53 protein-coding genes (2 of these 53 cut by a window edge) are annotated in these 56,872 nt (G+C 64.3%); 14 read left to right on the forward strand and 39 right to left on the reverse strand.

Annotated elements, in window-relative coordinates:
* The 25 genes from murA to QTI24_RS17860 form a co-directional block, all read right to left on the reverse strand.
* Window positions 1-718, reverse strand: partial view of a UDP-N-acetylglucosamine 1-carboxyvinyltransferase gene (gene murA / locus QTI24_RS17740; RefSeq protein WP_286602180.1) — the 5' portion only. 569 nt of this gene lie to the left of the window's left edge; 718 of the gene's 1,287 nt are visible here — the first part of the coding sequence; the start codon lies at window positions 716-718; its stop codon lies off the left edge, out of view.
* An 18-nt stretch (window positions 719-736) separates the two neighbouring features.
* The gene (locus QTI24_RS17745) at window positions 737-991 is read right to left on the reverse strand and encodes a BolA family protein (protein WP_286602181.1); all 255 of its coding nucleotides are present in this window, start codon (window positions 989-991) and stop codon (window positions 737-739) included.
* A 232-nt stretch (window positions 992-1,223) separates the two neighbouring features.
* Window positions 1,224-1,988, reverse strand: coding sequence for an ABC transporter permease (locus tag QTI24_RS17750; protein WP_286602337.1), 765 nt, complete (start codon window positions 1,986-1,988; stop codon window positions 1,224-1,226).
* Window positions 1,988-2,935 (reverse strand): ABC transporter ATP-binding protein, encoded by a 948-nt coding sequence (locus tag QTI24_RS17755; protein WP_286602183.1) that lies wholly within the window; start codon window positions 2,933-2,935, stop codon window positions 1,988-1,990. Before QTI24_RS17755 ends, QTI24_RS17750 begins: the two co-directional genes overlap by 1 nt.
* 34 nt (window positions 2,936-2,969) lie before the next feature.
* Window positions 2,970-3,242 carry an STAS domain-containing protein gene (locus QTI24_RS17760; RefSeq protein WP_286602185.1) on the reverse strand — a complete coding sequence of 91 codons (273 nt, stop codon included), beginning with the start codon at window positions 3,240-3,242 and terminating at the stop codon, window positions 2,970-2,972.
* Window positions 3,243-3,246: 4 nt separating this feature from the next.
* Entirely contained in the window at window positions 3,247-3,900 is a 654-nt protein-coding gene (locus tag QTI24_RS17765; protein WP_286602187.1) for an MlaC/ttg2D family ABC transporter substrate-binding protein, read from the reverse strand.
* Window positions 3,901-4,015: 115 nt separating this feature from the next.
* A complete protein-coding gene (locus QTI24_RS17770; RefSeq protein WP_286602189.1) occupies window positions 4,016-4,750 on the reverse strand; it encodes an MlaA family lipoprotein in 735 nt (244 codons plus the stop codon).
* On the reverse strand, window positions 4,747-5,235 hold the full coding sequence (mlaD, locus tag QTI24_RS17775) for an outer membrane lipid asymmetry maintenance protein MlaD (RefSeq protein WP_286602192.1): 489 nt from the start codon (window positions 5,233-5,235) through the stop codon (window positions 4,747-4,749). Before mlaD ends, QTI24_RS17770 begins: the two co-directional genes overlap by 4 nt.
* 25 nt (window positions 5,236-5,260) lie before the next feature.
* Window positions 5,261-6,043 (reverse strand): lipid asymmetry maintenance ABC transporter permease subunit MlaE, encoded by a 783-nt coding sequence (gene mlaE, locus QTI24_RS17780; protein WP_286602194.1) that lies wholly within the window; start codon window positions 6,041-6,043, stop codon window positions 5,261-5,263.
* A complete protein-coding gene (locus QTI24_RS17785) occupies window positions 6,040-6,864 on the reverse strand; it encodes an ABC transporter ATP-binding protein (RefSeq protein ID WP_286602195.1) in 825 nt (274 codons plus the stop codon). The genes mlaE and QTI24_RS17785 overlap by 4 nt, the downstream gene beginning before the upstream one ends.
* Window positions 6,865-6,998: 134 nt before the next feature.
* Entirely contained in the window at window positions 6,999-8,477 is a 1,479-nt protein-coding gene (locus QTI24_RS17790; protein WP_286602196.1) for a glutamate synthase subunit beta, read from the reverse strand.
* A gap of 33 nt (window positions 8,478-8,510) precedes the next feature.
* Window positions 8,511-13,259 carry a glutamate synthase-related protein gene (locus QTI24_RS17795; RefSeq protein ID WP_286602198.1) on the reverse strand — a complete coding sequence of 1,583 codons (4,749 nt, stop codon included), beginning with the start codon at window positions 13,257-13,259 and terminating at the stop codon, window positions 8,511-8,513.
* 180 nt (window positions 13,260-13,439) lie between these two features.
* Entirely contained in the window at window positions 13,440-14,135 is a 696-nt protein-coding gene (locus QTI24_RS17800; RefSeq protein WP_286602199.1) for a transposase, read from the reverse strand.
* A 20-nt stretch (window positions 14,136-14,155) separates the two neighbouring features.
* Window positions 14,156-15,016 (reverse strand): class I SAM-dependent methyltransferase, encoded by an 861-nt coding sequence (locus QTI24_RS17805; protein WP_286602200.1) that lies wholly within the window; start codon window positions 15,014-15,016, stop codon window positions 14,156-14,158.
* On the reverse strand, window positions 15,013-15,585 hold the full coding sequence (locus tag QTI24_RS17810) for a DUF1415 domain-containing protein (RefSeq protein ID WP_286602202.1): 573 nt from the start codon (window positions 15,583-15,585) through the stop codon (window positions 15,013-15,015). The genes QTI24_RS17805 and QTI24_RS17810 overlap by 4 nt, the downstream gene beginning before the upstream one ends.
* Window positions 15,582-16,844: an MFS transporter gene (locus tag QTI24_RS17815; protein ID WP_286602203.1), complete on the reverse strand. Its 1,263-nt coding sequence runs from the start codon at window positions 16,842-16,844 to the stop codon at window positions 15,582-15,584. The genes QTI24_RS17810 and QTI24_RS17815 overlap by 4 nt, the downstream gene beginning before the upstream one ends.
* Window positions 16,841-17,971: a deoxyguanosinetriphosphate triphosphohydrolase gene (locus tag QTI24_RS17820; protein WP_286602204.1), complete on the reverse strand. Its 1,131-nt coding sequence runs from the start codon at window positions 17,969-17,971 to the stop codon at window positions 16,841-16,843. The genes QTI24_RS17815 and QTI24_RS17820 overlap by 4 nt, the downstream gene beginning before the upstream one ends.
* Before the next feature lie 22 nt (window positions 17,972-17,993).
* Window positions 17,994-19,094, reverse strand: coding sequence for a 3-dehydroquinate synthase (gene aroB / locus QTI24_RS17825; protein ID WP_286602205.1), 1,101 nt, complete (start codon window positions 19,092-19,094; stop codon window positions 17,994-17,996).
* Window positions 19,095-19,129: 35 nt separating this feature from the next.
* Window positions 19,130-19,675 (reverse strand): shikimate kinase, encoded by a 546-nt coding sequence (locus QTI24_RS17830; protein WP_286602206.1) that lies wholly within the window; start codon window positions 19,673-19,675, stop codon window positions 19,130-19,132.
* 167 nt (window positions 19,676-19,842) lie between these two features.
* Window positions 19,843-21,387, reverse strand: coding sequence for an Ig-like domain-containing protein (locus QTI24_RS17835; protein WP_286602207.1), 1,545 nt, complete (start codon window positions 21,385-21,387; stop codon window positions 19,843-19,845).
* Window positions 21,388-21,417: 30 nt separating this feature from the next.
* A complete protein-coding gene (locus QTI24_RS17840) occupies window positions 21,418-23,553 on the reverse strand; it encodes a type IV pilus secretin PilQ (RefSeq protein ID WP_286602208.1) in 2,136 nt (711 codons plus the stop codon).
* Window positions 23,550-24,089 (reverse strand): pilus assembly protein PilP, encoded by a 540-nt coding sequence (locus QTI24_RS17845; protein WP_286602209.1) that lies wholly within the window; start codon window positions 24,087-24,089, stop codon window positions 23,550-23,552. Before QTI24_RS17845 ends, QTI24_RS17840 begins: the two co-directional genes overlap by 4 nt.
* Window positions 24,086-24,760 carry a type IV pilus inner membrane component PilO gene (locus tag QTI24_RS17850; protein ID WP_286602210.1) on the reverse strand — a complete coding sequence of 225 codons (675 nt, stop codon included), beginning with the start codon at window positions 24,758-24,760 and terminating at the stop codon, window positions 24,086-24,088. Before QTI24_RS17850 ends, QTI24_RS17845 begins: the two co-directional genes overlap by 4 nt.
* Before the next feature lie 9 nt (window positions 24,761-24,769).
* Window positions 24,770-25,390, reverse strand: coding sequence for a PilN domain-containing protein (locus tag QTI24_RS17855; RefSeq protein ID WP_286602213.1), 621 nt, complete (start codon window positions 25,388-25,390; stop codon window positions 24,770-24,772).
* Window positions 25,387-26,466, reverse strand: coding sequence for a pilus assembly protein PilM (locus tag QTI24_RS17860; protein ID WP_028249285.1), 1,080 nt, complete (start codon window positions 26,464-26,466; stop codon window positions 25,387-25,389). Before QTI24_RS17860 ends, QTI24_RS17855 begins: the two co-directional genes overlap by 4 nt.
* Before the next feature lie 241 nt (window positions 26,467-26,707).
* Between QTI24_RS17860 and QTI24_RS17865 the strand changes: the two genes are divergently transcribed.
* Window positions 26,708-29,116 (forward strand): penicillin-binding protein 1A, encoded by a 2,409-nt coding sequence (locus QTI24_RS17865; protein ID WP_503011276.1) that lies wholly within the window; start codon window positions 26,708-26,710, stop codon window positions 29,114-29,116.
* A 4-nt stretch (window positions 29,117-29,120) separates the two neighbouring features.
* Here QTI24_RS17865 and cyaY read toward each other — a convergent pair whose 3' ends face one another.
* Complete coding sequence (gene cyaY, locus QTI24_RS17870; RefSeq protein ID WP_286602217.1) at window positions 29,121-29,453, reverse strand: iron donor protein CyaY; 333 nt, start codon at window positions 29,451-29,453, stop codon at window positions 29,121-29,123.
* A 12-nt stretch (window positions 29,454-29,465) separates the two neighbouring features.
* On the opposite strand from cyaY, the gene lptM reads away from it, so the two are divergent.
* Complete coding sequence (gene lptM / locus QTI24_RS17875) at window positions 29,466-29,708, forward strand: LPS translocon maturation chaperone LptM (protein ID WP_286602218.1); 243 nt, start codon at window positions 29,466-29,468, stop codon at window positions 29,706-29,708.
* On the forward strand, window positions 29,705-30,991 hold the full coding sequence (gene lysA, locus QTI24_RS17880) for a diaminopimelate decarboxylase (RefSeq protein WP_286602220.1): 1,287 nt from the start codon (window positions 29,705-29,707) through the stop codon (window positions 30,989-30,991). The genes lptM and lysA overlap by 4 nt, the downstream gene beginning before the upstream one ends.
* Here the strand turns inward: lysA and msrQ are convergent.
* The 5 genes from msrQ to QTI24_RS17905 form a co-directional block, all read right to left on the reverse strand.
* Window positions 30,969-31,607: a protein-methionine-sulfoxide reductase heme-binding subunit MsrQ gene (msrQ, locus tag QTI24_RS17885; RefSeq protein WP_286602221.1), complete on the reverse strand. Its 639-nt coding sequence runs from the start codon at window positions 31,605-31,607 to the stop codon at window positions 30,969-30,971. The genes lysA and msrQ overlap by 23 nt on opposite strands.
* A 12-nt stretch (window positions 31,608-31,619) precedes the next feature.
* A complete protein-coding gene (gene msrP, locus QTI24_RS17890) occupies window positions 31,620-32,618 on the reverse strand; it encodes a protein-methionine-sulfoxide reductase catalytic subunit MsrP (RefSeq protein ID WP_286602222.1) in 999 nt (332 codons plus the stop codon).
* A gap of 115 nt (window positions 32,619-32,733) precedes the next feature.
* Window positions 32,734-34,050 (reverse strand): c-type cytochrome biogenesis protein CcsB, encoded by a 1,317-nt coding sequence (gene ccsB, locus QTI24_RS17895; RefSeq protein WP_286602225.1) that lies wholly within the window; start codon window positions 34,048-34,050, stop codon window positions 32,734-32,736.
* The gene (locus QTI24_RS17900; protein ID WP_286602226.1) at window positions 34,047-36,188 is read right to left on the reverse strand and encodes a cytochrome c biogenesis protein ResB; all 2,142 of its coding nucleotides are present in this window, start codon (window positions 36,186-36,188) and stop codon (window positions 34,047-34,049) included. Before QTI24_RS17900 ends, ccsB begins: the two co-directional genes overlap by 4 nt.
* Window positions 36,189-36,294: 106 nt before the next feature.
* A complete protein-coding gene (locus tag QTI24_RS17905) occupies window positions 36,295-36,969 on the reverse strand; it encodes a c-type cytochrome (RefSeq protein ID WP_286602227.1) in 675 nt (224 codons plus the stop codon).
* Between the two features lie 70 nt (window positions 36,970-37,039).
* Between QTI24_RS17905 and yihA the strand changes: the two genes are divergently transcribed.
* Both yihA and QTI24_RS17915 read left to right on the forward strand, forming a co-directional pair.
* Window positions 37,040-37,780 carry a ribosome biogenesis GTP-binding protein YihA/YsxC gene (gene yihA, locus QTI24_RS17910; RefSeq protein WP_286602228.1) on the forward strand — a complete coding sequence of 247 codons (741 nt, stop codon included), beginning with the start codon at window positions 37,040-37,042 and terminating at the stop codon, window positions 37,778-37,780.
* A 73-nt stretch (window positions 37,781-37,853) separates the two neighbouring features.
* Entirely contained in the window at window positions 37,854-38,768 is a 915-nt protein-coding gene (locus QTI24_RS17915) for an alpha/beta fold hydrolase (RefSeq protein ID WP_286602229.1), read from the forward strand.
* A gap of 79 nt (window positions 38,769-38,847) precedes the next feature.
* On the opposite strand, the gene QTI24_RS17920 is transcribed toward QTI24_RS17915, so the two are convergent.
* Together QTI24_RS17920 and QTI24_RS17925 are read right to left on the reverse strand one after the other, a co-directional pair.
* Window positions 38,848-39,732, reverse strand: a complete 885-nt coding sequence (locus tag QTI24_RS17920; protein ID WP_286602230.1) for an LpxL/LpxP family acyltransferase — start codon at window positions 39,730-39,732, stop codon at window positions 38,848-38,850.
* A complete protein-coding gene (locus QTI24_RS17925) occupies window positions 39,729-40,604 on the reverse strand; it encodes a lysophospholipid acyltransferase family protein (protein ID WP_286602231.1) in 876 nt (291 codons plus the stop codon). The genes QTI24_RS17920 and QTI24_RS17925 overlap by 4 nt, the downstream gene beginning before the upstream one ends.
* 184 nt (window positions 40,605-40,788) lie before the next feature.
* On the opposite strand from QTI24_RS17925, the gene metK reads away from it, so the two are divergent.
* A complete protein-coding gene (metK, locus tag QTI24_RS17930; protein WP_286602232.1) occupies window positions 40,789-41,970 on the forward strand; it encodes a methionine adenosyltransferase in 1,182 nt (393 codons plus the stop codon).
* 16 nt (window positions 41,971-41,986) lie between these two features.
* On the opposite strand, the gene QTI24_RS17935 is transcribed toward metK, so the two are convergent.
* The 5 genes from QTI24_RS17935 to QTI24_RS17955 form a co-directional block, all read right to left on the reverse strand.
* A complete protein-coding gene (locus tag QTI24_RS17935; RefSeq protein ID WP_286602233.1) occupies window positions 41,987-42,619 on the reverse strand; it encodes a phosphoribosyltransferase in 633 nt (210 codons plus the stop codon).
* Window positions 42,620-42,641: 22 nt separating this feature from the next.
* A complete protein-coding gene (locus tag QTI24_RS17940) occupies window positions 42,642-44,753 on the reverse strand; it encodes a TonB-dependent receptor domain-containing protein (RefSeq protein WP_286602234.1) in 2,112 nt (703 codons plus the stop codon).
* Window positions 44,754-44,828: 75 nt separating this feature from the next.
* On the reverse strand, window positions 44,829-45,029 hold the full coding sequence (locus QTI24_RS17945) for a hypothetical protein (RefSeq protein WP_286602235.1): 201 nt from the start codon (window positions 45,027-45,029) through the stop codon (window positions 44,829-44,831).
* Window positions 45,026-46,213, reverse strand: a complete 1,188-nt coding sequence (locus QTI24_RS17950; protein ID WP_286602338.1) for a PepSY-associated TM helix domain-containing protein — start codon at window positions 46,211-46,213, stop codon at window positions 45,026-45,028. Before QTI24_RS17950 ends, QTI24_RS17945 begins: the two co-directional genes overlap by 4 nt.
* Window positions 46,214-46,234: 21 nt before the next feature.
* Complete coding sequence (locus QTI24_RS17955) at window positions 46,235-48,367, reverse strand: TonB-dependent siderophore receptor (RefSeq protein WP_286602236.1); 2,133 nt, start codon at window positions 48,365-48,367, stop codon at window positions 46,235-46,237.
* A 149-nt stretch (window positions 48,368-48,516) separates the two neighbouring features.
* On the opposite strand from QTI24_RS17955, the gene QTI24_RS17960 reads away from it, so the two are divergent.
* The 7 genes from QTI24_RS17960 (at window position 48,517) to QTI24_RS17990 (ending at window position 54,836) form a co-directional block, all read left to right on the forward strand.
* On the forward strand, window positions 48,517-50,112 hold the full coding sequence (locus QTI24_RS17960) for a phospholipase D family protein (protein ID WP_286602237.1): 1,596 nt from the start codon (window positions 48,517-48,519) through the stop codon (window positions 50,110-50,112).
* Window positions 50,113-50,248: 136 nt separating this feature from the next.
* Entirely contained in the window at window positions 50,249-51,262 is a 1,014-nt protein-coding gene (gnd, locus tag QTI24_RS17965) for a phosphogluconate dehydrogenase (NAD(+)-dependent, decarboxylating) (protein WP_286602238.1), read from the forward strand.
* Window positions 51,259-52,908, forward strand: coding sequence for a phosphoglucomutase (alpha-D-glucose-1,6-bisphosphate-dependent) (gene pgm, locus QTI24_RS17970; RefSeq protein ID WP_286602239.1), 1,650 nt, complete (start codon window positions 51,259-51,261; stop codon window positions 52,906-52,908). The genes gnd and pgm overlap by 4 nt, the downstream gene beginning before the upstream one ends.
* 120 nt (window positions 52,909-53,028) lie before the next feature.
* Window positions 53,029-53,661: a response regulator gene (locus QTI24_RS17975; protein WP_286602240.1), complete on the forward strand. Its 633-nt coding sequence runs from the start codon at window positions 53,029-53,031 to the stop codon at window positions 53,659-53,661.
* Between the two features lie 92 nt (window positions 53,662-53,753).
* The gene (locus tag QTI24_RS17980; RefSeq protein WP_286602241.1) at window positions 53,754-54,128 is read left to right on the forward strand and encodes a P-loop NTPase family protein; all 375 of its coding nucleotides are present in this window, start codon (window positions 53,754-53,756) and stop codon (window positions 54,126-54,128) included.
* Window positions 54,129-54,258: 130 nt separating this feature from the next.
* Complete coding sequence (locus QTI24_RS17985) at window positions 54,259-54,420, forward strand: hypothetical protein (protein WP_286602242.1); 162 nt, start codon at window positions 54,259-54,261, stop codon at window positions 54,418-54,420.
* 20 nt (window positions 54,421-54,440) lie between these two features.
* Window positions 54,441-54,836 (forward strand): hypothetical protein, encoded by a 396-nt coding sequence (locus QTI24_RS17990; RefSeq protein ID WP_286602243.1) that lies wholly within the window; start codon window positions 54,441-54,443, stop codon window positions 54,834-54,836.
* Here the strand turns inward: QTI24_RS17990 and QTI24_RS17995 are convergent.
* A complete protein-coding gene (locus tag QTI24_RS17995; RefSeq protein ID WP_286602246.1) occupies window positions 54,833-56,062 on the reverse strand; it encodes a TetR/AcrR family transcriptional regulator in 1,230 nt (409 codons plus the stop codon). The genes QTI24_RS17990 and QTI24_RS17995 overlap by 4 nt on opposite strands.
* A 152-nt stretch (window positions 56,063-56,214) precedes the next feature.
* On the opposite strand from QTI24_RS17995, the gene QTI24_RS18000 reads away from it, so the two are divergent.
* A protein-coding gene (locus tag QTI24_RS18000) for an SDR family NAD(P)-dependent oxidoreductase (protein WP_286602247.1) crosses the window boundary here: on the forward strand, window positions 56,215-56,872 show its 5' portion. It continues 107 nt past the right edge of the window; only the first 658 of its 765 coding nucleotides appear in the window; the start codon lies at window positions 56,215-56,217; its stop codon lies off the right edge, out of view.

Raw genomic sequence — 56,872 nt, forward strand, 5'->3', positions numbered from 1 at the left:
CCTCGATCCGGTCGGCCACCACCTGGTGCGTGCAGCCGCTCAGCCTCTCCACGCCCTGGACGCGAATACGGCTGGTGCCGTGCCCTTCGATCTTCGCGCCCATGGCGATCAGCATTTCAGCCAGATCGGCGATCTCGGGCTCCTGCGCGGCGTTCTCCAGCACGGTCTCGCCTTCCGCCAGCGCGGCAGCCATCAGGAAGTTTTCGGTGCCGGTGACGGTGACCATGTCGGTCGTGATGCGCGCGCCGTGCAGTCGTTGGCGTCCGCCGCCGATGCTGGCCACCATGTAGCCGTGCTCGACCACGATGTCGGCGCCCATGGCCTGCAGGCCCTTGATGTGCTGGTCGACCGGCCGCGAACCGATGGCGCAGCCACCCGGCAGCGACACCTTGGCTTTGCCGAAACGGGCAAGCAGAGGGCCCAGCGCCAGCACGGAAGCCCGCATGGTCTTGACGAGCTCGTAAGGTGCTTCAGGCACCTCCAGCGAGCGGGCATTGATGCGCACGGTGCCGTTGTCGTCGCGCTCCGCAATGACGCCCATGTTGTGGACCAGCTTGAGCATGGTCGCGACATCCTTCAGGCGCGGCACGTTGTGCAGCGTGACGGGCTGATCGGTCAGCAGCGCCGCGCAAAGCTCGGGCAGCGCGGCGTTCTTGGCGCCGGAAATGAGTACCTCGCCGCGAAGCTTGCGCCCGCCGCGAATCAGAAGTTTGTCCATGAAAAATCCAGCGGAGGTCTAGCGGGAGGGCGAAGAAGTCTGGTCCGCCCATTCGGTGGGCGTGTAGGTTTTCATCGAGAGCGCGTGCACCTCGTCGGTGTGCATTTTCGCACCCAGGGTGGCATAGACGCGCTGATGTCGCTGGATGGCGCGCTTGCCCTCGAACTCCGCGGAGACGATGGTGGCATACCAATGGCGGCCGTCGCCCTCGAGGGCGATGTGATCGCAGGGCAGCCCGGCCTGAATGATGGATTGCAGTTCTTCAGCAGTCATATTTGTTGCTCGCCCCCAGGCTGCGCGCACTTCGTGTCGCTTCGCCTACCCCCTACCGGGGGCAACACCAGCGGCCCGGCCAAGCCGGATCCGCGGTGTTTTACGAAAGGGCACGGTCTTGCTGGTCCTTGCACGGGCTGCCGCGGAACCGGCTTGGCCGGGCCGCAGGCGGCGCGCCCTGCAAGGGGGTGGGCGGCCACACGAAGTGGGCAAGCCTGGGGGTGTTTCATGGTCATCCGCGGATCTTGTAGCCAATGCGGAGCAAATGCACCGCAATCGCGCTCACCACCAGCCAGGCGCTGCCGACGATCGCAAGGCTCGTCCACGGCGATATGTCGCTGACGCCGAAGAAACCGTAGCGGAAGCCGTCGATCATGTAGAAAAACGGGTTCAGGTGGCTGACCTTCTGCCAGAAGGGCGGCAGCGAGCCGATGGAATAGAACACGCCTGACAGGAAGGTCATCGGCATGATCAGGAAGTTCTGGAACACGGCCATCTGGTCGAATTTCTCGGCCCAGAGTCCAGCGATGAGTCCGAGCGTGCCCAGGATGGCCGCGCCCAGGAGTGCGAACACGACGATCCACAACGGCGCCACGAAGCCCGGCATCGCGAACAGTGCCGTGACCACGAACACGCCCAGGCCGACGGCCAGTCCGCGCACGATCGACGAGCCGACATAGGCGAAGAACCAGCCCCAGTGCGACAGGGGCGTGAGCAGCACGAACACGAGACTGCCCATGATCTTGCTCTGGATGATCGACGACGAACTGTTGGCGAACGCGTTCTGCAGCACGCTCATCATCACCAGGCCGGGCACGAGGAAAGCGGTGTAGCTGATCGTGCCGTGGACCTTGACGTGATCTTCGAGCACGTGGCCGAACACCATCAGGTAGAGCAAAGCCGTCAGGACGGGCGCGCCGACAGTCTGGAAGCCGACCTTCCAGAAGCGCAGCGTTTCCTTGTAGAGCAAGGCACGCCAGCCCAGCGCATTGATCATCATCTTGCGACCTCCAAGGGCGTCTGCTCACCGGCCATGAGGTCGATGAAGACATCCTCCAGATCGGCCTTGCGCATTTCGACGTCTTCGACATCCAGGCCTGCCTCGCGGATCGCGGCGAGCAATTGCTCGACCTCGTGCGCGTTCTGCGCAGGCAATTGCACGATGCGCCCGGTAATGCGCGCATGCTGCGCGATCGACCAGGGCAGCATGCCGTCAGTCTTGAAGCGCAGCACGTTGCTGGCCGCGGAACGGAGCAATTCGCTCGTGCGGTCCAGCGCAATCACTCGTCCCTGCTTGAGCATGGCGATGCGGTGGCACAGCGCCTCTGCTTCTTCGAGGTAGTGCGTGGTCAGCAGCACGGTGCTGCCTTGCTTGTTGAGCTTGGCTACGAACTGCCACAAGGTCTGGCGCAATTCGACGTCCACGCCGGCCGTGGGCTCGTCCAGCACGATGACCGGGGGCTTGTGCACCAGCGCCTGCGCGACGAGAACGCGGCGCTTCATGCCACCGGAGAGTTGGCGCATGTTGGCGCCCGCCTTGTCCGCGAGCCCCAGGCTGTGCAGCAATTCGTCGATCCAGGCGTCGTTGTTCTTGATGCCGAAGTAGCCCGACTGGATCCGAAGCGCTTCGCGAACGTTGAAGAACGGATCGAAAACGAGCTCCTGAGGCACCACCCCGAGCTTTCGGCGCGCCTGGGCGAAGTCTTTCTGGACATCGAAGCCATGGACGCTGATCGAGCCCGCGCTCGGGCGCGACAGGCCTGCGAGCATGCTGATCAGAGTAGTCTTGCCGGCGCCATTGGGTCCGAGGAGCCCGAAAAACTCGCCCTCTTCGATCTGGAAGCTCACCTCGTCGACCGCTCGCAGGCCCAGTTTTCCGTGGGCCCGTTGCTGGCGTGAGGCAGGATAGGTCTTGGAGACCGATTGAAAAGAGATCGCGGGCATGGGAACCCTCGATTTTACGGGGCCAGTGTTTTTGTCAGGGCGCGGCGGGCAAAAGGCCCGCCACGCCGTACAGCGAAGCGAGTTCCCGCAAGCGAGGTGGCAAGCCCTTCACGGCGAACCCGCGACCCAAGGCACTCGACTCACGCCGGCACTCGAGCAGCACCGCCAGCGCCGAGGAATCGAACTGCGCCAGCGCGCTGGCGTCGACCACCGTGGAGGTATCTGTCTTCCCGGCAAGCCCCTGCTGGAGCATGTAAAGGCAGGCGGGTGCCTCGTCGTGCGTCAACTTCGGCGGGAGCACCAGCATCGGGTCAGCTCTTGCCGTTGGTCTTGTTGCGCGCTGCCAGCGCTGCAATCAGGCCGTCGATGCCCTTGCTATTGATTTGCTGTGCGAACTGCGTGCGGTAGGTATCGACCAGCCAGACGCCGAGGACATTGATGTTGTAGATCTTCCAAGCGGCCGTCTCGCCCGGCGCTTTTTCGAGCCGATAGTCGAGTTGCACCGGATCGCCGCCGCCGCGGACTTCGGTACGGACGAGGACTTCCTTGTCGTCGAGCGAGCCACGGAACGGACGCACGCTCACCGTCTGGTCGCTCACTTGGGCAAGCGCGCCTGCATAGGTGCGCACGAGCAGGGTCTTGAACTCTTCCTCCAGGCGCTTCTGTTGCTCCGGCGTGGCCTGACGCCAGGCCGGGCCGACGGCAGACGCCGTCATGCGCTGGAAGTTCACGTTGGGCATGATCTTGTTGTCGACCAGGACCATGATCTTGTCAATGTCACCGGTCTTGATCGACTTGTCCGCCTTGATGGTCTCCAGCACATCGCTCGAGATGCGCTTGACCAAAGCATCGGGCGTTTCATCGGCTGCGTGCGCAGGTCTCACGAACGCGGTGGCGGCACCGACAAGCAAAAGGCCGGCGAGCGCAAAGCGGCCCAAGGTGCGGCGTTGAAGAATCTGGTTCATCGAATAAATCCCTTGTACTCGTTTCCACGTCGGGCAACTTGAAGATTGGAGATGGCCCGGTCGAAAGGGTTCCACCATACCAAGTTCCACTGCAACCGAATGCAAGAGCCCGATACTAGTTTCCGTCGTCGGGCAAGTTGCCGTCGTGCACTTCATTGCGCCTTCTCTGCAGGAAGGCATCACGCGTGAACGTATACCTGTCCAGGGCGGCATCTTCCAGCAACTGGCTTGCACGCAAGAGGTTCGACCGGAGATCGACCAACCGAAGCGCATACAAGGAATTGCGCACCGGAATGTCCCCGATGACGCTGATGAGGTCACCCTGCACATCCACGGCGAGCGCCGCGGTATCACGCACCGTCGAAGGACCGAGCAATGGGAGGACCAGGTACGGCCCGCTCGGTACGCCCCAACGACCCAGCGTCTGGCCGAAGTCTTCGGTGTGGCGATCAATGCCCGCCTCGGTGGCGACGTCGAGGATGCCGCCGAGTCCAAAGACCGTATTGACGTTCACGCGCATGAAGGTCTGCGCGCTGTCCTGCATCTTGAGTTGCGCCACGCTGTTCACGAAGCTCCAGACGTCCGACAGATTGCCGAAGAAATTGTTGACGCCCGTGCGTATCGGCGATGGCAACGCGCGCTGGTAGACCGTTGCGACCGGCCGCAAGACGGCATCGTCGACGGTATCGTTGAAGCGCGAGACTTGACGGTTGAGCGGCTCGAAGGGGTCCGCCGGATTGGCGTTGGGGCCGGTCGCGCATCCCGTCATGAGGATCAGTGCGCTCGCAGCCAATGCCCAGCGCAGACCCAGGGTCCTGAGCGGCTGGGCAAGGAGAGATCGTGGTTTCATTTCTTGTTGGAGTTACCCGACGGCGGGCTTCCCTCGGCCGCCTTGCTATAGAGGAACTGACTGATCAGGTTCTCCAGCACGACCGCGGACTGCGTCGCAGTGATGACGTCGCCGGCCTGGAGGGTCTTTTCGTCGGCACCCGCCTCGATGCCGATGTACTGCTCGCCGAGCAGGCCACTGGTCAGGATCTTGAGCGAGCTGTCCTTCGGGAAACTGTATCGGGTTTGCAGCCCCAGCGTGACAGCGGCCTGGAAGTTCTTGTCGTCGAACGTGATCGATTCGACACGTCCGACGACCACGCCAGCGCTCTTGACCGCGGTCTGCGGCTTCAACCCGCCGATGTTGTCGAAGCGCGCAGTCACCGCGTAGGTTTTCTGGAAGTTCAGGCTCAAGAGGTTGGCCGACTGGAGCGCCAGGAAAAGCAGCGCCGCAGCGCCGATCAGCACGAAAAGGCCGACCCAGATGTCATTGTTGGAACGTTGCATGCGTTGCACTCTCCGATCGATTTTTTTAGATGCTGAACATCATGGCTGTCAGCAGGAAGTCGAGCCCGAGCACCGCGAGCGATGCCACGACGACGGTTCGGGTCGTGGCGCGCGACACGCCTTCGGGCGTCGGCTGCGACTCATAGCCCTGCAGCAGCGCAACAAAGGTGACCGTGACCCCGAAGACGATGCTCTTGACGACGCCGTTGCCGACGTCCCGCCAGACATCGACGCCGCCCTGCATCTGCCCCCAGAACGCGCCTGGATCGACACCCAACATCAAGACGCCGACGACATAGCCGCCTACGACGCCAACCGCGCTGAACACGGCCGCAAGCAGCGGCATGGTGATCACACCTGCCCAGAAGCGGGGGGCAAGGATGCGTTGTACCGGATCGACCGCCATCATTTCCATGGCGCTCAACTGCTCGCCCGCCTTCATGAGACCGATCTCCGCCGTCAGCGAGGTGCCCGCGCGGCCCGCGAAGAGCAGCGCCGCTACCACCGGCCCGAGCTCCCGCACGAGACTCAGGGCCACCAGCAGGCCGAGCGCTTCCGACGAACCGTAGCGCTGCAATGTGTAGTAGCCCTGCAGGCCGAGCACGAAGCCAACGAAGAGCCCCGACACCGCGATGATCGCGAGCGAGTAGTTGCCGAGGAAATGGATCTGGTCCCGCACCAGCCCGAAGCGACGCAGGCTCTGCGCTCCACGGAAGACGAGACGCAGGAAGAGACGCGCGCCCAGACCAAGGTCTGCGAGCTTGCTGCGCGCTGCGAAACCCACGTCCGAAGGCTTGTACCAGCTCATGCACGTCCCCCCTCGGGATTGCCGAAATCGTCCTCGACACCGACGGCGGGGTAGTGGAAATGCACCGGCCCATCGGGCAGCGCATTGACGAACTGGTGGACCAGCGGATCGGTGCTCTTTCGCACTTCATCCGGCTTGCCCTGTGCGGCGATGCCGCCATTGGCGAGGATGATCACGTGATCCGCGATCCGGAACGTCTCCTCGAGATCGTGCGACACGATGATGCTGGTGAGCCCGAGCGTGTCGTTGAGTTGCCTGATGAGCCGCGCCGCCGTGCCGAGCGAAATGGGATCGAGCCCGGCGAAGGGCTCGTCATACATCACGAGATCGGGATCGAGCGCGATCGCGCGCGCCAGCGCCACGCGCCGAGCCATGCCGCCGGACACCTCACTCGGCATGAGATGCCGCGCGCCGCGCAAACCGACCGCGTCCAGCTTCATGAGCACGATGTCGCGGATGAGGGCCTCCGGCAACTGCGTGTGTTCGCGCAATGGAAAGGCGACGTTGTCGAACACGCTCATGTCGGTGAATAGCGCGCCGAACTGGAACAGCATGCCCATGCGGCGCCGCGCGGCATAAAGCGCATCGGCGCCAAGTCGGCCAACGTCCTGGCCGTCGAAAAGTACAGCGCCACGCTGCGCGCGCAACTGGCCGCCGATCAGCCGAAGCACCGTGGTCTTGCCTCCGCCCGAGGCGCCCATGAGCGCGGTCACCTTGCCGCGCGGCACGGTGAGCGAAACGCCGTCAAGAATTGCGCGCGCGCCATAGCCAAACGCGACATCGCGAAATTCGACGAGGGGAGTAGCGGGGGATGTGTCCATGGCAATGAAAAAGCCGGGGCGCCCTCAGGCATCCCGGCTTGCGGTGACACACAATGATACGGGAAGCGCCATACCTGCTCGCGTGAGAAAGTTCTCAACCTGCAGGCACACGGGCTGAAGCGCCCTCCCCGGCTTCAACGCGGCAGGTCGCTGAATCCCATCAGGAATTCATCCACCGAGCGCGCCGCCTGGCGCCCTTCGCGAATTGCCCAGACCACCAGCGACTGGCCGCGGCGGATATCGCCTGCGGCAAACACCTTGGGTACGTTGGTCGCATAGCCGCCGATAAAATCGACGGTGGCCTTGGCATTGCCGCGTGCATCCTTGTCGACACCGAAGGCGTCGAGCACATTCGCCACCGGGCTCACGAAGCCCATCGCGAGCAGCACGAGGTCCGCCTTGAGCACTTGCTCACTGCCGGCGACCTCGACCATCTTGCCGTCCTTCCACTCCACGCGGACGGTCTTCAGGCCGGTGACCTTGCCCTTCTCGCCGATGAACTCCTTGGTCGAGATGGCGAACTCGCGCTCGCAGCCTTCTTCGTGGCTGGAACTGGTGCGCAGTTTGTAGGGCCAGTAGGGCCAGGTCAGCGGGCGGTTTTCCTCTTCGGGCGGCTGCGGAAGCAGTTCGAATTGCGTGACGCTGGCGGCGCCATGGCGATTGCTCGTGCCCACGCAGTCGGAGCCGGTGTCGCCGCCGCCGATCACGATCACGTGCTTGCCGTCGGCCCGAAGCTGTCCCTTGACCTTGTCGCCTGCATTGATCTTGTTCTGCTGCGGGAGGAACTCCATCGCGAAGTGGATACCGTCGAGATCCCGGCCAGGAACAGGCAGGTCGCGCGACTGCTCGGCGCCGCCGGTCAGCAACACAGCATCGAACTCCTTGTCGAGCTGCTCGGGCGTGATGATCTCCTTGGCCCAGTTCGTGACCTTGGAGCCTTTGCCCAAGGGATCCTTGGCCGCACCGACCATCACGCTGGTGCGGAAGGTCACGCCTTCGGCCTTCATCTGCTCGACGCGGCGGTCGATGTGCACCTTCTCCATTTTGAAATCGGGGATGCCGTAGCGCAGCAGGCCGCCGATGCGGTCGTTCTTCTCGAACAGCGTCACGTCGTGACCGACGCGCGCGAGTTGCTGCGCCGCCGCCATGCCGGCCGGGCCGGAGCCGACGACCGCAACCTTCTTGCCGGTCTTGTGCTTGGCCGGCCGCGCGGCCACCCAGCCCTCGTCCCATGCGCGGTCGACGATCGCGTGCTCGATCGACTTGATGCCGACCGCATCGTCATTCACGTTGAGCACGCAGGCCGCCTCGCAAGGTGCGGGGCAGATGCGGCCGGTGAATTCCGGGAAATTATTGGTCGAGTCGAGCACGACGAAGGCGCTCTGCCAGTCGCTGCGATAGACCAGGTCGTTGAAGTCCGGAATGATGTTGTTGACCGGGCAGCCGCTGTTGCAGAACGGCGTGCCGCAGTCCATGCAACGCGCACCCTGCACCTTGGCCTGTGCCTCGTCGAGACCGACGACAAATTCCTTGTGGTGCTTGACCCGCTCCTCGATGGGCCTGTAGCCCTCCTCGACGCGCTCGTGCTCCATGAAGCCGGTGATTTTTCCCATCGTGCTGTCCTCAGTTCTTTATCGTTGCGGCCGTCAGACGGCTGCCACCGGCTTGGCGGCCGTCGCGGCGTGCGGCTCCATGCCCGCATGCGCGTTGTTTCCGCTGCTGGTGAGCTCGACCTCGCGGTCATGGATCTCTGCCAGAGCGCGCTTGTATTCGTTCGGGAAGACCTTGACGAACTTCGTGCGGGAAACGGCCCAGGTGTCGAGCAGCTCGCGCGCACGCTTGCTGCCGGTCCAGCGGTGGTGGTCTTCCAGCAGCTTCCGGAGTTGCGCCTCGTCGGTCTCGCCGTCGTGCCACACCTTGCGATGCACGCTCGCTGTCTGCTCAGCGGAGGTCAGCACCTTGTCGAGCGACACCATCGAGAGATTGCAGCGCGAAGCGAACTGGCCGTCCTCGTCGTAGACGAAGGCGACGCCGCCGCTCATGCCGGCCGCGAAGTTGCGGCCAGTCTTGCCGAGCACCGCGACCGTTCCGCCGGTCATGTATTCGCAGCCGTGGTCACCTGTGCCTTCGACCACCGCGGTCGCGCCGGAGAGGCGCACCGCGAAGCGCTCGCCCGCGACACCGCAGAGGTAGGCCTCGCCGGTGGTCGCGCCATAGAGCGCGGTGTTGCCGACGATGGTGTTGCGAATTGCCTCGCCCCGGAAGTCGAGACTCGGACGCACCACCACGCGGCCGCCCGACAGGCCCTTGCCGGTGTAGTCGTTGGCATCGCCGATCAGGTACAGCGTGATGCCGCGCGCCAGGAAGGCACCGAAAGACTGGCCGCCCGTGCCTTCGAGCTGGATGCGGATCGAGTCGTCGGGCAGGCCTTGCGGATGGACCTTGGTCAACGCGCCCGAGAGCATGGCGCCGACCGAGCGGTTCACGTTGCGGGCCACCTCGATGAACTGGACCTTCTCGCCCTTGTCGATGGCTGGACGCGACCGTTCGATGAGCTTGTTGTCCAGGCTCTTTTCCAGTCCATGTTCCTGGTTCTCGACGTGGAAGCGGGGCACATCGGCCGGCACGTTCGGCTGTGCGAACAAGCGGCTGAAATCGAGGCCGCGCGCCTTCCAGTGCTCGATGCCCTGCTTGGTGTCGAGCAGGTCGGCACGGCCGATCAGGTCGTCGAACTTGCGCACGCCGAGCTGGGCCATGATCTGCCGGACTTCCTCAGCGACGAAGAAGAAGTAGTTCACCACGTGCTCGGGCCTGCCGGAGAACTTCTTGCGCAGCACCGGGTCCTGCGTGGCCACTCCCACCGGGCAGGTGTTCAGGTGGCACTTGCGCATCATGATGCAGCCTTCGACCACCAGAGGCGCAGTCGCGAATCCGAACTCGTCGGCGCCGAGCAGCGCGCCGATGGCGACGTCTCGGCCGGTCTTCATCTGGCCATCGGCCTGCACGCGAATGCGGCCGCGCAGGCGGTTGAGCACTAGCGTCTGCTGGGTTTCGGCCAGGCCGATTTCCCACGGGCTGCCCGCATGCTTGATCGACGACCAGGGCGAAGCGCCCGTGCCGCCGTCATGGCCGGCGATCACGACGTGGTCGCTCTTGCACTTGGCCACGCCGGCCGCGATCGTGCCGACGCCAACTTCGCTCACCAGCTTGACGCTCACGCTCGCGTGCGGCGCGACGTTCTTCAGGTCGTGGATCAGCTGAGCCAGGTCCTCGATCGAGTAGATGTCGTGGTGCGGCGGAGGCGAGATCAGGCCGACGCCCGGCACCGAGTAGCGCAGCTGGCCGATGTAGTTGGAGACCTTGCCGCCGGGCAGCTGGCCGCCCTCGCCGGGCTTGGCGCCCTGCGCCATCTTGATCTGCAGCTGGTCTGCCGACGAGAGGTACTCTGCCGTGACGCCGAACCGGCCCGATGCGACCTGCTTGATCTTCGAACGCAGCGAATCGCCGTCCTTCAGCGGAAGGTCGACTTCGACGTTGGCTTCGCCGATCACGCTCTTGAGCGTGTCGCCCATCTTGATCGGGATGCCCTTGAGCTCGTTGCGGTAGCGGTTCGGATCCTCGCCGCCCTCGCCGGTGTTGCTCTTGCCGCCAATGCGGTTCATGGCAACGGCCAGCGTCGAATGCGCTTCGGTACTGATGGAACCGAGCGACATGGCGCCCGTGGCGAAACGCTTGACGATTTCCGTCGCAGGCTCGACCTCGTCCACCGGAATCGCCTTCGCGGGATCGATCTTGAACTCGAACAGGCCGCGCAGCGTGAGATGCCGGCGGTTCTGGTCGTTGACGATCTGCGCGTATTCCTTGTATGTGTTGAAGTTGTTGGCGCGCGTGCTGTGCTGCAGCTTGGCGATCGCATCCGGCGTCCACATGTGCTCTTCGCCACGCGTGCGCCAGGCGTATTCGCCGCCGGCGTCGAGCATGTGCGCGAGCACCGGGTCGTCGCTGAAAGCGGCCTTGTGCATGCGGATCGCTTCCTCGGCGATCTCGAACACACCGATGCCCTCGACGCGGCTTGCCGTACCGGTGAAGTACTTCGCGATGGTCTCGCTGTTGAGGCCGATGGCCTCGAACAGCTGCGCGCCGCAGTAGCTCATGTAGGTGCTGACGCCCATCTTCGACATGATCTTGGACAGGCCCTTGCCGACCGCCTTGACGTAGTTGTAGATGGCCTTTTCAGCGCTGAGGTCGCCAGAAAGGTCTTCGTGCATCGCGGCGAGCGTTTCCATCGCCAGGTAGGGATGCACGGCTTCCGCGCCGTAGCCGGCCAGCACGCCGAAGTGGTGCACTTCGCGGGCCGAGCCGGTTTCGACGACCAGGCCGGCGGTGGTGCGCAGGCCTTCACGCACCAGGTACTGGTGGATGGCCGACAGCGCCAGCAGCGCAGGGATCGCCACCTGCGTCGGGCCGACCGCGCGGTCGCTCACGATCAGGATGTTGTGGCCGCCCTTGATGGCATCGACCGCTTCGGCGCACAACGACGCCAGCTTGGCCTCGACGCCCTCATCGCCCCAGGAAAGCGGATAGGTGATGTCGAGCGTGTAGCTCTTGAATTTGCCTTGCGTGTACTTGCCGATGTCGCGCAGCTTCGCCATGTCGGCGAAGTCGAGAATCGGCTGGCTCACCTCGAGCCGCATCGGCGGGTTGACCTGGTTGATGTCCAGCAGGTTCGGCTTCGGGCCGATGAAGGACACCAGCGACATCACGATCGCTTCGCGGATCGGGTCGATCGGCGGGTTCGTCACCTGCGCGAACAACTGCTTGAAGTAGTTGTAGAGCGGCTTGTTCTTGTTGGACAGCACGGCCAAGGGGCTGTCGTTGCCCATGGAGCCGATGCCCTCTTCGCCTGCGGCGGCCATCGGGCTCATCAGGAACTTGATGTCTTCCTGCGTGTAGCCGAAAGCCTGTTGGCGATCGAGCAGGCTGACCTGGCTCGGAGATGCCTGCACCGTCTCGGCTTCGACGCTGTCGAGCTTGATGCGCAGGTTCTCGATCCACTGCTTGTAGGGCTTGCTGTTGGCGAGGGTGGCCTTGACCTCCTCGTCGTCGATCATGCGGCCCTGCTCCAGGTCGATCAGGAACATCTTGCCGGGCTGCAGGCGCCACTTGCGCACGATCTTCTGCTCGGGCACGGGCAGCACGCCGGATTCGGAACCCATGATGACGAGGTCGTCGTCCGTCACGCAGTAGCGCGAAGGCCGAAGGCCATTGCGGTCGAGCGTGGCGCCGATCTGGCGGCCGTCGGTGAACACGATCGAGGCCGGGCCGTCCCAGGGCTCCAGCATCGCGGCGTGGTACTCGTAGAAAGCGCGGCGGCGCGGGTCCATCGTTGCGTGCTGCTCCCATGGCTCGGGGATCATCATCATCACGGCCTGGCTGATGGGGTAGCCGGCCATGGTCAGCAGTTCGAGGCAGTTGTCGAAGGTCGCGGTGTCGGACTGGCCGGGGAAGCTGATCGGATAGAGCTTCTGCAGGTCGGCGCCGAGCACGGGCGAGGACATCACGCCTTCGCGTGCCTTCATCCAGTTGTAGTTGCCCTTGACCGTGTTGATTTCGCCGTTGTGCGCGACATACCGGTATGGGTGGGCCAGCGGCCATTCGGGGAAGGTGTTGGTCGAGAAGCGCTGGTGCACGAGACCGAGAGCGGAGACGCAGCGCTTGTCTTGCAGATCAAGGTAGTAAGTACCAACTTGGTCGGCGAGCAACAACCCCTTGTAGACCACCGTGCGGCTCGACATGCTCGGCACGTAGTATTCCTTGCTGTGCTTGAGCTTCAGGCGCTGGATGTTGGCGCTTGCGGTCTTTCGGATCACGTAGAGCTTGCGCTCGAGCGCGTCCTGCACGATCACGTCGTTGCCGCGGCCGATGAAGATCTGGCGCAGCAGAGGCTCCTTGGCGCGGACGTTTGGCGACATGGGCATCTCGCGGTTGACCGGCACGTCGCGCCAGCCCAGCAGGACCTGGCCTTCGGCCTTGATCGCGCGCTCCATCTCCTGCTCGCAGGCTTCGCGGGACGCGTGTTCCTTGGGCAGGAAGATCATGCCGACGCCGTATTCGCCCGGCGGTGGCAGCGTGACGCCCTGCTTCGCCATCTCTTCACGGTACAGCAGGTCGGGCAGTTGGATCAGGATGCCGGCGCCGTCGCCCATGAGCTTGTCAGCGCCCACTGCGCCGCGGTGGTCGAGATTTTCGAGAATCTTGAGGCCCTGCAACACGATGGCATGGCTCTTTTCGCCCTTGATGTGGGCCACGAAGCCAACGCCGCAGGCGTCGTGTTCGTCAGCAGCAGAATAAAGACCGTGTTCTTGGAGATGCTGGATCTCGGCAGCCGTCGTCATGGCGTGCTCCTTCAGTTTTCGCAGGGAAAGGGAGCATATTGCTTTGCACAAATAATGCCAAACAGTTTAATTGGGGTCAGATTCCGATTAATTTCCGAATGAAATGCTCGGGATAAATATGGGGACACATCAAAAACAATAGCAGACCTACTAGGCATGACGGGCTCTGCGCCACGCTTGCTATTCGCTTCTTGAAGTTGGAGGGCGTCCGGGACGAGCCTTGAGCACACGCCGATCCGTCGTTTTCTGTAACGAATGGAGAAAATCTTCATCGCCGACGGCCCAGCCGCGCAGCGTGGCGTCGGTCAAGGCGGCATGAACCGCGCTCGATATGCCGCCGCGCACCAATTCGGCATACGCGGCCTCACGCGCGAAGGGCGTGTTGCCGAGCGCCCAGTACAGCGGATGCGGTGTCAGGAATCTGTCCTGGCGCAAACCGGCGTAGTGGCCATGGCTCGACCACGGATAGTCGCGGGCTTCCGTTACCATGCCGGCGCGCACCGGATTGAGGTCGATGTACGCCATGCAGGGCAGCAGATAGCGGTCCGTCTGGATCAGCGTGGATCTGTACCGCCCTTCCCACAAGGTGCCGGTGCGGCCATGTCGGTCGTTGAAGTACCGGACATAGCGCCTCCCCACCGCCTGCATCCATTGCGGCAGACCGTCTGCGGTCGACGGCGTGGCGAGCAGGTGAAAGTGGTTGTCCATCAGCACGTACGCATGCAGCGCGATGCCGAAGCGCGCGGCGCTCTCCCCAAGCAGGCCCAGGAAGAATTCGCGGTCAGCGCGATCGATGAAGACCGGTTGCCGATTGTTGCCGCGCTGGATGACGTGGTGCGGCTGATCGGCCAGGGTGAGGCGGGGCAGGCGTGCCATGGCGCGAAGGGGCGGAGCGCTCAGGGCAACCGAAAGCGCGTCTCCATCAGCGACTCCAGCCCGAACTGGGCCAGCAACTCGCGAAGCCGCGCCGCGGCACTCGCTTTGTGCTGCCCAGTGTGGCGCGCGATGATGAGTTCGTTCTTCATGCTGTGCTCCCAACCCACCAGCTCCGTGACTGTCACTTGGTAGCCGTTGGCTTCGAGGTAGAGACAGCGCAGCACGTTGGTCAGCTGGCTTCCGATCTCGCGCGTGTGCAACGGATGGCGCCAGAGTTCCGCCAATGGCGTGCGAGAGAGCGCCAACGCCTTGGTCTGGCGCAGGCAGGCTGCAATCTCGGCCTGGCAGCAAGGCACCAGCACCATGAAGCGCGCCTTTTTCGCGAGCCCGAACGCGATCGCATCGTCGGTCGCGGTGTCGCAGGCGTGAAGCGCCGTCACCACGTCGATCCGTGCCGGCAAGGCCGCCGCGCTGGCCGATTCGGCCACTGTGAGGTTGAGGAACGACATGCGGTCGAAACCCAGGCGCTTGGCAAGGTCGCGCGACCGCTCGACCAGCTCTGCCCGCGTCTCGATTCCATACACGTGCCCGCCGCCGCGCTCGCGGAAGAACAGGTCGTAGATGATGAAGCCCAGGTACGACTTGCCCGCCCCATGATCGGCCAGCGTCGCCTGCGCGCCGTCGTCCGGCAATTCGCGAAGCAGCTTTTCGATGAACTGGAAGAGGTGATAGACCTGCTTGAGCTTGCGGCGCGAGTCCTGGTTGAGCCGGCCTTCGCGCGTGAGGATGTGCAGTTCCTTGAGCAACTCGACCGACTGGCCCGGTCGCAGCTCATTCAGGACCTCCGCTTCAGCCTTCACGGCTTTGGCAACCTTGCTCATCGCGCGGCTCCTCCGGGGCCGACGCCCAAGGCCGTCCAGCCTTCAGCGCCGAGCGCTTCCAGTGTGTCGATGTTCCGGCCGAAGATGGCTTCGGCGTCCGGGAAGGCGTCGACCGCACGGCTCACGCTGTCCTCGCGCAGCAGGTGCAGCGTCGGATACGGCGCGCGGTTGGTCGCGTTCGTGATGTCGTCGGCGTCCGTGCCGGCAAACTGAAAGTGCGGATGGAAGCTCGCGAGCTGAAACTGGCCTTCGAAGCCCTCGCGCGCAAGGCGCCGCTCGGCACGCGCCGTGAAATCATTGAAATCGAGAAAATCAGCCAAGATGTTGGGCGCAATCAGAAGTGTGGTGTCCCGTTCGGAAGCTTCGCAGGCGGCGAGCGCGTTGGCCTCGGCAATCAGCAGGTCGATCAGCTCGGCCTCTTCGCCCTGCAAGTAGACCGCGTAGTGAATTTGCCCTCGAATATGCACCGCTTTCGCAAAGGGGCAGAGATTGAGCCCGATCACCGCGCGCTCCAGCCAGCGTCGAGTATCAGCCTCGGCCTGCGATGACGAAATGCCAGGGCAGTTCATGTGGCGCCCCTGCGCGCGATGGCAGGCGACAGCCGCGCCGCGAGCGCCAAGCCCATCAGCGAGCACGCCAGCGTGAAGGTCCACGTCCACTGCCAGCCGCCTGCGCGGTGCGCGATCCACGCAACGAACGGCGGCGCGATGAACTGGCCCAGTGACGATGCCTGCTGCATCATTCCGACGGTGGTCGACACGGTCGAAGGCCCCGGCGCAAGCCGCACCGCCAGCATGAACAAGGTGGCGGGCACGACCCCGCCGCCCAGCGAGAACATGCAGACCGCCAGGTAACGCAGCGCCGGCGGCAGGCTCAGCGCATCGTCGACACCGCCGAACTGCGCAAAAGCAGCCATGCTGCCGAGCGCCATGACGACGAAGCCGCAGCGCAGCAGGCGATCGGGTGCCACGCCGCGCTGGAGCAGTCGGCCGCCCGTCACGTTGCCAACGATGTTGGTCGCCGCCGCAAGAGCGGTCAGCGCCGCGTTCCAGGCGCTTGGCACGCCAGCGTCGGCGTAGATCGCCGGCAGGAAGCCGATCACGGCCATCCATTGCGAGGAGTAGACGGCAAAGGCAAGCGCCAAGGTCCATGGCGCGCTCGCACCGACGGTGCCGCGCAGCCGCAATGACCAACTTTCCGTCGACGATGCAACCATCGCCTGCCGCGCGTTGTCACCGGGCACCGCGAGCGCCACCCAGATCGCCGCCGCCGCTGAGACAGCGGACAGGGCCCACCACCATCCCGACCAGCCTGCCCAGGCGATCAGCGCGGGTCCCAGCAGGAGGGCCAAAGCCACGCCGAGCGGCATGTAGGCGCCCCACAATCCGAGCGCCGCCTTCTCGGACTCGGGCGGCGCCATCGCCCGGACCAGCCCGGGCCCCGGCATCACTGCCAGGAGAAATCCAACGCCTTCGAGCGCCCGAAGGGCCAGCAACCAAGGCAAAGCCTGCGCGCCGTCTGCAACCCAGACCCCCACCAGTCCGCCAAGAACGCTCGCGATGGTGACCACCACCAACCCGGCGAGCATGCTGCGCCGCAATCCGATCGTGTCCGCGGCCAGTCCGACGAAGATGCCGAGCGTCATGCCCGCAACCTGGACAAGCGACAGGAGGAAACCCGCTTCGACCAATCCGATGCCCAGGCTCGCTTGCAAGGCAGGCACCGCCGGCGGCAACTTGCCCAGATGCAACGCGGCGGCAACTCCTGCGGCCACGACGGCCAGCGCCGAGGCGGGAATGCGGGCCCGCGGGATCGACACGCCGCTCATTCGACCCACCGTCGCCCCGTGAGCCGCTCGTATTCACGGATCGCGAATCGATCGGTCATCCCGGCAATATAGTCCGCCACCGCGCGATGTCGGTCCTCGCGCTGCCCGTATCCCTCCGGCATCTCCGCCGGCGCATCGAGGTATGCGGCGAACAAAGCGCGAACCACCCCTTGCGCCTGATTGGCCGTCTGAATCACCCGTTCGTGCCGATACAAGTTGTGAAAAAGGAAGCGCTTGAGGTCGGTCGATTCGGACCGCATGGCCTTGCTGAAGAGCACCAGCGGCGTCGCGCGGCGGACAGCATCCGCATCGGCCGGCGCCGTGACCTCGAGCGCACCGCGCGTCGCATCGATCACGTCATAGACCTGCGCGCTGAGCATCCGCCGGATCGTCTCGTAGAGAACCCGTCGTCCATGAAGCTGCGGATACTCCGCCAGCGCCTCGCGGCGATAGCGATCGAACAAGGCCACCTCGCTCAATCGCTCGATGCTGATCAGCCCCGATCTCACGCCATCGTCGATGTCATGAGCGTTGTAGGCGATCTCGTCGGCAAGGTTGCACAACTGCGCTTCCAGCCCCGGCTGCGTGCGGTCACAGAATCGTCGCGCCACGCCGCCCGGCTCGGCGGCCTCGATGCGCTCTGCATTGGCACGCGAACAGTGTTTGAGAATGCCTTCGCGCGTCTCGAAGCTCAGGTTGAGGCCGTCGTACTGCGGGTAGCGATGCTCGAGTTCATCCACGACACGCAGGCTCTGCAGGTTGTGTTCAAACCCTCCGTGCTCCCGCATGCACTCATCGAGCGCATCCTGGCCGGCGTGCCCGAAGGGCGTGTGGCCAAGGTCGTGCGCCAGGGCGATCGCTTCGACCAGATCCTCGTTGAGTCGGAGCGCGCGTGCGATCGAGCGGCCGAGCTGCGCGACTTCGAGCGAATGGGTGAGCCGCGTGCGGAACAGATCCCCTTCGTGATTCAGGAATACCTGCGTCTTGTAGACAAGGCGGCGGAACGCCGTCGAATGCACGATGCGGTCGCGATCGCGCTGGAACGCATCGCGCGTGGGCGCCGGCAGTTCGGGGTGCCTGCGTCCGCGCGACATGGCGGGATCGGAGGCGTAGGGCGCGAGGCTCATGCTGCGCAGCCCAGCCGAGAATTCAGGCGGCGCAGCATTGCGCAAGCACCTCGCGCACCATCGCATCGGGAGCGCCACGCATGATGGCTGAACCGGGCTTGTCCAGCACGACAAAACGGATCTCGCCAGCCTCCGATTTCTTGTCGATGCGCATCAATTCCAGATAGCGCTCCGCACCGAGCGCAGGTGCGACGACGGGCAGACCCGCGCGCTGGATCAGCGCAGTGAGTCGCTGCACGAAGGCAGCGTCGATGCCGCCGAGCCGCTGCGACAAATGCGCGGCCATGACCATGCCGCAACCCACCGCCTCGCCGTGCAGCCACTCACCATAGCCAAGCCCCGATTCGATCGCGTGACCGAAGGTATGGCCGAAATTGAGAATCGCGCGCAGACCCGTTTCCCGTTCGTCCTGGCCAACGACGGCCGCCTTGATCTCGCAACTGCGCTTGACGGCATGCGCCAGCGCCGAAGGATCGCGCGCGACCAGGGCGTCGATGTGGGCCTCGATCCAGTCGAGGAACTCCATGTCGTGGATGGGCCCGTACTTAATGACCTCGGCTAGGCCGGCACTCATCTCTCGCGGCGGCAGTGTCTCCAGGGTCGAGAGATCGCACAGCACGAGACGAGGCTGGTAGAACGCCCCGATCATGTTCTTCCCGAGCGGGTGATTGATCGCCGTCTTGCCTCCAACGGAGGAATCGACCTGCGCCAGCAAGGTGGTCGGCACCTGGACGAAGGGCACGCCTCGCATGTAGCTGGCAGCCGCAAAGCCGGTCATGTCGCCGACAACGCCACCGCCCAGCGCAAAAAGCACGGTCTTGCGGTCGCTGCCATGGCCGAGGAGCGCATCGAAGATCAGGTTCAGGGTCTGCCAGTCCTTGTAGGCCTCGCCATCCGGCAGTTCAAGCACATGGACCGCGCGGAAGCGGCCCGCCAGCGTTGTTTGCAGCGCCTTTGCATAGAGGGGCGCGACCGTTGTGTTGGTGACGATCAGGGCGGTCGCTGCAGAGGGCAACGTCGCGAAATGACCCGGCTCGTGGAGCAGGCCGGCGCCGATCAGGATCGAGTAGCTGCGCTCGCCGAGTTCGATCTCGACGCGTTCAGGGGAGGCGGACAAAGGCATGCCCCGAGTTTAGGTGCACGCCGAAACACACTCTCTCAGTCGGGAAGATCCTCGCCCGGGGGCGGCGAAGCGATGCCCGCCAGTTCGAGCTGCATAACGATGATGTTGACGAGCATCGCGACCGTCGGCCGCCCTGTCTCGACGATGTCGTGCGCGGCCTCGCGATAGAGGGGGTCTCGCGCGTCGTAGAGCTCACGCAGGCGCCCGAGCGGGTCCGCAACCTGCAGCAGCGGCCGCTTGACGTCATGGCGCAGACGCCGGAACAAGTCCTCGGGCGCCGATCGAAGGTAGATCACATGGAAACCCGATCGCAAGGCCGCACGGTTGGCTTCCCGCAGCACGGCTCCTCCGCCCGTCGCCACGATGCCATGCGGCGCCGCCGCGAGTTCCGCGATGACGGCTTGTTCGAGATCACGGAAGCTCCCTTCCCCCTCGCGCTCGAAATAGTCGCGGATCGAGCAGCCTATCCGCTCTTCGATCACGTGATCGCTGTCAATGAAGGGGAGCTGGAGACGTTGCCCGAGGCGCCGGCCCACTGCGGATTTGCCGGCGCCGGGCAAGCCGACGAGTGCGACCGCCATGTTATTCATCTGCGCGGGCGGGGAGCGCGGGGCTAAAGGCAGAGGGGAGGCGAACGCGGGGCACGGCGGAATGCATAGCTTGCGAAGATATCACCGCCCACGGCCGCGGATTCAGGCGAAAAAAGAGGCGGCAAATTTGCCGCCTCTTTGCTCTTACGTCTGCCGCCTCAGTTCACCGACAGGCTACGCGTCATCGTGATGCCGCCGATGGTGAAACTGATGTCGAATTCGGCATGAGACGGCGTACCACCTTGTGGGCAGAGCGGCGCACCCTGAGCAAGCTGGAAGACCAGCCGTTCCCGGGTCGGCGGATTGCTCAGTTGATCTTGAACCGGCGACGCCGAGACCAGTGTTGCTGTCAATCCTGCCGTAATCGGCTTCAGCGCGATCGTTGTGCCTGCGGCCGGCGGGAAGTTCCCTGGGGTTCCAACGTAGAAGGTGAACGTTGTCGCATCACAAGTGGACATTCCCCCCACCCTAGCTACGCCCCCCAATTTAGGGATCGCGCTTCCACCGGTTGCAGCGATGAACACGTCGAGCAAACCAACATCGACCATGCGGAAGTCGAGTGCTTTGCCGATCGTCGAACCGTCGCCAAGTTGTGTCGATGCCGTCACGAGGGCCAATACGCCATCGGCCGATCGCGGCTCCTGCACGCGGAATTCCACCGCGCATTCACCATTGGACGTCAGGCAACCGCCACGACCCGACGTACCCACCACACCATGGGTGGCCGTGAACACGACCGGCACACCATCGGCCACCGGATTGCCGTTGGCATCACGGAGCTTCACGGTGATGGTCGACGAATCACCCGACAGGTTCGAGTTCATGTTGTACTTGCTGGCTGCCAGGTCGAAACCCGCCTGAGTCGGGACACCCGTAGTCACGGTCAACTGATCGGACAGTGAGCTGATCGCCTTGCCGGCGATGGTCGCAGTGACGCGGACCGCAGTCGGGGTGCTCTTCGAGGACACCGTCGTGACCACAACACCGTCCGAATCGCTGACCGCATTCGGGATGTTGAGCGTCACATCGTTGGGTGGGCTGACCGTAAATGCCACCTGAGCTCCCTTCACGGGACTGTTGTTGGTGTCCACGACCCGGTACCGGAGCGTTGCGGATTCCAGACGACCAGTGCCGCCGGACCCTTGAAGCACGATCGACTTATCCGCTGGATCGACGCTCAGGAAGCTGATCGCATTCGCCAGCACCTGCGGATCAACCGCACCGGTGGACGGTGCGCTCGTGATAGCGATTGATTTTTGCGCGGTGACAGTTGCTCCCCCGACCATGGCGCCTGCGGCAACGGTCGTTGCGCCTGTGTTCGACGATGAGGCTGCACGGATTTCCACGACGGCTGCGCCGGTTGTGTCCGTCAATGCTGTCTTGGAGGCAGGCGCATACGTCAACAGTGACCCACTAGCTTCACTGAAGGTCACGATGGCTCCAGGCACTGGGGCCCCGTTGGCATCCTTCAACACCGCCTTGACCTGAGCGATTTCCACGCCAGAAATAGAGGTGGTGGATGTCCCACTTCCGTTCAGCACATCGACCGTGACCTTCGCCGTAGCAACTGCGGGCTGGTCGGTCGATCCGCCAGTCCCAGTGGCAGGCGCCGTCGCAGGAGGCAGGCCCGGGCTACCGCCGCCGCCGCACGAAATCAATGCCCCCGCTACCAGCGTGGCGGCCAGAATATTCCTGTATCTCATCGGTTCCCTTGAACTTGGTCTTGAATTTGGTTAGCGAGCCGCGTTGCGGTCGGTGATCATCTTCGGCGTGATGAAGACAAGCATTTCCGTCTTGTTCGCCGTGCGATTCCGCGTCCGGAAAAGTCCGCCCAAATAGGGGACCTCTCCGAGTACCGGAATGCGCGACTCATCGACTGCTTCAGTCAATTCGAAGATTCCGCCGATGACGACCGTGCCGCCGTTTTCAACCAGCACTTCCGTTTGGACGTGCTTCGTATTGATGGCAAAGCCGGCCGTTGTGGCTTGACCCACCGTGTCCTTGTTGACGTCCAGCGTCAGAATGATGTTGCCCTCGGGGGTGATCTGAGGGGTCACTTCGAGCTTGAGATTCGCCTTGCGGAAGGCAATGGAGGTGGCACCGCTCGAGGTCGCGACCTGATAAGGGAGTTCAGTGCCCTGTTCGATCAGCGCCTTCGTCTGATCGGCCGTGACCACGCGTGGACTCGAGACCACCTTGCCCTTGCCGTCAGCCTCCAACGCCGAGATCTCCAGGTTGAGAATTCTCGACAGGCTCGAATTGAAAAGTGAAATAGCAAAGGTGCCCGGCGAATTGCCGTTCCCCGCGACGCCAGTGGAGGGCAGGTTCACGAAGTTGGAACCCGTGAAGACCGTGGTCGCAGTGGGCTGGTTGGCGAAAACGCCGTTGACAACCGGATTCGGCGTCACGATTGGGTTCGCACCAATCGTGCCATTCGTATTGATAATGCCGCCGCCCAGTTTGACGCCCAGCGACTTGCCGAAGGTGTCCGACGCTTCGACGATGCGAGCCTCGATCAGCACCTGGCGCACCGGAACGTCCAGTTTCTGGATCAACTCAGCCACCTGGGTCAGACGCGACGGGATGTCCGAAACGAAGAGCTGATTGGTTCGGGACTCGGCGATCACGCTACCGCGGGGGCTCAGGATGCGAGAGGCCGTGCCTGCACCGCCACCGCTGCCCGCGCCTGCGCCGGTACCCGTCAGGCCCGCGGCAATCGCAACCGCCTTGGTGTAGTTGAGCTGGAACGACTGGGTGCGAAGCGGCTCCAGGTTCTGGATGGCGGCCTGCGCCTCGAACTCCAGCTTTTCCTTCGCGTTGATTTCGTCCTTGGGCGCGATCCACAGAACGCTGCCGTTCTTGCGCATGCCCAGGTTTTTCGCCTGCATGATGATGTCCAGCGCCTGATCCCAGGGCACATCTTTCAGCCGAAGCGTGAGCGCTCCGGTCACGGAATCGGATGTCACGATGTTGAAGTTCGTGAAGTCGGCAATCACCTGAAGTAGCGAACGGATTTCGATGTTCTGGAAGTTCAGCGAGAGCTTTTCACCCGTGTAGCCAACGCCCTGCGTCAGCTTGGTCGGGTCGACCTTGCGGGGGCGGACTTCAACGACGAACTGGTTTTCGCTCTGATAGGCGCTGTGCTCCCAGTCTCCCTTGGGCTCGATGGTCATCCGCACGCGGTCACCCGCTTGCTGCGTCGTCACGAGTTGAACGGGCGTGCCGAAATCCGAAACGTCGAGCCGGCGGCGCAGGCCTTCCGGCAAGGTCGATTTCGTGAACTCGACCACGAGGTTCTTGCCTTGCTGGCGGATGTCGACGCCCACTTGGTTGTTAGCCAGATCGACAATCACGCGGCCGGTGTTGTCCGAACCCAGGCGGAAATCGACGTCGCGCAACGGCAAGGTGTCACGGTTCCGGTTCTCCGCGAACGCGGAGGGCATCGAAGCGACCAGGGCGGCACCCGGCACAGGTTCCAGCGAGACCAGAAGGGACTTGCCCTGGATCTCTGTCTTGTACGCAGTGGCTTGCTTGAGGTTCAGCACCAGGCGCGTCCGTTCGCCAGCCTGAACGACATTCACCGAACGCAGATTGCCTTGGTTGACCTCGATCGCCGACCGGCCGATCGCGTTCGTCACACCGGGGAAATCGAGGGCAACGCGCGCCGGCGATTGAATGGCAAAGCCCGCCGGCGGCGCCGTGAGGGGCTGGGTGAAGTCGATCCGAATGACCTCGGCGCCCGATTGCATCGAGCTCGTGACCGATTCGATGGCATTCTGCGCATGAGCGGCGGCCGCCGCGCTCAACGCGAGGACAGCCGCACCGGCAACGCGCAGCCAGCGTGCGAACATTGATTTTTGTTGATTCATTTCGTCCTCTCTTGCAACTGCAGAGTCGCCACGCGTTCAATCCATTCACCGGCGGCGTCCTGCACGATTTCACGCAAGGCGAGTTCGGTTTCACTGATACGGGTAATGCGCCCGTAGTTGAGTCCCAGATAGTTGCCCATCCGAACCTGATAGAGCAGCTTGTCGACACTGATCAGCGCGACCGGCTGTCCGTTTCGGTTCAGGCTGCCCACCATCGCCATCGAATCGAGCGGGAAGGCCTCCAGGGCCTCCTTGCGACGCGTGAGTTCCGGTGCAATCAGACCAGAGGTGCTGGGCTGGCTCGAGTCGCGGCGCAGTGCCTGCGTCAACTTCTGCATGTTGAAAGGCTCGATGACCGCGCCTTCCGTGTAAGCCTGGGGCGTGAATTTCTTCGGCTCGGTGATGGGCGGCACCGTCGGGCGAACCTGCGCCCGCTCGTTGTCCATCCAGCGCTGAAGATCCTCCTGCTCGGAGCCGAAGCAGCCGCTCAGGCTGACCGCGGCCACGCCAAGCCAGAGAAAACGGAGCGATCTCATTTCTTCTTTGCCTCCGCGGCAGCTCGTTTCTGCATGGCTTGTTCTTCCTCATCCAGATAACGATAGGTCCGGGCCGTCGCGTCCATGACCAGGCCTCCATCCTTCTGCGGCGTGACGGACAGGTTGTTCAAGGTCACGATGCGGGAAAGGTTTGCAACGTCAGCGGCAAAGGCGCCCATGTCGTGATAGCGACCCGTCACGCGCACGGCGATTGGCAGTTCGGCGTAGTAATCCTTGACCGAAATCTGGCCTGGGCGGAACAACTCGAACTGCAGGCTGCGCCCGAGGCCCGCCTGGTTGATGTCCGAAAGCAGGGCATCCATTTCCGCCTTGCTCGGCAGCTGCTTTTCGAGGAGCGTGACGTATTGCTGGACCTGCTCGCGCTGCTTCTTCAGCAACTCGAGATTGGCGGCCTGCGCGACCTTCTTCTGGTAGTCCGCCCTGAGCGTGACTTCCTTGGCGCGCTCGGCTTCGAGTTCGTCGTTCGAATTGGTGAGCCACACGAACCACAAGGCCACCAGCACCATCGCCGCGACTGCGACGCACAAGGCGTATCGCGGAACTGCCGGCCAGACCGAGGGATCGTTCGGATTGAGGCCCTGGAACTGCTGACCGAAGCGCCGCATGGCGGTCGCGAGATCGATCTTCGGGGATGAGCGTTTTGTTGCCATGATGAACGCCTATCCTTTGGGTGCAGGCGCCGCAGCCTTGCCCGCTGGTGCGGCGGCTTTCTGTGCCTCGGTGGGTCGCTTGAGGCCGATGCGCATCGTGAAGTTCGCGACGCGACGCTGATCGCGCGGGCTCAGGCTGACATTGCCCGACGTGATTTCAATGAGTTCCGGCTTGACCAGCCACGGGCTGTTGTTGCCAAGATTGCGAAGCAGCTCGGACACGCGCTCGTTGGATTGGGCCATGCCTTGCAGCGTGACGGCCTGGTTGTCCTGCTTCATGCTTGTCAGGTAGACCCCGTCGGGCAACTGCCGAACGAGTTCATTGAGCAAATGGACGGGCATATTGCGGTCGCCCTGCAGGTCCTCGACGGCTTGTTGCCTGGCTCTCAAGGCGGCAATTTCGGCCTGCAGGGTCGAGATTTCCTTGATTTCCGCTTCTAGCTTCGTGATCGCGGACTGCAACAGGCCGTTCTTCGACTGCTGGCCGGAAATCTGGGCCTGGTACCAGAGAAATGCCAGTCCGGCGATGACACCACCCAATACTGCGGACAGTCCCAGCGTGGCGTAGAAGGACTCGCGCCGGCGCTTGCGCGCAGCCTCCCGGTGCGGGAGCAGGTTGATCAAGATCACTGCAGAAACCTCCGCATCGCGAGGCCGCACGATGTCAGATAGGACGGCGCTTCGCGTCGTACCTTCTTCTCACGGATTCCGCTGCCGATTTCCATTCCATCGAACGGATTTACGAGCGAGCAGGCAAAGGAAGTCTGGCGCGTGACTGCGCTCGTCAGGCCTGGCAGTGCAGCCGAGCCCCCTGCCAGCAAGACGTAGTCGACGCGATTGTGCGGCGTACTGGTAAAGAAGAACTGAAGCGCCCTCGCAATTTCCTGCGCGATGCTCGCCACAAAAGGCTTGAGGACTCCCGATCCATAGTCGTCAGGCAATTCCCCGCTCCGCTTCTTGGCTTCGGCCTCCTCAGCAGAGAAACCATATTGTCGAACGATGAGCTGCGTGAGCTGAGCGCCGCCGAAAGCCTGGTCACGGTCGTAAAGCACTTCCTGGTTCCGCAGAACCTGCATGCTGGTCGTGAAGGCACCCACTTCGAACAGTGCAACCACCGCATCGCGACCCTGGCCTGGAAGCTGCTCGATCAAGCGGGCCGTCGCAAGGCGCGAAGCGTAGGACTCCACATCCAGAATCACAGCCTTCAGACCGGACGCCTCGGCCAAACCCTGGCGGTCCTGAACCTTTTCCTTGCGGGACGCTGCAATCAGCACTTCGACGTCGCCTGCCGAATTGGCGCTTTGGCCGATGACGCAGAAATCGAGGCTGACTTCGTCGAGCGAAAAGGGGATGTATTGATTGGCTTCGGACTCGACCTGAATTTCGAGTTCCTGCTCACTCATGCCACCCGGCAGGACAATCTTCTTGGTAATGACGGCGGATGGCGGCAAGGCCAGTGCGACGTTCTTGGTCCGCGTGCCACTCTTGCGCACGACGCGGCGGACGGCTTCGGCGACTTCGTCGAACTTTTCCACGTTGCCGTCCGTGATCCAACCGCGCTCGAGCGGCTCGATCGCACATCGCTCGAGTACCAACTTGCCGCTCGCGTCACGGCCAAGCTCGACCAGTTTGACGCTGGACGAACTGACGTCTAACCCGAGCAGTGGCGCGGGCTGACGGCGAAACAACGATCCCAGAGCAGTCAAGTTAGATCCCATCCGTTTGTAACGATTGGAAAAAATTGCGAGTGGTTGCATGCTAGCAGCAAGGGACAATGCCAACCAAGCGGCGAATCCCCAGTGCAGCGTCAATCGTTGTCAAAAGTCGACGTAACGGTTCCGATCTGCAACTTACGTCACAAATAAGAGTACTTGGGTCCTAACTGCTACGGACGGACCGTCTTGGAGAGCCACGTTTTTATAATGCTCGCTGACTTCAACAGCCTCAATGCCCGAAACAACTCGACCCAAAGGGCCATCCAAGGCCCCCTCTTCCAAGCCCAAACGCTCAACCTGGTTGACCTGGCTGATGCGCATCGTATTGTGGGCTCTGGGGATCGCCGCGGCGGGCGCTGTTGCCGTGATCTGTGTGATCGCCGTTGCCCTGGCAGTCGCCTATCCGAACTTGCCCGACATATCCGAACTTTCGGATTACCGCCCTAAGTTGCCACTGCGTGTTTTTTCCTCCGAAGGCATCTTGATCGGTGAATTCGGCGAAGAGCGCCGCAATCTGACGCCCATCTCGACCATCCCGAAGGTGATGAAAGATGCCGTCCTGGCTGCCGAGGACACCCGCTTCTACGACCATGGTGGCGTCGACTACAAGGGCATGCTGCGCGCCGGCCTCGCGAACATGAATCGGGTCAAGAGCCAGGGGGCCTCGACCATCACGATGCAGGTGGCGCGGAATGTGTATCTAAGCTCCGAAAAAACACTGACCCGCAAGATCTATGAGGTTCTGCTGACCTTCAAGCTGGAGCATCTGCTCACCAAGGACCAGATCCTCGAGATCTATCTGAACCAGATTTACCTGGGCAATCGCGCTTACGGGTTTGCGGCGGCATCGGAGGCCTATTTCGGCAAGCCGTTGTCGGACATCACGATCGCGCAGGCGGCCATGCTGGCCGGATTGCCGAAGGCGCCCGGAGCCAACAACCCGGTCAACAACCCAGCACGCGCACGCGGGCGTCAGTTGTATGTGATCGACCGCATGCAGGAAGCCGGATTCATCACGGCCGACCAGGCGGCCGAAGCCAAGAAGGAAGAGCTGCACCTGCGGGACGCGGCGGACCCGACTCGCCTGCACGCCGAATACGTCGCCGAGACCGTGCGGCAGCTGATGTATGCGCAGTACGGCGACAGCACTTACACACGCGGACTCAAGGTCTACACCACGCTCGTCGCTGCCGATCAGGCCGCGGCGTACCGGGCCCTGCGCAAGGGCATCATGGACTACGAGCGCCGCCAGATCTATCGCGGCCCCGAGAAGTTCGTCGACCTGCCCAACAACCCGAAGGAACTCGACGAAGCAGTTGATGACGCGCTGGCCGACCATCCGGACAACGGCGATGTGATGTCGGCGGTGGTGTTGAAGGCCAGCACCAAGGAGATCACTGCGGTGCGCGGCAATGGCGACACCCTGCAGATCGTCGGCGACGGCCTCAAGCCTGCCCAATCTGGGCTGTCGGACAAGGCACCGCCCAACATCAAGATTCGCCGCGGCGCGGTGATCCGGGTCGCCAAGACACCGAAGGGCGCATGGGAAATCACCCAGCTCCCCGAGGTGGAAGGCGCCTTCGTCGCCATGGATCCGCGCGACGGCGCCGTGAAAGCCATGATCGGCGGCTTCGACTTCGACAAGAACAAGTTCAACCACGTCACGCAGGCATGGCGCCAGCCGGGATCCAGCTTCAAGCCGTTCATCTATTCGGCCGCGCTCGAAAAGGGCTTCACCCCCGGCACGGTGATCAACGACGCGCCCCTGTTCTTCGACGCGGGGACGACCGGTGGCCAGCCCTGGGAGCCGAAGAACTACGACGGCAATTTCGAGGGACCGATGTCCATGCGCCGCGCGCTGATGAAATCGAAGAACATGATTTCGATCCGGATCCTGCAGTCGATCGGCACGCGCTACGCACAGGACTGGATTACCAATTTCGGCTTCGAACGTGAAAAGCATCCGGCCTACCTGCCGATGGCACTGGGCGCAGGTTCCGTCACGCCGATGCAGATGGCGACCGCGTATTCGGTGTTCGCCAATGGCGGCTACCGCGTCAATCCTTACCTCGTAACTCGCGTGACCGACCACAAGGACAAGGTCCTGGTCGACAAGCAGCCGCCACTGCTCAACGAAACCCTGCGTGCGATCCCGCAACGCAACGCGTACATCATGGACAGCTTGCTGCAATCCGTGGCGAGCGGCGGCACCGCGGCCAAGGCACAGGCCACGCTCAAGCGCACCGACATCTACGGCAAGACCGGCACCACCAACGATTCGCTGGACGCCTGGTTCGCCGGATTTCAGCCGACCATGACGGCCGTGGCATGGATGGGCTACGACACGCCGCGCAAGCTCGGCGATCGCGAAACGGGCGGCGGCCTGAGCCTGCCGATTTGGATCACCTACATGGAGACGGCCATCAAGGGCGTTCCCGTGGCCGAGGTTCCCGCGCCTTCCGGCGTGGTCAACGTCGGCGGCGAGTGGTACTACGACGACTATGCACCGGGCCGCGGCGTCGCGGCGCTGGGCGTAGAGACCGGGCCGACGCCGCCGGCTGAGGCGATCTCGGGCGCCCCCATCGGCGCTGCGCCCGCGCCGGAAGAGCGCAACCGCATCCTCGATCTCTTCCGCAATTGATCGGTCAGGCAGCCGCGAACTCGAGCGCCTGGCCGGCTTGCAGCGTCGCTTCGCGCGACAGATTGCCGAAGAATTCCTCGTTCGTCTTGGTGTCGACCCAGGCACGGCCGTCGTGGCGGTAGTGATAACCGCCAGAACGAGCCGCCAGCCAGATTTCCTGCAACGGTTTTTGGAGATTGACGATCAACTGGCTGCCGTTGCCGAAGGTGATCGTGATCATGCCGCCCACACGCTGATTGTCGATATCGACGTCGGTCTCGTCGTTGATGCGATCGCAGCTTCGTTCGATCGCCGCAAGCGCTGCTTCCGCGCGGTCCATGTACTCGGGGTCGGTCATTACAATTTCGCCATGTTGAATGTTCGCCAAATTCTAGTGAGCGCCGTAGGCCTCGCGCTCGTTGGGGTCGGCCTGACCGCCTGCGGCCAGAGAGGTGCGCTTTACCTCCCGACGGAAGCTGCCGCAAAAAACCGCGCGACGCTGCCGGAATTGCTGCTGCCAGGCTCATCTTCCGCACAGGACGCGGCGGCCAAGCCCGCACAGGCCCCCGCGCCAGCCAGCGGCGCCCCGGCCAAGAAGGGGAATGTGGAATGAACACTCCCGCGCACCTCCCAGGCCACCCGCACGTCGCACGCAAGGACGGCGTCCTGCATGTCGAAGGCCAGGCGCTCTCCGCACTCGCTCGCGAGCACGGCACTCCCCTCTTCGTTTACTCCAGGCAATGGATGCTCGATGCCCTGGCCGCCTACCAGCGCGGGTTCGAGGGTCGCGACGCCATGGTTTGCTATGCGATCAAGGCGAACTCGTCGCTCGGTGTCCTGCGCGTCTTCGCCGAAGCCGGCTGCGGTTTCGACATCGTCTCCGGCGGTGAACTCGCGCGCGTGCTGGCAGCGGGCGCGAACCCGGCCATGGTGATCTTCTCCGGCGTCGGCAAGACGCGCGGCGAGATGCGCCAGGCCCTTGCAGCGGGCATCGGATGCTTCAACGTGGAAAGCGAAGCCGAAATCGACGTGCTCAACGAAGTTGCGCTCCAGGAAGGCCGCATCGCGTCGATCAGCGTGCGCATCAATCCCAACGTCGATCCTAAGACGCATCCCTACATCTCGACCGGCCTGAAGGGCAACAAGTTCGGCATTGCCCATGACCGCGCGGTCGCGATCTATCAGCACGCCGCGTCGCTGAAGGGCTTGAAGGTGGTCGGCATCGACTGCCACATCGGCTCGCAGATCACCGACGCCTCGCCCTATCTGGAGGCGCTGGAGCGCGTGCTCGACCTCGTCGAAGCCATCGAGAAGACGGGCATTGCGCTGCACCACCTGGACTTCGGGGGCGGACTCGGCATCGACTACAACGGCGACACGCCGCCCGCTGCCGATGCGCTCTGGCACCAGCTTCTTGCCCGCCTCGACGCGCGAGGCTTCGGCCAGCGCCGGTTGATCGTCGAACCCGGACGTTCGCTGGTCGGCAACGCGGGTGTGTGCGTGACCGAGGTGCTCTACACGAAGCCTGGCGAAGACAAGAACTTCTGCATCGTCGATGCGGCGATGAACGACCTGCCTCGACCGGCGATGTACCAGGCCTTTCACCAGATTGTCCCGGTGGCAGCGGAACGCGCCGACGCCCATGTCGTCACCTACGATGTCGTGGGCCCCGTTTGCGAAAGCGGTGACTGGATCGGCCGCGACCGCGCATTGAAGGTGCAATCGGGCGACCTCCTCGCGGTGCTTTCCGCAGGCGCCTATTGCATGGCGATGGCCAGCAACTACAACACTCGCGGGCGTGCGCCCGAAGTGTTGGTCAGCGGCGGACGCGCCACCCTGATTCGTCGCCGCGAGACCATCGACGACCAGTTGCTCAGCGAGCGGCTGGCCGACTGAGCGCGCCACTGGGTCGCGGCTTCTTGCTGGCGTAGTTCCATACACGCCACCCGAGGAGCACTGCGATGATCGTGGCGTAAACAAACACTTCGGAGAAGTTGTTCTTGCCGGCGCGCATCCAGAAGAAGTGCAACAGGCCGAGCCCGGCGATGACATACACCAGCTTGTGGAGCGTCTGCCACCGCTTGGCCCCCAACGCCTTGATGGCCCGGTTGAACGAGGTCGCGGCCAGCGGCGTAAGCAGCACAAAGGCAGAGAACCCCACCAGGATGAATGGTCGCTTGGCGATGTCCTTCGCGATCTCGGGTACGTCGAAACCCATGTCGAACCAGCTGTAGCTCAGCAGGTGCACGACGACATAGAAGTATGCGAACAAGCCCAGCATCCGCCGGAAGCGCGCCAGCGAATTCAACTTGGTGATCACCCGCAGCGGCGTGACGGCCAGCACGATGCAGATGAATCGAAGCGTCCAGTCGCCCATCGAGCGGATCAGGTGCTCCGCCGGATTGGCGCCCAGCCCGTTGGTGAGTGCACCGTAGAACAGCCACGCGAAGGGCAGCAGGCACAGCACGAACACCAGCGGCTTGGCCGCCGGATGCATCAGGAGCTTGTTCACGACAGGCCCGGCTCAGTAGAACTTCTTCAGGTCCATGCCCGCGTAGAGCTGGCCGACCTGCGCTTCGTAGCCGTTGAACATCTGCGTCTTGGTTCGCTTGGCGAACAGCCCGCCGCCATCGCCGATGCGGCGCTCGGTCGCCTGGCTCCAGCGCGGATGGTCCACGTTCGGGTTCACGTTGGAATAGAAGCCGTATTCCTGTGCCGCGGCCTTGTTCCAGGCGGTGCCGGGTTCCTTCTCAACGAAGCGGATCTTGACGATCGACTTGCCACTCTTGAAGCCGTACTTCCATGGCACCACGATGCGTACCGGCGCGCCGTTCTGGTTGGGCAGCACCTCGCCATACATGCCGAAGGTCAGCAGCGTGAGCGGATGCATCGCCTCGTCCATGCGCAGCCCCTCGGCATAGGGCCAGTCGAGGATGCGCGAACCGACGAAGGGCATGGTCTTGGGATCCGCGAGGGTGATGAACTCGACGTACTTGGCATTGCCCTGCGGCTCGACCTTCTTGATGAGCTCGGCCAGCGAATAGCCTACCCACGGAATGACCATTGACCAGCCTTCGACGCAGCGCAGCCGGTAGATGCGTTCTTCCTGTGCGCTGAGCTTGATCAGATCCTCGATGCCGTATTTGCCGGGCTTCTTGACGAGGCCTTCGACCTCGACGGTCCACGGCTTCGTCTTGAGCGTGCCGGCGTTCTTGACCGGGTCGCCCTTGTCGGTACCGAACTCGTAGTAGTTGTTGTAGCTGGTCACGTCCTTGTAGTCGCTGACCTTTTCCATGGTCTGTGCGCCAGGGACAGTCGACTTCGCGCCCGGCAATGGCGCCAGCTTGCCCGGCGCCGCAACTTGCGCCAGTGCGTCGCGGGCGGCCCATGACGCCATGGCCGCACCGGCCGCGCCGCCGGCCAGCCACTTGAGCATGTCGCGCCGGCCTTCGTAGACGCCCCGCGGAGTGATCTCGCTCGAATGCGGGTGGATGAAGCCGTTGTCACGGGATTGAATCAACATGGTTGCCTTTCGCCTGAATTGCTGTGCCCAGATGAGTTCGTTGCCAACGATGATCCGGTTACGCGAAGAACGCGCCTTTGGTTCACTTCATCCGGAAAATTCCGCGCGCCGACGCCTACAAGGTGCCGTAGCTGTGCAAGCCACTCAGGAACATGTTGACGCCGAGAAAGGCAAAGGTCGTCACCGCCAGCCCGCCCAGGGCCCACCACGCCGCCACGGTGCCGCGCAGCCCCTTCACCAGCCGCATGTGCAGCCAGGCCGCATAGTTGAGCCAGACAATCAGCGCCCAAGTCTCCTTGGGATCCCAGCTCCAGTAGCCACCCCATGCATCGGCCGCCCACAGGGCGCCAAGGACGGTGGCAATCGTGAAGAACGCGAAGCCGACCGTGATGGACTTGTACATCACGTCATCCAGCACTTCATTGGCCGGCAGGCGTGCTGCAATGCGCTTGCGGCCCAGCAGAATGCCTGCGGCGATCAGCGCCGATATCGCCGCGTAGCCCACCCAGTAGCTTCCGCCGGCCTCCTGCACCCGCTGGCGGAACGCCACCGGCACGAAACACAGCGCCACGCCCAGCAGCCAGATCGGCGTGAGCTTGTACCAGCGCGTCTCACTCGCCTGCTCCTTGATGAGATAGGCGAACGCGACCATCGCCGCCAACGAAAAAGTGCCGTAGCCGATGAAATTGGCCGGCACGTGCAGCTTCATCCACCAGCTCTGCAGCGCCGGCACCAGCGGCTGGATTTCATGGGCTTCGCGCACCAGCGTGTACCAGAGCAGGAAACCGACCGCCGCGCTCACCACCAGCATCACGAACGCACCCAGCGCACGCGTACCGTAGCGAGATTCGAAATACAGATAGAAGGCCGCGGTCAGCCAGCAGAAAAGGACGAACACCTCGTAGAGGTTGCTGACCGGAATGTGGCCGATGTCCGGGCCGAGCTGATGGCTTTCGTACCAACGCACCATCGTGCCGATCAGCGCCATGGTGACGGCAGCCCACGCGAGGCGCGAGCCGATCAGGTCCATCGTGTCGCCCTGCTTGCCGCCGAAGAAGCCGATCCAGTAGAACAGGGTGCTCATGAAGAAGAGCACGCTCATCCAGAGGATTGCGGACTGGCTAGACAGGAAGTACTTGAGCCAGAACACCGAGTCGGCCCGCGCCAGGTCGCCCTGATAGGAAAAGATGGCCAGCAGCGCCGCGCAGGCGACCACGATCGCCAGCACGCGCAGCGGCCGCCAGAACCAACCCAGCCAGATCGCCGCTGGAATGGCGGCCACGAGGATGGTCTTCTCGTAGTAGTCCATTGACCCGGCGTAGCGCGAGAACGCAAAAAATCCGCCCGCCGCCACCAGGACCGCGAAGATCCAGTCGAAGGCGTTGCGGCGCGAAAACCAGCTGTCGTTGAGCGTGAGGGTGGTGGTAGTCATGACGCCGTGTCTTTCCTGATGGCGAGCAGCTTTTCTTTCAGGTGCTCGAATTCACGATCGCTGTCCATGGTCTTGCGATTGACCGAAAAGGCCATGGTGGCCGCCGTGCCGCGCGGGTGGGCATCGTCCTTCGCCAGCCAGACCCACAGCCTGCGCTCGCGCACATACAGCATCGCAAAAATGCCGATGATCAGCAACAGGCACCCTAGGTAAACGATGTTCTTGCCAGGGGCTCGGGCGACCTGGAACACGCTGGCCTGCACCTGCTTGAAGTCCGTCATCATCAACGCCACCGGGGCAGGATAGAAATGGGCATCGCTGATGGCCAGCACTGCCTGGGTGAGGAAGGTCTGCGTCTTTTCGTCAGACGGCATCGCCGCGAGACCGGCCTTCTCGCGGCTCACGTTGAGCACCTCGAACAGCACGTCGTTGAGGATGCGCACCAGCACCGCCCCGGCGCGCTCCCGCTCGCCCTCAGGAATGTTGGCTTCCATGAATTCGGCGATGGCCTGCCAGCCGCCGGTGCTCACGGCATCGGTCTTGGCGCGCTCGGCGCCAGCGAACAGCGCCAGCGCACGCGCGGCAGAGGAGCGAAGCTGGTTGGCGAGTTCAGGACGCTTCGGATCGGTCGCTCGCACGATGTAGCGGTCGATGGCCCGCGCACGTGCGTCGTCATCGGCCAGCGTCGCACGCATGCGCACGAAGGTCTCCATCGACCCCTGTTCGTCGGCCGGCACGCGCAGGTAGCGGAACGGCTCCTCTGGCCGTTCGCGCATGCCGAGCAGGAAGACTGGCTGTCCGTCGCCGGTGTCGACCGGAACCATGTGGTTTTGATACTCACGCGCCTGTCCGGCAGCATCGCGCAGCTTGTAGCCGACGCTAGGCCCGATGTTGCGCAGCACCTTCGGTTTGTTGGTCTTGTTCGCCGCACCCAGGCGCGATTCAAGACTGTTGTGCAAATCGACCTTGCGCACGTCGGCGCCGCTCGTCATCGCGCCGCCGGCGCTCTCACCGAAGTTCTCGACGTTGATCACGCGCAGCGCGGTGTACTCCAGCGTAAGCCGGTCGGTGCCATTGGTGATTTCGGAGCTGCCACCGATCGTGCCTTCGACCTCGAAGGGCTTGGCCGCGGCAGCCATCGGCACGGCCTTCAGCTTCACGGTCGAGCCGCCGTCGTCGAAGCTCGACTGGTAGATCTCGATGCCCTTGTAGCTCGCCGGGTGATTCACCTCGATGCGCGCCGGGATCTGCTTGCCCGTTTCGCGATCGTGAAGCACCACCTCGCTCGCGAACAGCTTGGGCATGCCGGTGGAGTAGTAGTCGACGATGAATTTCTTCAGTTCGATGGAGAAAGGCAGATCCTGCAGCAGCACCCCATCCGACTGGTTGAGGATGGCGACGCTCGACTGCGCGCCCTCGGGCACCAGGATGTTGCCGCGGAAGGTCGGGTTGCGCGGCGAAAGGCGATGTTGGGGCGGCACATCGGCAATGAGGCCGCCGCCGGTGTAGACGCTCTTGCCGGCGAACCAGGTCTGCGCCCGCACGATCAAATCGCCGTCGAGCAGGCCTCCGATGCACACCAGCACGATCGCGCCGTGCGCGGCGATGTAGCCGAGCTTGTGCGCCCCGCCTGCGCGCGCCGCCACCATCCAGCCGTCGCCATCGCGGTGTTGGAGCTTGACCTTCCAGCCGCCGGTGGCCAGCAACTGGCCGATGCGATTGGCGGCCGTGTCCGGTGTCTCGTCGAGCACCGTCTCGGCCCGCTGGCCGAAGGCCCTGAGGCTCTGGACCCTGATGCCTTCCTTGTAGGTCTTCAGGTCCGACAGGATGCGCGGCGTGTTGCGGGCGATGCACAGCGACGTGCTGATCACGAGGAACGCAAGGATCAGCAGGAACCACCAGGCGCTGTAGATCGAATCGAGCTTCGCCGCGCGGAACACTTCGGCCCAGAAAGGCCCGAACTGGTTGATGTAGTTGTTGATGGGCTCGTGCTGCTTGAGCACGGTGCCGATGATCGATGCGATGCAGATGATCGTCAGCAACGCGATCGCGAAGCGCATCGACGACAGCAGCTCCACCGCCGCGCGGACCACTTGGGGACCGCGACGGACTCGAAGGCCGTGGGTGGAAACTGACATGAGGAGCGAACCGTGGGAAGCAAAAAAGGCGGGCCATCCTTACTGGATCGGCCCGCCTTGTTTGGGGTTTGTTATCGGCGGTTAGTTCACGCTGAACCGCTGCAAATCAGCGCAGGCCGGCAATGTAGTCGGCCACAGCCTTGATTTCGCGGTCATTGAGCTTGGCGGCCACACCGTTCATTGGCGCCGAATTCAGGCGGATGTTGTCGCGGAACTGGACGAGTTGCGCCACCGTGTAATCGGCATGCTGACCGCCGAGGCGCGGGTATTGGGCCGGAATGCCGGCGCCGTCTGGACTGTGGCAGCCTGCGCAGGCCGGAATCTGGCGATCCGCAACGCCGCCGCGGAAGATGCGTTCACCCAGCGCGACCAGGTCTTTTTCCTTCGAATAACCGGTCTTGATCTTCTTGGAGCCTACGAACCACGCAATGTTGCGCATGTCTTCGTCCGACAGGGCCGCCGCCATCGGCTTCATGATCGCGCTCTTGCGCTTGCCGGACTTGAAGTCCTGAAGCTGCTTGAGGATGTATTCGGGATGCTGCTGCGCCAGCTTGGGATTTGCCGCAATGGCCGAATTGCCGTCGGCGTTGTGGCACGAGGCGCAGCTTTGGCTGTTGGCCGGCGTGGCATTGAAGATGGTCTCGCCCTTGGCCGGATCGGGTTTGGCCGCCTTGGGGGGCGCCTCGGCTGCCGGCTTGGCGGCATGCTCGTCGGCGGCGAAGCTGGCACTGGCGGCGACGCCCAACAGGGCTGCAAGCAGAAAATTGGCAAACAACTTCATATCGGGGGCTTAGATTTAGGGCGCAAAACCCGGCGATTCTACAATGGCGCCCCGTTCCGAAAGCTCATTGATGACCACCCCGCCGCGCAAGCCGGCCGCACCCTACTCCCGCACGGCTCCGGCCGTGGACGCCGCGGCCGCCGAACGCGCCCGCGTCGCCCGGGGCTGGCTGCACACCGCCCACTTCCTCACCAGCGCGCCCCAGTTGGAGCATTTGCCGCCTTTCGACCTGCCCGAGATCGCCTTCGTCGGCCGCTCAAACGCCGGTAAATCGACGGCGATCAACACGCTCACGCAACAGACGCGCCTGGCCTTCGCATCGAAGACGCCCGGCCGGACGCAGCACATCAACCTGTTTGGCGTCGGCAAGCAGAAGGTCGACGACGCGCTGCTGGCCGACCTTCCGGGCTACGGCTACGCGGCCGTGCCCCGTGAAGCCAAGCTGCGCTGGCAGCGCGTGATGGGCAACTACCTGATGACGCGCGAGAGCCTGCGTGGCGTCGTGCTGATGTGCGATCCGCGCCACGGCCTCACCGAACTGGACGAGATCCTGCTGGATGTCATTCGCCCCAGGGTCGAGCAAGGGCTCAAGTTCCTGGTGCTGCTGACCAAGGCGGACAAGCTCACGCGTTCGGACGGCGCCAAGGCACTGTCGATTGCGCGACTGCAGGCCGGCGGCGGCGAGGTCAAACTGTTCTCGGCGCTGAAACAGCAGGGCGTGGACGAAGCGGCCGAATTGCTCTGGCGCTGGGTACACCCGGAGGGCGAGCAGCCCGCGGAGCCGCCAGCACAGGTCGACGAACAGGGCTGAGGGATCGGTAACGGCGACTCTCCTCTCTGGCTGAATCCGAGACATCCAACCAAGAGCAAGAAGGAGACAACCCGTGATCGAGACTTTTGCCCGCAAGCTGCCCAACGGCACCACCCTCAGTTGCCGCGCGACCGGCACGCCGGGACGCCCGCTGATGGTGTTCCTGCACGGCTTTCCCGAGGCCGCCTTCATCTGGGACGCACTGCTCGATTACTTCGCGCAACCCGAGCACGGCGGATTCCGCTGCATCGCGCCCAACCTGCGCGGCTTCGAGAAATCGAGTTCGCCCACCGAGGTGTCCGCCTACCGCGCCCATCTGCTGGTGCAGGACGTCGCCGAACTCGCCGCGACCGAAAACCCTGAAGGAAAGATCGAGGTCCTGGTCGCGCATGACTGGGGCGGCGCCTTCGGCTGGGGCTACGCCAACCAGCACGGCGAAAAGCTCGGCAGGCTGGTGATCATCAATTCGCCGCATCCGGGTACTTTCACGCGCGAATTGCTGAACAACCCGGCGCAGCAGGCCGCGAGCGCTTACATGAACTTTCTGGCCCGGCCCGATGCCGAAGCCCTGCTCTCGGCCGACGACTATCGACGCATGTGGCCCTTCTTCACGCTGATGAAGGCAGGGCCGGACGGCTTCGGCTGGCTCACCGAGGATGTGAAGAACCAGTACCGCGAGGTCTGGAACGCTGGCCTGACGGGCGCCTGCAACCTCTATCGCGTCACGCCGATGAAGCCGGCCGTGCCCGGCCAGCCGGCACCCCAGATCCCCACGCTGCCGCGCGAACGGCTCACGGTCGCCGCGCCGACCTTCGTGCTGTGGGCGCTCGACGATTCGGCCCTGCTGCCGGGCTTGCTCGAAGGGCTGGAAGACTACGTGCCGAAACTCGATCTCAAGAAGGTGCCGGGCGCGACGCACTGGCTGATCCATGAGCAGCCCCGGTTCGTCGCCAGCGAGATCGAAGCTTTCATACGGCGAGCCCAATAGGAGATCCGGCCGCCGCCGGGCCTCCCCCTCGGGGGGTGGCGAATTGCCGCAGCGAACCGAAGTGAAAAGCCGGGGGGCCCTAGTAGATCGAAGGGTCGCCCTCGGGGCGCGTCTTGAAGCGGCGATGCACCCAGTAGTACTGCGAGGGCATGGTGTCGATGTAGCCCTCCAGGCGCCGGTTCATCAGGGCGGTGTCGGCCATCACGTCCTCGGTAGGGAAGTTCTTCCAGGCCTCGAGCACTTCGATCTCGTAGCCATCCTTGGTGAGCTTCGAGACGATCGGCACCACCTTGGCCCGGCCCAGCCGCGCGAAGCGCGACAGCGACGGCACGGTGGCTGCCTGTACGCCGTAGAAGGGCACGAACACGGTTTGATCGCGCCCGAAATCCATGTCGGGCAGCAGGTACAGCAACCCGCCCTTGCGCAGCCCCGCAATGATCGGCTTGATGCCATCGACACGGTTCAGGGTGATCACGTTGCCGAAGCGCTTGCGGCCTTCGCGGATCCACTCGTCCACCATCGGATCCCGCTGGGTGGTGTAGATGGTGGTCGAAGGCCGGGCCGTGTGCATCGTCAGCGCCGTGGCTGCCGCATCCAAGCCGTAGAAATGTGGCGCGAAGAGGATCGTCGGTTCGTGACCGTGCGCAATCTCGTCGATTTCCTTGACCGCGCCATGCACCTTGAGCCGCCGCGCGACGACCTCTTCCGGCGCATGCCAGAGCCAGCTGCGGTCGAGCCATGACTGGGCCACATAGACGAAGGTCTCGCGCGCCATGCGGCGGCGTTCGGCGGGCGACTTGTCCGGAAAACACACGGCCAGGTTCGCATCCACCACCCGCCGACGAGGAACGGCAGCCACGTGCAGCACCGGTCCGAGCAGCGCGCCGAATCTTCGCACCAGCGGCAACGGCACGTGCGCCAGCGTTCGCATGAAGGCGATGCCGAGTCTCGAAGTGAGGCTCACGAAGCCACCTCGGCCGCTTCGGCGCGCGGCTGCTTGTAGCGCGCGTAGTCCCAGACGTACTGGCCCGGCAAACGGCGAATCAGCCTGGCAATCCCTTCGTTCATGGCCGTCGCGGCGGCCTCGGGCGTGGCCTTGGGGTCGCTCATCGCGGTGCCGTCGAAGGGCTCGAACCGGATCGCGTAGCCGGCCCCACGCGGCAGTCGCTCGCAGACGCCGAGGAACACCCGGGCACCGGTCTGTTGCGCGAGGCGGGGCAACAGCGTCATCGTGTAGGCCGGACGACCGAAGAACGGCGCCCAGACCCCCTGCCCCAGCGGTGGCACCTGATCCGGCAACAGGCCGGTGTAGCCGCCGTTGCGAAGCGTACGGATCAGACCGCGCACGCCAGCCAAGGTGGTGGGCAAGGTCTGCAGGCCGGGGCGGTCCCGGGAGCCTGCGATCAGGTCCGCCATGAATTTCTTGCGGGCTGGCCTGAACAGCGCGGTGATCGGGCCGTAGGCCTCGAAGAAACGCTCGCCGACAGCCTGACCCAAGGTTTCCCAACTGCCGAGATGCGGCGAAACGAGGATCACGCCCTTGCGCGCGGCCAGCGCGGCCTCGAACGCCTCGACGCCGTCCCAGCGGACGATCTTCGGCAGCAGGCTTTCGCCCTTCGGACGTGCCCAGACCCAGGGGAGCTCGCCCACCATGGCGCCGGCGGCGGTGATCGCGGGCCGGTATTGCGCCGGCGTGAATCCGGCAGCTTCGGCGTTTTCCCGAAAGCGCCGGCGGTAGTCCGGCGCCATCCACCAAACCAGCCAGCCAAGGCATCCGCCGACCGCGTGCATCAGGGGCAGCGGCAATCGGGCAAGCCAACGGAAGAGAGAAAGCATCAAAACAGGGAGGGGTGAAATCAGGACGCGCGCGCAGCGTACAGCGCGGCTCGAATAGAATGCAAATTGTCGCTGAGTTATGGAACTACTTGCAGGGCGACGTTAAACATCACTGCTAAAGCGTTCGCCAAAGCTCCATCCGAGTTGGCAACGCGCCAATCGGACCTTCATGGAGTTTCATCAAATGGCGAACGACTTCCTCTTTACTTCCGAATCCGTTTCCGAAGGCCATCCCGACAAGGTGGCGGACCAGATCTCCGACGCGATCCTCGACGCGATCTTTGCCCAGGACCCGCGCTCCCGCGTCGCCGCCGAAACGCTGACCAACACCGGTCTGGTCGTGCTGGCCGGCGAGATCACCACCAACGCACACGTCGACTACATCCAGGTCGCGCGCGACACCATCAAGCGCATCGGCTACGACAACACCGATTACGGCATCGACTACAAGGGCTGCGCCGTCATGGTCTGCTATGACAAGCAGTCCAACGACATCGCCCAGGGCGTGGACCACGCGAGCGACGACCACCTGAATACCGGGGCCGGCGACCAGGGCTTGATGTTCGGGTACGCATGCGACGAGACGCCCGAACTGATGCCCGCGCCGATCTACTACGCGCACCGCCTCGTCGAGCGCCAGGCCCAACTGCGCAAGGACGGCCGCCTGCCCTTCCTGCGTCCCGACGCCAAGAGCCAGGTGACGATGCGCTACGTCGACGGCAAGCCACACAGCATCGACACCGTCGTGCTCTCCACGCAGCACCACCCCGATCAGAGCGAGACGCCAACCAAGATGAAGGCCTCGTTCAACGAAGCCATCATCGAAGAGATCATCAAGCCGGTGCTGCCCAAGGAGTGGCTCAAGGAAACGCGCTACCTGATCAATCCGACTGGCCGCTTCGTCATCGGCGGCCCGCAGGGCGACTGTGGTCTGACCGGCCGCAAGATCATCGTCGACACCTACGGCGGCGCCTGCCCGCACGGCGGTGGTGCCTTCTCGGGCAAGGACCCGAGCAAGGTCGACCGCTCGGCCGCGTACGCCGCTCGCTACGTGGCCAAGAACATCGTTGCCGCCGGCCTCGCGCGCCAGTGCCAGATCCAGGTCGCCTACGCGATCGGCGTGGCCAAGCCGATGAACGTCACGGTGTACACCGAAGGCACGGGCGTCATCTCCGACGAGAAGATCGCCGCGCTGGTTCAGGAACATTTCGACCTGCGCCCCAAGGGCATCATCCAGATGCTCGACCTGCTGCGCCCGATCTACGGCAAGACCGCAGCCTACGGCCATTTCGGCCGCGAAGAGCCCGAGTTCACCTGGGAAAGCACCGCCAACGCCGCAGCCCTGCGCGCTGCGGCCGGTCTCTGAGACTCCGACCGCTGAATCAGGAAGGTCTGCGCAGCAACTCGCAGACTTCCTCGTCGCCGGTCTGACCGAAGTCCTCGTACCACAGCCCGACGGCGCGAAAGTGCTCGGGCGTGGAAACGCAGACGACTTCGTCCGCGACCGCGCCCACGCTCTGCACAGCCTCGCGCGACGCCACAGGCACCGCCACCACGATGCGCTCGGGCTGGCCCATCCGGGCGGCCTTCACGGCCGCGCACATGGTGGCTCCGGTTGCAAGACCGTCGTCGATCAGCAGCAACACCTTTCCGGCCAGCGCGAGCGGCGCGCGCTCGCCGCGATAGAGGCGCTCGCGACGCACCAATTCCGCCTGCTCGCGCGCCACCACGGCCTCTACGGCCCGCTCCGACACCGGCCAGCCGCCGTCCATGTCGCCCATCACGCGCACGCCACCCGATGCGATCGCGCCCATCGCGAATTCTTCCTGGCCCGGAAAGCCGAGCTTGCGCACGACCAGCACGTCGAGCGGGGCCCCCAGAGACTGCGCCACTTCCCAGGCCACGGGCACGCCGCCGCGCGGCAACCCCAGCACCAGGACATCGGGGCGCCCGCGCCAGGCGCCGAGCGCATTCGCGAGTCGGCGACCCGCATCGCGTCGATCCTTGAATTCCATTTGCACTCCTTGCAGCCGGAATTCAGAAACGATACGCGCCTCCCATGCCGACCGTCCAGTTGCGCCCCGGCGCCGGCTCGAAGTAGCGGGCATTGCCCTCATTGACGATCACCGAGCCGACGTAGCGCTTGTCGAACAGGTTGTCGATGCGCGCAAAGGCGTTGAACTCCCAGCGCTGCCACTTCTTGACGTAGCCCGCAAACAGCGCCACCACCCCGTAGCCCGGCACGCTGATCGTGTTCCGATCGTTGGCCTCGATGCTCCCGAGCGCCCGTAGCTCCGTGCCCCCTCGCCAGCCGTCCGGCGGAACCCAGCCGTAGGAGGCGAAGAGGGACTGCGGCGCAATCCCCGGAATGCGGTTGCCCGCCGGAACGAAGGTGCTGGCGGTACACGGCACGGCGCAGAAGGGATCGCTGTAGCGCGCGTCCAGCCAGGTGTAGGCCAACTGGGTGCGCCAGTGGTTCTCCGTCTCGTGCTGCCAGGCCAGCTCGAAGCCTTCTCGCTTCGTGCGCCCGGCGTTCTGGAAGGTGGCGCGGCCGCCCACGTTGGTGGCCGTCACGATCTCATCATCGGTGCGGGTCTGGAATACCGCCGCCGTGAGCAGGCCACCCGCCAGGCGCGCCTTGGCACCCACCTCCGCGCTGTCGTTGGTCGCGGGCTGCAGCGCGAAGTTGAGCCCGCCCTGGCCATCGGGGCGATACGAAAGCTCGTTGAGCGTCGGCGTCTCGAAGCCCCGGCCCACCGAGGTATAGAAAGCCAGGTCGCGCGTCGCCTGGTAACGCAGCGAGGCCACCGGCAGGGTCTCGGTGTACTCCGCGCTGCCGCTGTCGTTGCGGTTCGCGCCCACGATGTAGTGATCCGTCGAGTCGAAGTTGACCTTGCTGCGGCGCACGCCGGCTTCCAGCGTCCATTGATCCGCCAGACGCCAGGTGGCTTGCACATAGGGGTCGAGGTTGTCGACCGTGTTGGTCTCGTTGCGGCGCAGGCGGCCTTGCACGCCCAGGATCGGATTGGCCGCCGGGCCGATGAAGTTCTCGTAGCCGGTCCGCTGCTCGCGAAGATCGTCGTAGACCAGGCCGGCGACCAGCTCGAAGGGTCGGCCGGCCAGCGTCATCTGCGAGATCCAGCGCAGGTCGACGCCGCCGTAGTCACGCGACAGGCCGATTACCCCGCCCGCGCTCAGCGGGTTCAGTTGCGCCGACGGCGGAATGGCCTGGTACTGCGTGGTCTTGCGCTGGCCGCCATAGACCATCAGGCGCAGCGCGTTGTTGGCATCGATGGGACGCTCGTACAGCAGGCCAGCCTGCGTCTGATCCACGCTCTTGCGCGTGTTGAACTGGGTGGCGACCGCTGCGCTGCGCGGGTCCAGCGCGTACTGCTCGGCCGTGAGGCCCAGGGGGTCCTGGGCGTTCAGGTGCACGCTGTTGAGGATCAGGGAGAGCCGGCTGCCATCGTCCAGGTTGAAGCCCATCTTGCCGTTGACGATGTTGCGCTCGGCCTCGCTGTGGTCGCGATAGCCGTCGGTCTCGAAGTGGCTGCCGCTCAGCAGGTAATCGACCGCGCCGGAGGATCCGCTCACCTGGCTGCCGATGCGCGTCGTGCCATAGCTGCCGGCGGCCAGCGAGAAGCCCAGCTTGGGCGGACCTTCGCCGGTCTCAGTGAAGGACTGGATCACGCCGCCGGAGGAGTTGCCATAGAGCGCCGAGAAGGGGCCGCGCAGCACTTCGACGCGATCGAGCGAGCCGATGTCGATGTTGGACGTTTGTCCCTGGCCGTCGGGCAGCGTGGCGGGGATGCCGTCGACATAGAGGCGAATGCCGCGCACGCCGAAGGTGGAGCGCGCACCGAAGCCGCGGATGGAGATCTGAAGGTCCTGCGCGAGGTTCTGCCGGTTCTGGACCTGCAGGCCGGGGACGATGTTCAGCCCCTCGGAGAGCTGGGACCCCAGGCGCATGTCCCGGATCTCCGCGCCTTCGACCCGGCTGACCGAGCCGGCCACGTCGAACAGCGGCTCGGCCCCTCGCGGCGTGGTGACGGTGACTTCGCCAAGACTCGGCACGCTGCCCACATCCTGCGCATGGATGGAGGAAGAGGTGGCGACCAGCAGGCAGGCGACGGCGACAGGAGATTTCATGGCGGCGATTCTGCGTTGGGCCGCCGCCCGCCGCGCGGAGGGCAAGACCCTATGGCGCCCTGGTCCGAGACCGACCTACGGATGCCGCGGATGGCGGCGGCACCAGCCGAACCAGATACCCACTGCGACCGGGATGCCGAGCGTGACCCACGCCAGTGCATCGCCCAGCCCGCCATCGCTGAACAGCGCAGAGACGAGCCCTATGCAGGTGAGCAGGCCCAGCACGATCGGCCAGCCCCACAGACGCCAGAAATGACCGTGATGCGGGTGCTTCATGTGCCCACCTTCGCGGTCGCCGTTGAAGCCGGCTGCGCCAGGGGCGCAGGCGAGCCGTGCGCATCCTCGCCCACCTTTGCCGAGGCCGGCACCGTGTGGCCGCGCTTGAGCCACAGATAGAGCCCGCTGCCCAGCACGATGATGGTGGCGATGTCGAGCAGCGCCCACAGGATCTGCATGGGCATGCCGCCGTAGTCGCCGAAATGCAGGGGCTGCGACACCAGCAGCGCCGTCAGATACCACGGCAGCCTCGGGCTGGCGGTGATCGTGCCGGTTTGGGCATCGACGAGAACCGGCTGCAATAGCCGCGAGGTGAAGGGCTCGTTCCCGCGCAGGAAGAAGGTGTTGTGGTGCGGGCTGGAGAACGATGTACCCGGAAAGGCGATGAAGGACAGCTTCATGCCCGGTGCGCTCTTCAGAGCCACGTCCATCGACTGCTGTACGGAGCCACGCTCAGCCACCGGCACCGTCGGCTGTCCCTGATAGGGCTTCAGCAGCACGCTGAGTTGGTCGTGCTGCCAGTACTTGACGATGAGGTCGGCCCAGGTGTTGATCATTCCGGTCGCGCCCACCGTGAAGGCCCACGCCAAGGTCACGATGCCGAGCAGGTTGTGCAGGTCCAGCCACTTGAGGCGCGGCCGGCGTTCGCGCCTCACCGTGCCGAAATCCAGCTTGCGCATGAAGGGCGAATACAGAACCACGCCGGAGACGATCGCCACCAGCAGCAAAAAGCCCATGAAGCCGAGGAACAGCATGCCGGGAAGCCCCGCGAACAGGTCGACGTGCAGCTTGAACATCACGTACATGAAGCCTTCGTCGGTCTTCGGCTGCGCCAGCACCGCGCCGGTGCGCGCATCGACCGCGACCTGCTTGAAATCGTCCGGCGCCGGCGTGGGCGTGAGCGTGACGAACCAGATGGCGTCGTCATCCTCCGGCTGCGAAACGAACTGCACCACGCGGTCCGGATGCAACGCCTTCGCCGTCTCGAGCACACGGTCCAGGTTCGCGCGCGGCGCGTCGGCGGGCATCTTTGGGGCTTCCACCTCCGTGCCGAGCAGATGCCCGATCTCGTGGTGGAAGATCAGCGGCAGCCCCGTGATGCACAGGAGCAGCATGAACGCGGTGCAGACCAGGCTGCTCCACTTGTGGACCCAAGCCCAGGTCTTGATTCGGCGGCTGTTCATCATGGGAATTTTGCAGGAGCGTCAGAAGCGGTAAGTCGCGCTGGCCACCGCATTGCGGCGGGCACCCCACCAGCAGTCGCCGCGCGAAAGGCAGACAGAGTTGTAGGACTTGTCCGTCAGGTTGTTGATATTCAGCGCGAGGCGCCACTTGGCCGTTTCGTAGGCGATCATGAGATCGAGCAAGGTCACGGCCGGCGTCTCGGGAGCAACGCCGTCCTGGAACTTGCCCATCCAGCGCACACCGGCTCCGGCCGAGAAGCCAGGCATACCATTGAGAATGAAGCGGTACTTGGCCCACACCGCCGCCTGATTGCGGGGCACCTGGGTCAACTGCGGGTCGACGTTGGTGTAATTGTAGAAGCCGAGCACGTCCCAGTCCTTGTCCAGCGTGGCCTTGACTTCGAGCTCGACGCCCGTGGTCTTGGTGCTACCGGCTTGCACGTAGTCGATGCCGCCGTCGGGATTCAGGATCAGGCGGTTGTCCTCGCGCAGGTCGTAGACCGTGGCGGTCGCCTGGATGGGGCGGTCGGTCGGCAAATACTTGACGCCTACTTCCCACTGTTTGCCGCGTTGCGGCGTGAAGCGTTCGTTGTTCGCGTTCAGGCCGGCGACCGGCGTGAACGACTCGCCGTAGCTCATGTACGGCGAGATTCCGTTGTCGGCCGCGTACATGAGGGAGAAGCGCTTGGTGGTGGCATCGCTCTTCTCGTCGTCGCTGCCGACCAGGCCATTGGTGACTTCGTCGTGGCGCAATCCGGCCAGGACGATCCAGTTCTTCGCGAACTTCATCTGGTCCTGCACGTAGACGCCGTACTGGCGCTGCGTCGACTTGGGACTGTCGACCAGTTCGTAGGTCGGGAACGGCTGGCCGTACACCGGTGCGTAGGCGTCGATGAGCGGCTGGGTGCCGCCGAGGTAGATCGGATAGTCGAAGCCCGACCGCTTGTTCATGGAGTAGCGGGCAAAGTCCAGGCCGGTGAGCACCTGGTGGTCGACGGCGCCGGTCTGGAAGCGGCCTTGAACGTACTGATCGGCCTGCAACATGTTCACCTTGGTGATGCTCGAATCCCAGAAGCGCCCGAACAACCGCTTGTTGACCGGATCGCCGGCCCAGCCGCCCGGCACGGTGAACGAGTCACCGTAGAACCCGGTGTAGTCGACGTTGTTGTGGGTGTAGCGCAGGTTCTGGTTCACGGCCCATTGATCGTTGAACCGGTGCTCGAAAAGCCATCCCGCCGTCGAGCGCTCGGTGTCGTAGCGGTCGTAGCCCGGCTCGCCGATGAATCGGCGGGTGGGCAGGGTGCCGCTCGGATTGGGAAGCACCATGCCCTCCCAGGGGAAGAACTGCGATGTCGACCCCGTCTTGTCCTTCTGGTAGAGCGCCTGCAGCGTCAGAGTGGTGGCTGCGTTCGGCCGCCACGTGAGGGAGGGGGCGATGAGCTGGCGATCGTCGCGGATGTAGTCCACTTGAGTGTCCGCATTGCGACCCACGGCAATCAGGCGATAGAGCCATTGACCATCCTCCGTCAACGGTCCGGTGAGGTCGGTCTGGAGCTGGGTGCGGTTCCAGCTTCCGAACTGCACTTCGACTTCGCGCTGTGTGTCGGCCAGCGGCCGCTTGCTCACCATGTTGATGATGCCCGCCGTGCTCCCCTGCCCGTACAGCATGGCCGAGGGGCCGCGCAGGACCTCGATGCGCTCGAGCGTGTAGGTTTCGGTGCGTGCGTTGCTGGTGTACCAGTCGAAGTTCTTGCGCAGCCCGTCGAGGTATTCGTCGGGGTTGCTGCCGCGTATCAGCACGCTGTCAGTGCGCGAATCGACGCCGTAGGCATCCGAGCGCACGCCGGCGGCGTAGGTCAACGCATCCTGGACGTTGGTCGCACCTTGGTCCGTCATCTGGTCGCGGGTCACGATGGTCACCGACTGCGGCGTTTCGGACAGGGGCGTGTCCGTCTTGGTTGCGGACATGGCGTTCCTGGCCCGGTAGCCGACGACCGGCGACTTAGCGGTCTCGACTTCGGCGTTCGCGTCGACCCGGACCTCAGGCAGGGTCGTCGTGCTTCCCGTCTGCGCCAATGTCTGTTGCTGGAGATAGATGGCGAGGCAGCCGGCAAGCATGGCGGCGGTCTGGCGCCGCCCGAAATTGATCCGCATTGGGTTGTTCTTTGATTGCAATTGATAACAATTCGCATTCTATTCATGAATGGAATGTGAACGCAATGTGAAGACGCCCATTCACCCGATGGCGACGCGCGCATTTCGCCGGCCGGCTACGATCCGCTGCCCGCAACCATCCAAGCTGCATGCCCAGACTTCCCGCGACGCCCGCGTCAAAGCTTCGTTGCCTGGCGCTCGCGTTCGTCTGCCTGGTTTCGGCGTGCGCCGGCCTGCCGTCGCGCACCGTCACGCCGTACAGCCCCGCCGTCACGGCCTCGCCGGCAACGGAACTGGGCAAGCTGACCGCCGCCTTCTACGAACACCGCGACGGCGTCTCGGGAGCGCGGGTGATGCCCCAGGGCGCCCTCGCGCTCGATGCGCGAATCGCCCTGATCCGCCACGCCCAGGCCTCGCTCGACCTGCAGTACTACCTGCTCGGCAACGACCAGACCGGCAAGCTGATCCTGCGTGAGCTGCGCGATGCAGCGCGCCGCGGCGTGCGCGTGCGGCTGCTTCTCGACGATTTCTATACGGTCAAGCTCGATCCCATGCTGCTCGGACTGGCCGCCTACCCGAACGTGGAAATCCGCCTGTTCAACCCCTTCGTCACCGGCAGGGACCACACCGCGACCCGCTGGCTCAGCTTTGCAGGCGAATTCAGCCGGCTCAACCACCGGATGCACAACAAGCTCTTCGTCGCCGACGGGGCCGTGGCGATCGTGGGCGGGCGCAACCTGGCGGACGAGTACTTCCTGCGCAGCGCGGGCGCCAACTTCATCGATCTGGACATGCTCGCCGCCGGCCCCGTCGTGACCGAGCTCGAGACCATCTTCGACAATTACTGGAACAGCGAAGTCGTCTACCCGCTGCACGACATCGTCCCATCCAGCGAAACGCCCGAGGCGCTGAGGACAAGGTTCGACGCCCTCACCTCCGAAGCCCAGGCGCCGCCCCTCGAACCGCCGCCGGAGTCGGACATGTTCGGCGATCCGCCCGTCAGCGCGGCGATCGCGCAAGGCAAGCTGGAGCTGATCCCGACGCACGCCAATGCCGTCGCGGACTCCCCCTCCAAGGCGCTGCGCGTAGAGGGCGATGACCTGCCCGAGCATCGCCCGCCCACCGTGGCCGAGCGCATGCGCGCCCTGTTCGACCTCGCGAAGTCCGACATCAATATCATCACGCCGTACTTCATTCCGGGCGACGCGGGCATGGACCACATTGCGCGGCTGCGCGCGCGCGGCATCCGGATCACGGTCGCCACCAATTCGCTGGCTGACACGGACGAGCCGCTCGTCAACATCAACTACAACAGTTTTCGCGTCGAAATGCTGCGCATGGGCGTCACGCTGTACGAGGTGAGTTCGGAGCAGATCAAGCGCAGCCTCAACCTGCGCAAGGTGTTCCGCCAGTCGCGCGGGCGCCTGCACGCCAAGCTGGCGCTGATCGACCGCGAATGGGCCCTCGTCGGCTCGCTGAACTTCGATCCGCGATCGGCCTACATCAACACCGAGTTGGGCGTGCGCTTCGAAGGCTACGAAGTGGCGCACCGACTGCTCGACGCGTTCCAGGTCGACAACGTCGAGAGCGTGTACGAGGTCCGACTGAAGCCGGGCACCGACCAGATCCAATGGGTGACGACCGACGGCGAGAACATCGTCCTCAACGAGGAGCCGGACGCGAACGCACTGGTGCGGCTGAAGCTGCTGCTCTTCTCCTGGTTCGTTCCGAGCGACCTGCTCTAGAAGTCCCGTCCCCGGGGCACGCTCGACTTTTTGCTTGCGCGGGAAGATGATCGCCGGCCGCTCCCGACGTCTTCGGAACTCGTTCGGCAGGGGCGCGCTCACACCTCAACCCAACCAGACTCAAAGGAGCTTTGCGATGCAAATCGGCATGATCGGACTCGGACGCATGGGCGCCAACATGACGAGCCGCCTGATGCGTGGAGGCCACGACTGTGTCGTGCATGACAACGCACCCGCCTCCATCGAGCGATTGGCCGCCCAAGGCGCGACCGGCGCTGCCACGCTGCAGGATTTCGTTGCCAAGCTCGCGCGGCCCCGTGCGATCTGGCTCATGGTCCCCGCAGCGGCCGTCGACGCGGCACTCGCCACGCTGACGCCGTTGCTGCAGCCCGGCGACATCGTCATCGACGGCGGCAACTCCCACTACCGCGACGACATCCGCCGCGGCAACGAGTTGCACGCCCTGGGCCTGCACTATGTCGACGTGGGCACCAGCGGCGGCATTGCCGGATTCGAACGCGGCTACTGCCTCATGATCGGCGGCGAAGCAGAGACGGTGCAGCACCTATCGCCGCTGTTCGCCACGCTGGCGCCAGGCGCCGGCGAGCACCCGCCGACACCCGGCCGAGCCGCCGGCGCCAGTACGGCCGATCAAGGCTATCTGCATTGCGGCCCTCACGGCGCGGGCCACTTCGTCAAGATGGTGCACAACGGCATCGAATACGGAATCATGGCCGCGTATGCGGAGGGTCTCAACATCCTCCGCGGCGCCAACATCGGCAAGCGCTCGCACGACATCGACGCCGAGACGACGCCGCTGCGCGACCCCACGCTCTATCAGTACGACATGAACCTGCCCGAGATCACCGAGCTGTGGCGGCGCGGCAGCGTGATCGGCTCCTGGCTCCTCGATCTCACCGCCACCGCGCTCACCGCCGATCCGGACCTCACGAATTTCCAGGGCCGTGTCTCCGATTCCGGCGAGGGCCGCTGGACCCTCCAGGCCGCGATCGACGAAGGCGTGCCCACGCCGGTGCTGAGTTCCGCGGTCTACGCGCGATTCAGTTCGCGCGGCGAGGCGGACTTTTCCAATCGCGTGCTGTCGGCCCTGCGGCACCAGTTCGGAGGCCACGCGGAGAAGAAATCATGAGTGATCGCATCAACCCCCTCGCCGGCCAGCCGGCACCGGCCGGATCCCTCATCGACGTGAGCGCACTCGTTGCGGCCTACTACGCAGACGCTCCCGACCCCGGCATCGCGACGCAACGGGTCGCGTTCGGAACGTCCGGCCATCGGGGGTCGGCCTTCGAGCGCTCCTTCAACGAGTGGCACGTGCTCGCGGTCACACAGGCGATCTGCGACTACCGCAAGGCAAAAGGCATCGACGGGCCGCTGTTCCTCGGCATCGACACGCACGCGCTCTCGCAACCCGCCTGCGCGAGCGCGCTCGAGGTGCTGGCAGCGAATGGCGTCGACGTGATGCTGGCGACGAATGACGAATTCACGCCGACCCCGGCCTTGTCGCACGCGATCCTGACCTACAACCGGGGACGCAGCAGCGGCCTCGCCGACGGCGTCGTCGTCACGCCATCGCACAACCCGCCGCGCGACGGCGGCTTCAAATACAACCCGCCCAATGGCGGACCGGCCGGGCAGGACATCACCGGCGGGGTCGAAGCCGCAGCCAACCGCTACCTCGAACTACGGCTCGACGGCGTCAAGCGCATGCCGCACGCCTTGGCCTTGAAGGCCGCGACGACGCACCGCCACGATTTCCTCGACGCCTATGTCGGCGACCTCGACCAGGTGATCGACATGGAAGCGATCCGTGACGCCCATGTCCGCATGGGCGTCGACCCGCTGGGCGGCGCCGGCGTCCACTACTGGTCGGCGATTGCCGACCGCTACAAGCTCGATCTCACCGTCGTCAGCGACACGGTCGATCCGCGATTCGGCTTCATGACGCTGGACTGGGACGGCCAGATCCGCATGGACCCTTCCTCGGGCTATGCGATGCAGCGCCTGCTCGACATCAAGGACCGCTTCGACGTCGGCTTTGCCTGCGACACGGACCACGACCGGCATGGCATCGTCACCGGTGGTGCGGGGCTTCTGGCGCCGAACCACTACCTTTCGGTGGTCGTCGACTACTTGTTCCAGCACCGCCCGCAGTGGGGCCCGCAGGTGGCCGTCGGCAAGACAGTCGTCTCGACGCAGCTCATCGACCGCCTGACCGCAAGGCTCGGTCGTCGTCTCTACGAAGTCCCGGTGGGCTTCAAATGGTTCGCCGATGGATTGCTCGACGCATCTCTCGGCTTCGTCGGCGAGGAAAGCGCAGGTGCCACTTTCCTGCGGCGCGACGGCTCGGCATGGACCACCGATAAGGACGGCATCACCGCCGCGCTGCTCTCTGCGGAAATCACCGCACGCAGGGGCCGCGACCCCGGTGCGCTCTACACCGACCTAGCGAACGAGTTCGGCAATCCGGTCGCGAGCCGGATCGACGCGCCGGCCACGGCCCAGCAGAAGAAGCAACTCTCGGCGCTCTCGCCGCAGCAGCTCGGCGCCAGCGAACTCGCAGGCGAGAAGATCGAGAACGTCTTGAGCCATGCGCCCGGAAACGGCGCGGCGATCGGCGGCATCAAGGTGATCTCCCAGGGCGGATGGTTCGCTGCACGGCCCTCGGGCACCGAGAACATCTACAAGATCTACGGCGAAAGCTTCCGTGGCGCCGAGCACCTGCGCCGCATCCTGGACGAAGCCCAGACCATCGTCGATGCGGCGATCTCTCCTTGATCTCTTCTTTTCCTGCAAGCTGATTCACGGCTTGTCCTACGCGCTCTCGGGTCGCCCGCAGACATGCAATGGCGGGTGTTCGCCGCATGCTCACCCGGCCAATAACTTGAGGAGCAAAAGATGATCAAGATCGGAATCGTGGACGACCACGCGATCGTGCGGACGGGCCTGAAGGACTTTTTCTCGCAACACGTCGACCTCCGTGTCGTCGGCGAAGCGGCCAGCGGACGCGAAGCGATCGACCTGGTGCGATCCCACGAGATCGATGTGCTGGTCATGGACCTGTCCATGCCGGGCCAGAGCGGCATCGACGCGATCGCGATGGTGCGCGCCAAGGCGCCCGACACCGGCATTCTGATCCTCAGCGGCTATCCCGAAGAGCACTACGCGATGAACCTCATCCGCCAGGGCGCCAGCGGCTACCTCAACAAGGAATGCGACCCCAAGGAGATCGTGGATGCGATCCGCACCATCTCGCTGGGCCGGCGCTACATCACGCCCGCAGTGGCCGAACTCCTGGCGCGCCAGCTCGACCGCAAGAACGACGCGGCGCCGCACGAGCAGCTGTCCGAACGTGAGTTCCAGGTGTTCCTGAAGCTGGCCACCGGTGAAACGGCTGGGAGCATCGCGGAGCACCTCTCGCTCTCGGTCAAGACGGTCAGCACCTACCGCAGCCGCCTGATGGAGAAGATGAACCTCGCCTCCAACAGCGACCTCACCTACTACGCGCTGAAGAATCAGCTGATCAGCTGAGTGTGAGTTGCCACAAACTTTGTTTCGACGCGGCAACTGATCGGCGCAAAATCACTCCCACTTCCATCCGCCGGTGCGGAAGTGAGGGTGTCATGAAAGCGCGCTTCAACGTCCGAGCCCTGCTCTGGGTATCCGCCACCTGCCTTCCGTGGGCCGTCGGCGCGCAGCCGTCCGACTCGTCGGGAGAGCAGCAGGAAGCGGACTATCGGGTGATCGCCGCGCGATGCGGCACGCCGGGATTCGAAAAAGCCTTCTACAAGCAGTCCAAGGCCGCCGTGGCCGCCGGGCTGGTGGTCAAGCACCGCGATCCGGCGCAGGTCGAGAAGACCGTCACTGCCCTGCGGCGCAATCCGGTGGTGCTGATCGGCACCCAGGCGGATTGCCCCGACCAAGTGGCGCGCCTCAAGGAGTTGCAGAAGGAACGCGCCAAGGCCCTGGGGACATCGCGTAAATCGGGCAAGGGCTAGCCGTGGATGCCCTCCCGGCGCAATGTCAAAAGCTGTACGCCGTCGTTTAACAACACCTGTCGATTGGCAGATTCACAGCAGGGCTGCGCCCGTACAGACTGGAGCCATCGAATCGGAAGGGAAGCGGATCATGGACTCAGACCTTTACACCCTTGGCGTCCTCGCGATGGTGCTCGTCGGCGGATGGCTGGTCGATCATCTCGGCTGGTGGGGCAGATCGCACCTCACGGAGGAAATGGAGCGCCAGCTCCAGAAATCCGCCGACACGATCCGCGGCGCGCCACTCCACTGATGATGGAGCCTGTGCGGCCGGTGGCCGCCCTGGCATCCGTGCGCCGGAAGTCGGCGCTCCTGGCTGCCGTCTCGCTCGTGCTCGCAGCGCTCGGCCTGGAGGCCTACGCTGCGGGCTACCCCATGGGCATGGCGCTGCTCGCCGCAGCCACGCTGCAGGGGCTGATCTGCTCCGCCATGTTCCGCAGTGGGCTGCTGATCGCGGTGGTCATTGCCAACTTCGTGCTCTTCGTGGCCCACGCCGTCTTGCTCAGCCCCTTCCTCGCCCAACCCTATCCGCCGGCGATCTTCCAGCTGGGGGACTTCTGCTGCGCCGTGCTTGCAGGCGCATCGATGGTCTTCACACCGATCGAGACGATGGCGCTCATCGTGCGGGACGCCTACCTGAAGCGCCCGCGGCGCCACCCTCCCCGCTAGTCGGCGCTCAACAGGCCGCAAAAAATCGGCCGCACGTACAACGCGGCCACTGACTCTTCGGTGACTCCCGGCACCCAGCGGTGCAATTCCGCAGCGCCGTTGACGAGCCCCATCACCATCTGCGCAGCGATCGACGTGTCCAGCGGACGCACCGAACCGTCCATCAGGCCGTCGACGAGCACGCTCGCCATGCGTTCGGTCAGCTGCTGCAACGTCTTGTGAACGCGGGCGCGGTCCGCCTGATCGGGCAGCACACTGGTGGACGACAACCGAAGCAACGGACCCTCCCCGGAAAGCTGGAACCGCACCAGTGCCTGGGTTGCCGAGGCCGCCCGCCTCCAGCCGCTGCCCTCAAGCGACTCCGCGGCCTCCAGCGCTTGCCGGACCACCTTGAAGGTGCGGTCGAAGCAGGCCGCGATCAGGTCGAGCTTGTTGTCGTTGTGGTGATAGAAGGACCCCTTGGTCACATGGAGACGGGCCGAGATTTCGTCGACCGAGGCGCCGCGATAGCCCTTCTCGTTCACCAGCGCCGTGGCGGCGCGCAAGAACGCATCAAGGGGACCGGCCTCGGTCGGTATCGGCCATGATGCATCGCCCTCCACCTGCCATTCGGCCGAGGCGGCGCCCATGCCGTGGAGCGCGATGTCGGCCACACGATCGGCCATTCGGACGTATTCCGATTCCTCGTACCGTCCGAACCACACCGGCAACCAGTTGGCGAGCGACAGCAGCATGTGGGTGCGCGCATTGCGGGTGTCCTTGGCCCACCCTGCGGTCTCCTCACCCTTGAAGAGCGAGCGCACGCGGCGGAACATGTCCGTGTAGGCGCGATGCACCTCTTCGAGTTGCGGGCTCGGCAGCGCCCGCACGTCGCTGAAGACCACCACCGGTGGATGCTGGCCGACGCGCACGGCGGCCTGCAGGGCCGCGTGGCTGCGCAAGTACGAGCGCACCCGTTCGGGCACGTTCGGCTGTCGCACCGAGGCCTTCGCGATGTCGTCGAACAACGTAATCGCACGCAGGAAGCAGGCCGTCGCGAGGTCTTCCTTCTTGCGGTAGTAGTAGGTGACGCTGTTGGTCACCAGTCCCACGCTGGCCGCAATGTCGGCAAGCGTCGCTCCCTTCACCCCCTGCTCATTGAATCGCAACGCCGCGGCGCCCAGAATGGCATCGCGCTTTTCATTGAAGCGCGCAGTTTGCGTTTCTCTCGAGGTCTCGACGGGCATGCGTGGCAATCGATGGTTGGGCGCGCGATCATGCATCGGATGGAACACTCGGTACGCCGGGGATTCGAGGCCGAGTCACTTAAAGGACCGTGCTTTTTTCCTCATTCTTCGAAGATCCGGTCTTTGCATTTTCAGGCAGTCAGGAGACATCCATGTCCTTGTTTTCACTGGCCGGCAAGGTGGCCATCATCACGGGTTCCTCGCGCGGCATCGGCCGCGCCATCGCCGAGCGCATGGCCGAGCATGGCGCCAAGGTCGTCATCTCATCACGCAAGCCCGAGGCCTGCGCCGAAGTGCGCGACGCCATCAACCGGGCCCACGGCGAAGGCGCCGCAATCTCCGTGCCCGCCAACATTTCTTCCAAGCAGGATCTGCAGCACCTAGTGGAAGAGACGACGCGGCAACTCGGCCGGGTCGACATCGTCGTCTGCAATGCGGCCTCCAACCCTTACTACGGCCCGCTCGGCGGCATCGAGGACGACCAGTTCCGCAAGATCCTCGAGAACAACGTCATCGCCAACCATTGGCTGATCAACTTCGCGGTGCCGCAGATGATCGAGCGCAAGGAGGGTTCGATCATCATCGTCTCGTCGATCGGCGGACTGCGTGGATCGCCCGTCATCGGCGCGTACAACGTGTCGAAGGCCGCGGACTTCCAGCTCGCGCGCAACCTGGCCGTCGAATACGGGCCGCACAACGTGCGGGTGAACTGCATCGCACCCGGCCTCATCAAGACCGACTTCGCACGCGCGCTGTGGGAAGACCCCGAGAACCTCAAGCACCGCACGTCCAACACGCCGCTGCGGCGCA

It is taken from the genome of Variovorax sp. J22P240 (genome assembly GCF_030316855.1).
Taxonomy (GTDB): domain Bacteria; phylum Pseudomonadota; class Gammaproteobacteria; order Burkholderiales; family Burkholderiaceae_C; genus Variovorax.

Excerpts from the sequence above, each read along its gene's own strand:
- QTI24_RS17745 (WP_286602181.1), bottom strand. The coding sequence starts at position 991 with ATGACTGCTGAAGAACTGCAATCCATCATTCAGGCCGGGCTGCCCTGC.
- QTI24_RS17750 (WP_286602337.1), bottom strand. The coding sequence starts at position 1,988 with ATGATCAATGCGCTGGGCTGGCGTGCCTTGCTCTACAAGGAAACGCTG.
- QTI24_RS17755 (WP_286602183.1), bottom strand. The coding sequence starts at position 2,935 with ATGCCCGCGATCTCTTTTCAATCGGTCTCCAAGACCTATCCTGCCTCA.
- QTI24_RS17760 (WP_286602185.1), bottom strand. The coding sequence starts at position 3,242 with ATGCTGGTGCTCCCGCCGAAGTTGACGCACGACGAGGCACCCGCCTGC.
- QTI24_RS17765 (WP_286602187.1), bottom strand. The coding sequence starts at position 3,900 with ATGAACCAGATTCTTCAACGCCGCACCTTGGGCCGCTTTGCGCTCGCC.
- QTI24_RS17770 (WP_286602189.1), bottom strand. The coding sequence starts at position 4,750 with ATGAAACCACGATCTCTCCTTGCCCAGCCGCTCAGGACCCTGGGTCTG.
- mlaD (WP_286602192.1), bottom strand. The coding sequence starts at position 5,235 with ATGCAACGTTCCAACAATGACATCTGGGTCGGCCTTTTCGTGCTGATC.
- mlaE (WP_286602194.1), bottom strand. The coding sequence starts at position 6,043 with ATGAGCTGGTACAAGCCTTCGGACGTGGGTTTCGCAGCGCGCAGCAAG.
- QTI24_RS17785 (WP_286602195.1), bottom strand. The coding sequence starts at position 6,864 with ATGGACACATCCCCCGCTACTCCCCTCGTCGAATTTCGCGATGTCGCG.
- QTI24_RS17790 (WP_286602196.1), bottom strand. The coding sequence starts at position 8,477 with ATGGGAAAAATCACCGGCTTCATGGAGCACGAGCGCGTCGAGGAGGGC.
- QTI24_RS17795 (WP_286602198.1), bottom strand. The coding sequence starts at position 13,259 with ATGACGACGGCTGCCGAGATCCAGCATCTCCAAGAACACGGTCTTTAT.
- QTI24_RS17800 (WP_286602199.1), bottom strand. The coding sequence starts at position 14,135 with ATGGCACGCCTGCCCCGCCTCACCCTGGCCGATCAGCCGCACCACGTC.
- QTI24_RS17805 (WP_286602200.1), bottom strand. The coding sequence starts at position 15,016 with ATGAGCAAGGTTGCCAAAGCCGTGAAGGCTGAAGCGGAGGTCCTGAAT.
- QTI24_RS17810 (WP_286602202.1), bottom strand. The coding sequence starts at position 15,585 with ATGAACTGCCCTGGCATTTCGTCATCGCAGGCCGAGGCTGATACTCGA.
- QTI24_RS17815 (WP_286602203.1), bottom strand. The coding sequence starts at position 16,844 with ATGAGCGGCGTGTCGATCCCGCGGGCCCGCATTCCCGCCTCGGCGCTG.
- QTI24_RS17820 (WP_286602204.1), bottom strand. The coding sequence starts at position 17,971 with ATGAGCCTCGCGCCCTACGCCTCCGATCCCGCCATGTCGCGCGGACGC.
- aroB (WP_286602205.1), bottom strand. The coding sequence starts at position 19,094 with ATGCCTTTGTCCGCCTCCCCTGAACGCGTCGAGATCGAACTCGGCGAG.
- QTI24_RS17830 (WP_286602206.1), bottom strand. The coding sequence starts at position 19,675 with ATGGCGGTCGCACTCGTCGGCTTGCCCGGCGCCGGCAAATCCGCAGTG.
- QTI24_RS17835 (WP_286602207.1), bottom strand. The coding sequence starts at position 21,387 with ATGAGATACAGGAATATTCTGGCCGCCACGCTGGTAGCGGGGGCATTG.
- QTI24_RS17840 (WP_286602208.1), bottom strand. The coding sequence starts at position 23,553 with ATGAATCAACAAAAATCAATGTTCGCACGCTGGCTGCGCGTTGCCGGT.
- QTI24_RS17845 (WP_286602209.1), bottom strand. The coding sequence starts at position 24,089 with ATGAGATCGCTCCGTTTTCTCTGGCTTGGCGTGGCCGCGGTCAGCCTG.
- QTI24_RS17850 (WP_286602210.1), bottom strand. The coding sequence starts at position 24,760 with ATGGCAACAAAACGCTCATCCCCGAAGATCGATCTCGCGACCGCCATG.
- QTI24_RS17865 (WP_503011276.1), top strand. The coding sequence starts at position 26,708 with ATGCCCGAAACAACTCGACCCAAAGGGCCATCCAAGGCCCCCTCTTCC.
- cyaY (WP_286602217.1), bottom strand. The coding sequence starts at position 29,453 with ATGACCGACCCCGAGTACATGGACCGCGCGGAAGCAGCGCTTGCGGCG.
- lptM (WP_286602218.1), top strand. The coding sequence starts at position 29,466 with ATGTTGAATGTTCGCCAAATTCTAGTGAGCGCCGTAGGCCTCGCGCTC.
- lysA (WP_286602220.1), top strand. The coding sequence starts at position 29,705 with ATGAACACTCCCGCGCACCTCCCAGGCCACCCGCACGTCGCACGCAAG.
- msrP (WP_286602222.1), bottom strand. The coding sequence starts at position 32,618 with ATGTTGATTCAATCCCGTGACAACGGCTTCATCCACCCGCATTCGAGC.
- ccsB (WP_286602225.1), bottom strand. The coding sequence starts at position 34,050 with ATGACTACCACCACCCTCACGCTCAACGACAGCTGGTTTTCGCGCCGC.
- QTI24_RS17900 (WP_286602226.1), bottom strand. The coding sequence starts at position 36,188 with ATGTCAGTTTCCACCCACGGCCTTCGAGTCCGTCGCGGTCCCCAAGTG.
- QTI24_RS17905 (WP_286602227.1), bottom strand. The coding sequence starts at position 36,969 with ATGAAGTTGTTTGCCAATTTTCTGCTTGCAGCCCTGTTGGGCGTCGCC.
- yihA (WP_286602228.1), top strand. The coding sequence starts at position 37,040 with ATGACCACCCCGCCGCGCAAGCCGGCCGCACCCTACTCCCGCACGGCT.
- QTI24_RS17925 (WP_286602231.1), bottom strand. The coding sequence starts at position 40,604 with ATGCTTTCTCTCTTCCGTTGGCTTGCCCGATTGCCGCTGCCCCTGATG.
- metK (WP_286602232.1), top strand. The coding sequence starts at position 40,789 with ATGGCGAACGACTTCCTCTTTACTTCCGAATCCGTTTCCGAAGGCCAT.
- QTI24_RS17935 (WP_286602233.1), bottom strand. The coding sequence starts at position 42,619 with ATGGAATTCAAGGATCGACGCGATGCGGGTCGCCGACTCGCGAATGCG.
- QTI24_RS17940 (WP_286602234.1), bottom strand. The coding sequence starts at position 44,753 with ATGAAATCTCCTGTCGCCGTCGCCTGCCTGCTGGTCGCCACCTCTTCC.
- QTI24_RS17945 (WP_286602235.1), bottom strand. The coding sequence starts at position 45,029 with ATGAAGCACCCGCATCACGGTCATTTCTGGCGTCTGTGGGGCTGGCCG.
- QTI24_RS17950 (WP_286602338.1), bottom strand. The coding sequence starts at position 46,213 with ATGAACAGCCGCCGAATCAAGACCTGGGCTTGGGTCCACAAGTGGAGC.
- QTI24_RS17955 (WP_286602236.1), bottom strand. The coding sequence starts at position 48,367 with ATGCGGATCAATTTCGGGCGGCGCCAGACCGCCGCCATGCTTGCCGGC.
- QTI24_RS17960 (WP_286602237.1), top strand. The coding sequence starts at position 48,517 with ATGCCCAGACTTCCCGCGACGCCCGCGTCAAAGCTTCGTTGCCTGGCG.
- gnd (WP_286602238.1), top strand. The coding sequence starts at position 50,249 with ATGCAAATCGGCATGATCGGACTCGGACGCATGGGCGCCAACATGACG.
- pgm (WP_286602239.1), top strand. The coding sequence starts at position 51,259 with ATGAGTGATCGCATCAACCCCCTCGCCGGCCAGCCGGCACCGGCCGGA.
- QTI24_RS17975 (WP_286602240.1), top strand. The coding sequence starts at position 53,029 with ATGATCAAGATCGGAATCGTGGACGACCACGCGATCGTGCGGACGGGC.
- QTI24_RS17980 (WP_286602241.1), top strand. The coding sequence starts at position 53,754 with ATGAAAGCGCGCTTCAACGTCCGAGCCCTGCTCTGGGTATCCGCCACC.
- QTI24_RS17985 (WP_286602242.1), top strand. The coding sequence starts at position 54,259 with ATGGACTCAGACCTTTACACCCTTGGCGTCCTCGCGATGGTGCTCGTC.
- QTI24_RS17995 (WP_286602246.1), bottom strand. The coding sequence starts at position 56,062 with ATGCCCGTCGAGACCTCGAGAGAAACGCAAACTGCGCGCTTCAATGAA.